This is a genomic window from Pelagibacterium sp., from assembly GCF_035555455.1.
In the GTDB taxonomy this organism is placed as follows: domain Bacteria; phylum Pseudomonadota; class Alphaproteobacteria; order Rhizobiales; family Devosiaceae; genus Pelagibacterium.
Window position 1 is genome coordinate 1 of record NZ_DATMGM010000058.1, and the last position, 53,814, is coordinate 53,814.

A 53,814-nucleotide genomic window follows, 5' to 3' on the forward strand; every position below is an offset into this window, starting at 1 on the left:
GTGTAGAAGATGTTGACCTTGTGCTTGTCGACCACATCCCAGAACCGCCCCGCATCAGGATAGCTGGGCACCCCCTCGAACATCAGCGTGATCGCCCCATTGGCCAACGGGCCATAGAGAATGTAGCTGTGCCCGGTCACCCAGCCCACATCTGCCGTGCACCAATAGACCTCGCCGTCACGATAATCGAAGGCGAGTTCATGGGTCAGCGCCACAAAGACCAGATAGCCGCCGGTCGTATGCACGACACCCTTCGGCTTGCCCGTCGATCCGGAGGTGTACAGAATAAATAGCGGGTCTTCCGCATTCATCGGCTCTGGCGCGCACACCGGCTCGACCTTGGCCGCCGCTTCGTGCAGCCACACATCGCGGCCGTCCTGCATGGCGATATCCGATCCGGTGTTGCGGACAACCAGCACATTGCGCACGCCCGGGGCATGCTCGATAGCCTTGTCCACGTTGGCCTTGAGCGGCACCTGCCGGCCCCCGCGGCGGCCCTCATCGGCGGTGATCACCACCGCGCTGTCGCAGTCATTGATGCGTCCGGCCAGCGCCTCGGGCGAAAACCCGCCAAACACCACCGAATGCACCGCGCCGATCCGCGTACAAGCCAGCATGGCATAGGCGGTTTCCGGGATCATCGGCATGTAGATGGTGACGCGATCACCCTTCTTGACGCCCAGCCCCTTGAGCACATTGGCGAAACGGCACACCTCGTCATGCAATTGCTGATAGGTGATGTGGCGGTCTTGATCCTCTGGATTGTCAGGCTCGAAGATGATTGCCGTCTGGTCGCCGCGCGTGGCCAGATGCCGGTCGATACAGTTGGCCGAAACGTTGAGCTCCCCGTCCTCGAACCATTTGACCGAGACGTCGGGCCATTCAAAGCTGGTGTTCTTGACCTTGGTGAATGGCTTGATCCAGTCGATCCGCTGCGCCTGCTCCCGCCAGAACCCGTCCGGGTCGGCGATCGAGCGCGCATACATCTGTTCATACTGCGCGGCGGTCACCCGTGTGTGGGCAACAACGTCTTCCGACGGAGCAAATACTATCTCCGAACTCATGTTTTCCTCCAATTCCTGTGCGCCTCCACGAAAGTGGTTCCTTCTTGCGGACGGGAAGACGCAAAGACAGTAAAGTCCGGTGTCTCCGCTTTGATTCCGCCAGAACCGGGAGTCCAGACCGTTCCACCTGTCTTACCCTGTCGATTCAGCGCCGCGCAAGCATTCGCAGGTCCCTGATCAAAGGAACGTGCGAAAGCAGCGGAATTTCCCTCCGCTGTCCTCACCTTTTCTTAGCTTGCGGGTGCTTACAGTGCTGTCGATCGCAGCAATGGGGGACTGGCCATGAGCGAGCCGGTGATGACGTCGCGGGCAGCCAGCGCTGCCGATATCTCAGCCGTCCATCGCGAATTGATGGACCTGATCGATTCGATGCCGTTCTACGGCGATCGGTTCAAGGCGTTCGAGAAGGCCCGCCTCGACAAGACCTTTCTGCGCACGCTCCTGGCGCTCGATCCCTGGCATGTCATGTTGCTGGAGGTGGATGGAACCACCGGCGGCTTTCTCATTTCCGGCCCGGCCAACGGTACGATCTTCCAGTACTGGTCTTGCGTCTATCCAGCCTTCCGCAAGACTCCGCTTGGCCGCTTCGGCATGCAAGCCTTCATCTCCCATTGGGACAATTCACGCTTCCACAAGGCGTCCACCTATACGCGCCCGGACAACCGCCCGGCCCTCGCCCTTCTCAAGCGCTATGGCTATACCGAGGTCGCCCACCTCCAGGATCACATCTTCGGCGAGGATTACCTCGTTATGGAGCGCCCGTTCACGAAAGCGGTCGAAGGCTATGATGACGGCATCACCCTGCCGTTCCAGAAGCGCCTCGCCCTGCGCGCCCGCGCCCTGTTCGATCGCTGATTTCCAATCGGGTCTCCCGGCGCAACACGTGCGTTAAGCCGTTGCTGGCTTGCGCAACCCGCCAAAGATCGACACATCGATCCCCGCCCGCCACAGCGCCGTCGCCCACAGCGATACCGACCACAGCGAAATGGCCAGAAACGCCGAAAGCGCTGCCCCCATCAGCCCATGCGCGGGCACCAGCGTTGCGTTGCCGATCACCAGCGCCGCAAGGCCCAGCCCCACCGCTGGCAGGCTGGCCCAGGGGCGATCGTGCATCGAGAGCACCAGCGAGGCAGGGCCGAACGCTGCCCGCACCACCAACCCCAGGCACAGGATCGCCACTGGCATTGCGCCATCGGCGAACTCTTCGCCAAACAGCATCAGCGCATAGCGCCCGAACACCAGCACCCCGAAAAACAGCACCAGCGACAGCCCTGTAGCCACCATATTGGCCTCCCCGACCCGCTTGCCGAACGCCGCCTTGTCCGTATCGCGCTCCGCGTCGAACATATTGGGCAGCGTCAGTCCATAGACGGCGACGACACCGAAGGACGCCAGTGCAAAGATTCGGGTGCTGACCCCAAAGATCGCCAGATCGGTACGATCGAGCAGTCCGGCCAGCATCAGCAGGTTGATATCGAAGAAATAGTCCGCTGCCAGCGTGATCAACACCCATGGTGCCGCAAACCGCCACCACCGCTTTGGCTCGCGCTCCCGTAAGACGTCCCGTTGCGGCACCGTCGCGATGGCCTGGCGCACCCACAGGCACTGGGCAACAAACAGCACCAGCAGCGCGAGCGAGAGACTCCACACCATGCCGGCAATATTCTCCGCCGGGCTCAGCCACGCTACGACGATGAACACCGCAAGCGTCAGCCCCGGTCGAAACATCATGTCCGGCAGATATCCGGTCAGGGGCCGCTTGAGGCCCACCAGCACCGTGCCGTTGATGGTCGCCAGCGCCGTAGCGATAGCGATCAGCGCGGTGGGCCCCCACAGGCGCTGCAAATGCTCCCCCGCCTCCCCCATCACCAGCGTGATCGGCCAGCCGAACGCAAGGATCGCCAGCCCCACCAACACCATCTGCCCATAGGCCCGCCCCACGAACCGGCGCAGATGATTGCCCTCGCCGCGCGAGCCATATTCGGCGGAAAAATAGGTCGCCACCGTCTGGAACCCCAACGGCATCATGACCGCCAGCAGATTGGCCGCCGCCGTCACCAGCAGGAAATCCGCCAGCGCTCCGGCGCCCCAGACGCGCGAAATGGCCGCCTGAACCACAAACACAAAGCCCGCGCCAAAAATGCGCAGGCCAAAGATCAGCATCGATTTGGAAGCAAGACGGGTGGCGACTGACATCGATCAGCCCTTGGCCTTCTGCCGTCGCCGCAGCATCGCCAGTCGCGCCCCCAGCATCTTGTCCCGCGTCCGGTTCACAAGTTCCCGCGCCCGATATGCGCTTGTCCCCAGCGCATAGGGCAACCAATGGCTCGCGTAATTCATGGCTGGCGGCAGCGGCGTAATCTGGCCGCCTTCCCCCACCATCCCGCTCTTGAACTGGTGCAACCCGGCAAATCCATCCGTGCCCCCAAGGTCGTAATATCGCGCAGCACTGTTGTCGCGAAGCCAGCCGATGATATGCCAGTGCAGGAAATACCCGGCCCGCAATCCAAGGGCTGCATCATCGGTCGCCCCATAAAGGTAACAAGCCGTATCGCCCGAAGCGAAGATGACCGCCCCGGCCACCGTCCGCTCGCCATGATTGACAAAGAACAGGCCTGGGCGTCCCCCATCCTCCGGCAGCGCCATCATGCTTTCAAGCGTGTCGATGCCGGAAAAGTCGGGAAACTGCTTACGCTCGCTCATGGCCTGATAGAGATCCATGAACCTTGGCAAATCCTCTGCCGAGCCGATTTCGAAGTCGAGCCCGGCACGCAATGATTTTCTGAGATTGTACCGCCATTTCTGTCCGAATGCCGTCAACCTTTGAGCATCTTCCATGCCAACTTTGACGTAAAATCGGTCCGGATAGCGTACACCCACCCCCGGTTTGAACCCGCGCCGGACAAGGATATCTTCCAGCCGATTGGTCTCTCCGACCTCTGCGCGGGGCATGATCGACACCATCATCTTGCGCCCAATCGCATAGGTTTTCACCAGCGTTTCGACCATCCGTTCAACCAGATCGCCAGCATTTTCCGCCCCGCTATCGGCGAGGATCGGCCCCCATTTCACCAGCGCGATCGAGCTAACCCCAAGTGGCAATTGCTGAATCATCACCAGCGCCCCGCCAACGGTTTTGGCGTCTTGCGCAAACAACACCGGTTCGAGCTGCACCCCGGGCCACCGCAAACCGGCATAGGCCGCCAGCTGTTCCTGGCACACCCCGTCAAACCCCGCGACCGCGCCATCCCACTCCGACACCGCCACCACACGGCTTTCCAGCACAGGCAGCACCGCCCGCGTACGCGCCATGCCCCCCATCGGGCCTTCTGCCACCACCGACGAATTGCTCAAGCTCATTGCACTCCCCGCCACGCCACAGGGACGGTTTTGCTGGCAGCCTACCCGGCAACATTTTCAGAAATGCTTTCCAGCCCAAACGGATCGAAAGGAAACTGCCTGTTTGGTGAATCAGAGCTTAGGAAAGGCCCGGAATCCGGCAGGTCTTGCCGCCCCCTGGCACCATTCTGCCACGGTCCCCGGTTAAGGTTCTGCCTCAAGATCGAGGGCTATCGGCCTGATGGAACGCATTGCCGCCATTGCTTTTCGCGAGTCATCGTGCTCCATCGTGGGGACCGAGCCAAATGCGACTATGCGATTTTGAGGACGTCACCCCGTGGACCGCGACCTGGATTTTTACGACTTCATCAACAACTATTCTGAGGACCCGGACCTCTATCTCGACGTGCCGTTCGTCCCCACCGATGACGAAGTCGTTCAGGCCATGCTCGATCTCGGCAATGTCGGGCCCAAGGATGTCCTCTACGATCTGGGCTCGGGCGATGGCCGCATTCTGGTCTCCGCGGCCAGGGACCGCAACACGCGCGGCATTGGCGTCGATATCGATCCCACGCGCATTGCCGAAGCCATGGAATATGCTGGCTTTTCCGGCGTCGAATATCTGGTGGATTTTCTTGAAGAAGACCTGTTCGACGTTGACGTCAGCAATGCGACGGTGGTGACGCTCTATCTGCTGCAATCGATCAATGTGCAATTGCGCCCGCGCCTGCTCAGTCAGCTCCGCCCCGGCTCGCGGGTCATATCGCACGCCTTTGACATGGGCGATTGGCGCCCCGACGAATGGCTCAAGCTCAGCGGCACCAATCTCTTCAAATGGATCGTCCCGGCCCAGATCGCCGGAACCTGGGAGTGGCAGGACACTTCAGGTAAATCTTACCGCATCGAATTGCAGCAGAAATATCAACAGATTACCGGCAACGCCTGGCGCGACGGCAAGCCCATGACATGGGAAAACGCCGGGCTGCGCGGCGACACGCTCACTCTAACTTTGCGCGAAAAGCCAGAGGCCGACGACATGGAGTTCACGCTGATCTTCCGTGACAAGAAGCTGCATTCAGCCGAGCAACGCACATAGGGACGCAAGCCTTTATTGCGGCGCAGGATTCGCTCTTGCAGGAGAATCCGGGGCTGCCTGATTGGGCGCGTTGGTCATCTCACCCCCATCGGGCACCCCAACACCCTCAGACGGGCTTTGGTGGTCGAAGATGTCCGCCGGATTGGCTATCCGCTCTGGCGCAATCGCCGTATAGACGAGTGAAAACAGGATATAAGCAACCAGTAACCCTCCGGCAATCGACGCGACAGCCAGCAGAAATTTGGTCGGGCGGGCAAGCGTGGTCTGCCGCTTCAGCGGCATGTGGGAGTGGTCGGTCATTGCGCGCTACTCCTTGGTTCTATAGCGCAAACGAATCCGACGTCCGCTCGGTTCCGTGAATGGCCCGAACTGGCAAACCGTTAGAGCACCTGATCTGATCCAATCAGATCAGCAATAGCCCTAGCCTCCGAGATGCTCGACCGAGAAGACAAAGTCGATATCGGTCAAGGGCGCGTGACACGCGCGGCAGCCGTTGAGATCGCGATCCAGCCGCTCCCCGTCCGGGCTGAATATCGCGAAATCCCAATCATCGTTTCGGAGCCCTTCTGGAAATATATCCCCCCACCCTTCCCGTTTTTCCATTACGGCGACGGCAGCAAAATTTCCAGCGATACGGTGCCCCAGGGAGCTTTCCATGATGTTGCCAGCGTCATCTTTGAGGGCCGCGTATATTTCCCCTACGAGGATGGAGCCGTTGGCGAATTTCCCATCCTCTCCTCTGCCCTCCAATGCAATATCATTGGCAAACAGCCTGATGATCTGATCCGGATTTTGTACGCGATCGAGGCTCAGGTAGTTCTTAAACTCGGATTCGTACCCTTCAGGAAAATCGATCCGGGGCGCCTCTGCCTGCGCAAAAACAATTCCCGCCGACAGCGCCACGGCGCAAGCACCCACAAAGCAGGTTCCAATAAATTTTAACACGGTCATCTCAGCCTCCCCGGACGTGTTGCCAAAACAAGTCGCATTTCGAGAAATACAAAAGATAATACCATGCAGAAAAAGCAAACCCAAGATAACTACACTTGAATTTATTTCATGTATGTTCCCATTTTAATTGATGGATGAAATTCTTGATTCCGTCCGGACGCAGCCGCACTATCCCGCTACACTCAAGGCAAAGCACCGCTCAGCACGTATCGCAAGATTTGCACCACCTGCTCGGGGCGTTCCGCAACGGCCAGGGCTGCGGCATCCACTTCCTTGAGCGCATGTTGGTGTTCGGGGCCATGCAGGATGATCAAGGACTTGCCCAGCGCCGACGCCACGCCCGCATCAAACGCCGCATTCCACTGGCGATATTGGTCGCCAAACCGCACGACCACGATATCGGCCTGCCTTATGCCCCGCTGGGTGCGAATGGCGTTGATCTTCGCGCCCTTGTGATCGTGCCAGAACTTGTCGTCCTCGCGCCCTAGGATCGCAACGCCGCAATCGTCGCTGGCGTCGTGATCGGTCACCGGGCCGCTGAACTCGATATCCAGGTCCCCCGCACCCGCGATAATCCGGTCACGCCAGTCCGTATGAATTTCGCCGGACAGATACACTTTCAAAGTCAATATGCTCTCCTCTTGTCTCGCCGATCACGTATTCTGCTGTCCGATGACCTTGGGTAGCGTTGCACGGATCAACCGGAACGTTTCATGAAAAATCGGGTGCCAATCTTCGTCAAGATCGACGTTGAGCGGGTGCCAGAAAAACGAAAACAAGTGCCCGCCCCCATCTTCCGTCCAATGGTCCCAAATATCTGGCAAACTTTTCGTTTCCCAGGCATGGATGATCCAGCGCAGCGACGGAACACCAATCAGCGCTTCCGCCAATAGGACTGGTTCCGTCTCAAGCCAAACGCCGCTCTCCTCAAAGAGCTCCCGTCGCGCACCCTCACACGACCGCTCCCCGGCCTCGCGCGTCCCCTTGACGAACTGCCTGCCCGCCAGCGGATGCCGGAACGCCAACACCTCGGCCCCGGCCCTACCCAACCGGTACGGAACAGCACAAACTTTCTCCATAGCCGCCCCCTATTCTGCCGCCCAACCTCACCGAAGCGATAATCATAGCGGATGAAAGCCGCCGTGAGAGAGTAACGTGGCAACTTGTGCTGAAAAGTCTGCAAACCAACGACAAACCGAAGCAAACCCTTCCGGTTTGCTCATCAGCCTGAAGTGGCTAAGCCACTAATGTACTTTGGAAATTTTGGTGGGTGTACAAGGGATCGAACCTTGGACCCGCTGATTAAGAGGCTACGGGTCGAAACCGGAGAAGCCCGGATTTGCTGGGGTTTCCGAAGGTGCGTTTTACAATAGGGTGTCTGGATGGCCCTTGAAGCGCCTCAAGAATATCGCTCTACTGTAAAATGGATTTAGGGCGCGGCACCTCCTCTGCCCCAGCATTCGTGGGCCATTTCGAACCGCGCCTCGATCTGAAACGCCATCTCGCAAGCGTCACACCGAAAGCAGATGAACAGCCTTTGCTGCAATAGAGCGGCACCAAGAGGTACATCTGCATGATCGCATGCATTATCAGCCGCGATCATGCAGGACCGCCCCACCCCGTGGGGTAGCCTAGGTCTTCTTGAAGTTTGGGAGGACTGAATGAGATTGCCAACGTTAACAATGGTCTTTGCGTCAGGGTTATTGCTGTCGCCGGGCGTTTGGGCACAGAGTGAACAAGAGAGCGTCGGCCGTGGCTGGCCCGTATCATCAAGTGATTTTTCCTACGTCAGTGGTGGAGCTGAAGGCGCAGGCGAACAGGCCATCTACGGCGGGGCTGCCCCCGAGGGAATTGAACCGCTTGAGGTCGACCTGTTCACGACCACCGATTTCTACCAAGACGCAGACCTTTGGAGCGACCCTCGTTATTTCCGGTGCAATAGCCCTTCCACCCTACAGGCCATGTGGGGTGGCGGGAGCTCAGGTGATAGCCTTTCAACGCTTATAGGTGACAATCCGCCCGCTAGCGCATCGTGGGGGCATTGCGATATCGATTACCCCCGAGAGTCCATAGTCAGCCCCTACCCATTTGGGACTGCCCAAGAGCATTATGAAGCTCTACTGGCGGAGACAACGAACAAAGGTGGACCAACTGTTTACAGTCGCGACAATCCTCCCCCCGATTGGAACGGGCGTTACAGCCGACCCATAGCGCTAGAGTTTATGGCAGCCCGCAACGGCGAAATATATGAACCCGCCGCGCATCTTTCCGAGCCGCCGCAATGGTTCTTCACCTCGATCAACCAGACGTCGACCATCTTGTCGCTCTTAACTCCTGAGTATCAGCAACGTGCGGCTCAGATGCACTATCACCAATCCGTGACGAATGCGCCGCTTTGGCCGGCGCAGTTTTGCTGGCCAGATGGCTTCATGCGCCTGTTCTCCCGCCAAGCTCACCTTTCCATGGATTTCATGGTCATCCCTGAGCGGGTTCAAATGATGGCTAGCAGCGCTGAAAACTTCATCCGGCACCTCAATGTTGGCCGAACGTTTAAGGAGGATGGAGCAGTGCCCCGGCTTGGTCAGGATGTGCCACGCTGGTTCGGAGAGAGCGTCGCTTTCTGGGATGACGACGTGCTCGTTAGCTGGACATCAAATATCATGCCGTGGACTACGCATGGGGTGTTTGAACATTCGGGGCAGATGCAGACGGTAGAGATCCTATCCCCTCGCTATTCCCCTGAGGGAGAACTAGCCGGCCTCGAACATGAGATCATCTTTTATGATGCGGAAGCATTGGCAGAGCCTTTGAGGCTTGTTCAATTGCATGTCAAAACCGCTGCCCTCGATGAGGTCGATCCTTTCGTTTATTCGCGCTGCATCCAAACCATTTTCCCGGTCGACGGGCGCGCCCAGCCGGTCGCCCCTGGTACGGTTATCGACTACAGCGTACCAGACATGTACGCGCGGCCTTGGGCCCAAATCTGGGAGCGACATTTCGAAGACGGGATGGAGCGCCCAGAAACGGAAGCATTGTTCGGTTTTTAACGACGTATTTTGGCGGCGAGATGCAAGTTTTGCCGCCAATTCTAGATGCTGACGTTGCGGACCTACTTTCCGTCACCTGTCATTGCTGAGCCCCTTAGCTGCGAAAGCGGGCCGCGCAACGCCCAATCCTGACATCCAGGCGTTAAATGTCGGCATCTACTACTTTGGAAATGATGGGAGATATTTATGAAGGCATCCATAGTTGCAGCACTTCTGCTGTCGACGACGTTGGCCTCGTTTAATTCGTTTGCTCAAACGGTGGAACATGACAGCGCCGGTCGTGGCTGGCCGCTACCGGAGGTCGAGGCCCAACGTGTAGGAGCGACCCTGCCGTTTTACATGGAAGAGATAGCCACCGCACGAGACGGCAACTCGCCTAAAGATGTCGAACCGCTAGAACGCGACCTCTTCACATCGGACGATTTTTACCTCGACACCGAACTTTGGAGCGATCCACGATATTTTCGGTGCAACAGCCCAATGGCTCTTGATGCGCAATGGGGCGACTATTCCAGTGGCCCCCGGATGATCGAGGACGACTCCGCTCAAGGAGCGTGGGGACATTGCGATCGGGATTATCCGAGGGCGGTAATTGTTTCGCCGTACCCGTTCCGAACCGCTCAGGAGCACTACGAGGCTTTACTCTCAGAGGCCGCGTCAGACGGCGGCCCCACGGCTCATACCTACGAGACGGTTCCTCAGTGGAACGGACGCTATACCCGCAACCTCGATATCCACTATTCCGCACTGCGAGGGCGAGGCTCCACGACGCTGGCTCCCGGTGATTATAGCGAGCCGCCGCAGTGGATCATCGGCGACTACAATCAGACATCCACGATTTTGTCTCTTTTGACGCCCGAATACCAAACCCGTTTCGTTCAACAGCTCTATCACCAAGTGCAGAGCCATGCTGCGCAATGGTCAGCGATGTACTGTAGGCCTGAAGGCTATATGCGTTGGTGGTCAGGTCCAGGAGGCCCAGGACAACTGGAAATCAACGTAGTTCCTGAACGGGTCCAATTCCTTGGGGGAAGCGGCAATTCCATCCGCAACAGCTACATCGACCGCGAATTCAACATGTCTGGCGCAGTGCCGCGTCTTGGCGCCGATGTTCGGACTTGGTTTGGCGAGTCCATCGGATTCTGGGACAACGACGTACTCATTACTTGGACTTCGAACATTCAGGGCTGGTTCACTCACGCCAGTTGGGAGCACAGTGATAATCTCCAGACTATCGAAATTTGGAAGGCTCGCCTTAACGAGGAGGAGGAGCTACTAGGGCTGGAACACGAAGCTGTGTTCTATGACCCTGACGCGCTCGTTGAGCCAATCCGCGTAATCCGTTTTCTCCCTCGTGTGGGCGACTACAACGATGTTGCTCCCATCAATTACAATCACTGCAACCAGACGATCTTTCCGATCGATGGACGCGGCACACCCGTTGCGCCGGGCAGCGTGATTGAAAATTTTGTGGTACCCGATCTTTACGGTCGTCCGTGGGCCCAGGTCTGGGAAACCTATTTTGAGGACGGCATGCAACGTCCTGAAGAGGAAGCATTATTCGGCTTCTAGGCCATACGCGGCGGGGCCTGTCCCCGCCGCCAACTGCCCATTGCCGTCACATTTCACTTCTTCCCCACGTCGCTCCAGGCTCGTAGCGGATCCTTGCTGATCAGCAGCAGCCACACGATCAGATTGCGCCCCGAGGTCCACAGATCACCCACGCCACGGCCACCACTGCGCCGCCGACACCGCAAGTCCTGAGAGCGTCGCCGCCAGCCCGGCCACGCCCAGCAGCAGTCGCCAACTCCCCTTGGTGCTGACCAATACGTCGCGCATTTCGCGGATCATCTCGCCCTGCTCCTGAACCTGCCTTTGGAGCGCGGCCACTTCCGCCGAAAGCCGACCAATCTCCCGTTCCGTACTGGTCGTCATCAGGGCCTCCATCCGCAGGTGGTCGCGCCGAACTGGTTGTGCACGAGGATTTGCCGCGCCGTCCCCTCGGTCAGCTGATCGGCAGCTGAGGGCCGGATCGGGGCCGACACCTCGCAGAAGCTGCCCGCCGTGGTGCAGGCCGCCAGTAGCAGCATGGCCAGTGCGGCCAGCATCAATCTCGGTTCCATTGGCCCAGCTCCCGCTCCACGTCCTCGATGCCCATTGCGCCGACGCTCTGCTCAACGCGCTCCCGGTCCTGTCGCGCGCGTTCGGCCCGCTGGCGCTGCCGGGCCCGCTCCGCCGCCTGCCCCTTGCGATACAGCCCCGCCCCTGCCCCCAGCGTGGCGACGGCCAGCGCCAGGCGCCAGCCGCCAATGATGTACGCCCCCAGCACCGCGCCAAGGGCGAGCACCAGCCACCAGTGCTGGATCATCCAGCCCAGAACGCTAAGCATTCTCCCCTCCCCGCTTGCGGCGGATGAACCAGACAATGGCCGCCAGGAATCCAATGACCGCAATCAGCCCGATCGCCCATTGCACCGGGCCATCGCCCTGGGCCACGGCGCTGCCGCCGACCACCACCGGGGTCACCACCGGCCCCAGCTCCTTGACCGTCTCCACAAGGCTGTCGGGGCGAGCGGGCGAGGTGAAGCCGGGCGTGGCCGGCTGTGCCGCAAACCAGGCATTATTACGCCCGGTGCCCTTCCAGCGGGCCGGGGCGGCGCGGGTATCGATGTGCATGAAGTTCGACGCCGGATAGTGGCCAAACCCGGTGAACCCGACCGCCCTTGCCGCGGCTTCAAACGCCACCGGGTCATGGTTGGCCATCACCACGTCGAACGCCTTGCCATAAAGATGCTGGCTAGCCTTGGCCCCGCCCACGGCGGCATTGTGCTGGGGCGAGCGATAGGCGCTGGTGATGATCAGCGGCTTGCCCAGCCGTGTACGCAGCGCCTGCAGCTTGTCGAGGCTTGCCGCATCGATCTTCACCCGTCCGGTGCCCTTGCAGGCGATTTCCTGGGCGCTGAAATTGGGCCAGCGCCAAACGCTGGCAGGAACGTCCTGCCAGTGGGCATAGTCGAGTGCCATAGAGGCCTCCTGTTGATGTTGGAAAAGAAAAAAGCCGTCTGCAGGCGGCTTAGATTGTGAGACGTACTGTAGAGCGATTACCGCATCAGCCGTTCAGCCAGTCGTCAGCAAAACGAAAAAGCAAAGCCGCGCGTTACAGTATAAATCGATCTAACTGGAGTAGGTATTTACCCCATCGCGGAAGCTACCAAAGTAATTTAGGCTAAAAAGAAAAAATATGGATTGATTCGAGAAAATGGGGGTTCAAAATGCTAACCATGCTCACTCCGAATTCGGTGCTCATTTCCGACGATGCAACGCTGATCTATAAGCCCGCGTATAATCGCGACAGACACGTTGTCATTGCCTCCGATCAAGATGACACCGTTTCCTCCCTGGACACGCTTTTTCGGCTTGAGGGGTTCAAAGTCTTTACGTGTAACAGCGCAGAGGCCGTCGAGGCAGCGCTTGATCAGACACAGGTGAGCATCCTTGTGGTGCACTTCGATGCCGCGACGTCTCTGTCTGTGCTCGCGATGACCCGGGCCCACCAGATGGGGGTGGGTGTGTTTGTCATCTTTTCCGAGCACGACATTGACAACACCGTCACCGCCATGCGTGCGGGAGCCTTCGATGTCCTAAAAACACCCTTTGATCCCGAAAGGCTGGTTAACGGCGTTCGTGACCTCATGCGCAGCAACACGCTTGTCCTCCCCCCCGTGCACGGTCATCGCCAGGTTGTTATACGGGGCTTTTCCCAACTCACCCCGCGAGAGCGACAAGTCCTGCAATTGACCGTAAACGGCAAATCTAACCGTGAGTCTGCCCTTGAGTTGGGCATTTCTGCCAGAACGGTTGAGGTTCACAGAGCACGCTTGATGATGAAAATCGGAGCAAAAAACACTGCGGATTTGATCCGCATAGCTCTGACTTCATAATTGTCTTTGACAGTTTGCTTGCGCGCCCATAGTACACTCCACGCAAGTGCTTGGGGGAAATTATGGGGCGCGCAGTAATTTTGAATTTCATTGATAATCTTGATGAAATAGACAAGAAATCACGGGTCAGACAATTATCTGATGCCGAACTGGAGAAAGCCCGCGAGCACCTGGCGTCTCCAATCTTCACCGACAGCAACGAGTGGCTGCTGCTGGTCGAGGCCGAAAGTGAACGGCGCAAGGAGACAGGCAGTGCGAAAGCAACACCGAAGCCCGACAGCGCCCCGTAAGACCGCTCGCCCATTTGCCCCACTGCTGGCGAGCGGCCTGAAGGCTGGACAACGTCCACTCATGTAAACTCGATCATCGCAGGATGGTTGCAGATGAGCGGCGCGCGCAGGGTGGCGGAAGTCGAAGGTTTAGCGGCGAAAATCGCGTAATTCCAAACCTTAAAGACGACTTACGCCGTAGCCTATAGAAGTGTCATTTGCGCAACAACGTTTACTTAAACAACAATTGTTCAGCCCCGCACTTTGACTCCTTGTCAAAAAAGAGGCAAAAATGTGCAACAATTAACTGGAGCACATCTGATGAAAAAGCTACTTGCTGTATCCGCTATTGCAATGATGGTCGCGTCGGCCCCCGCCTTCGCAGCTGATCCGATTAGACCTGCACCTGTGACGCCGATTGTTCCGGTTGTTGATTCATCTTCAATATGGGACGGTTTTTATGCCGGCGCCAACGTCGGCTATGGCTGGGGGAACGCAGATCTCGATGGCGTAGCTTGGCCTGAGGATATCAATGGTTGGCTGGGCGGGGTTCAGCTCGGATATAACATCGCTCTCGATGGACTTGTCGTCGGTATCGAAGGTGATTACCAGTTTTCCGACGTCAAGTGGCACGACACGATCCAGGGCGTAGATGCTGAACTTGGCATCAATCATTTCGGAACCATCCGTGCCCGCCTTGGCGCTGACTTGGGAACCATCATGCCCTATCTGACTGCCGGCGTGGCATTTGGCGATCTGGGCGGGAAGCTATCTGCTGGTGGCACGACCCTTAGCTCCAGCGAGTATGCTTGGGGTTGGACGGCTGGTGGCGGCGTCGAGGCGATGGTGATGGATAACTTGTCACTGAAGGGCGAGTATCTCTACGCCTCGTTCCGAAACGTCGACATTGACGGTGTTGACGTGGACGCAGATGCACACATCGCCCGTATCGGTGTGAACTTCCACTTCTAAGTTTCGACCAATAACCTCTTGCACGGGGGAATTGGGAGGAAGGGGGAGCCCGGCGAAAGCTGGGCTCCTTTCGTTCGAGACGCCTGCTGGTGGTTGTATATTTCGCCGATCCCGTCCAACATGATTCCGCTGCGCATATCCGATCGATGCTCCGCGCAGCAGGCGCCGTTCCGGGGTGGACCTCCAACTCGGGGCGGCGCTCTTTTGTGAAAAAGCCCAGCACAACGGCGAGGCAAGTTTTCCGGGATTGTGAATCAAGGCGAGGCTCGAGCCGTCCAGGAAGTCAGCCCAAGCCTCTACAGCGTTAGGCGCGCTGCCCCACAACTATGGAGAGATTCACAACAAACGCAATCCAGCGCAACTGATCGTGGCCGTGCCCCTATCCTCCCAGCCACCAGCCTCGGTCCCGCAGCCAGTGAGGGCGGCCAAGGTTATACCTCTGGCTTCTCCGGCCACACCACCTCCGCCGCATCAATCGTATTCTCCGGCAGGTCACGCAGGTCCTGCCGGTAGGCTAGCAGATCGGCGTACTCAGATGCTGAAAGCGTTGTGGCGCGGCCCAAAAGCAGCTCTTCGGTGTGCCGCTCGACCAGCCAGCGGGTTTCCTCGAACAGGCGGTCGCGCTCTGCCCGCAGCGTGGCCCAGGCATGCTCTTGTTGCGCTCCAGCTTTCTGCTCGGCTGTGATAATGATCGAAGGATCAGGCGTCCAGGTCATCTTCGACCTCCTTGGGATCATGGGGCAGATCAAGCGGGCCGTCGTCGGGATCGACCAACGGCTCGGGGAATGCGACGACCGCGCTTGGGCCCGGTCCATGGGGCAGCAGCAAGGTCAGATGCAGCTTGCCGTTGATGTGTTCGATCGGGCCTGTGATCCACGGGCTGGGACTGTTCTCAGCTGCAATGGTTGCGCCTTCGGGTAGTGCGGAAAAGTCGAAGACATCGCCATTAATGGTGAGAATGCCGCCTTGGCGAGATACTGAGAGGGCGTCGTCGCGGCGTTGAGGTGAGAACGAGATGTACATTAGAACCACCTCCCAGAGGCTTCATAGTTCTGCATCGTAACGCCTGTGTTACTCCTGATGAAATTTACGGTAACAGAAGTGGTCGTCGCCTGACTATTCAGGGCTGCGGGACGAACTACTGCTATCGAATTAGACACTGTCGACACCACAACCGTAGGGGGCGAGAAGAATTCTACTGGGAATGTTGCTGTTGCGGTAGATACTTCGTTAGCTACAGGTGTGATACTGACTGTACCTTGGCAAATCTGGGTTCCATCTGCAAATCTTGTATATTTCCCATTCGCATTTTCGCCGCTCTCAATTACCGCGCCAGTTGGAATTCCTCCCGACTGCGAGACCGTCCCTACTAAATTTTGACTGTGGTAGACTATTTTCCAATCTTGCCAGACTCCCGAGACGTCCCGGTGTCGGAAAGCCATACCTCCCGCTGCGGTCGTTCTGCGCACTGCAATCTGGGCTCTTGCGCCCAATCCCGCTAAATCATCTGCTATGTTGAACACGAACCATTCGCCAACCCCAAGCGGACGGTTTTCCGCCACCCCTCCAGCGGTCACGTAGAACCCGCTTTCAGAAAGGTCATTCAAATCGTCTGACGACGTTTCTAGTCTGGGCGATGATGCGCGAAGCCGTTCCGGTAGCGCCCCGTCAGGCAATTCTCCGGTCTCGGCAAACAGCGCCCGCGCCCAAGCCGGGAAGTCCGCCAGCTCAGCGCCGCTAGCGCCCGACAAATACGGCAGCTTGTCGGCCCCTCCAGGCAGCCCAAACAGCGCCCGCGCCCACGCCGGGAAGTCTGCCAGCGCCATTGAATGGCTGCTGTCGAAATACGCCAGCTTATTGGGCGCTCCCAGAAGCGCGGCCAGCAGCGGCAGGTTGCCCTCGCTGACATCCGAAATCAGCTCCTCGATCGCCCGGCGATACCCTACGTCCCGTGGGGTGCATTGGATTTCATAGGACGCTGCAGTCTGCGCTGATCCCGGCCATGGATGGGCCAAGGTCAGGCTGGTGTTGCTGTTGACCGCCAGGATGCGGATCGGCAGACCGCGATGGGTCCCGAACAGGTCGCCGGTTCGGGCCGCTCCAGCCCAAGCGGTGCCCTGCCCTGTTACGACGGTCCCGTTAGCGGCCACCGTGGCCGTGCCCGTGCTGTAGTGGCTGATGGTGATGTCTGGTGCCATGATATCTCCGGATATGAAAAAGCCGCCTCAGAGGGCGGCGGGGTCAGTCTCGGCTTGGTCGGGCGCTTCGGGCGGCTCATGTGCCGCCAACTGCTCTCGTAAGCGGGTGATTTCTGCGTCCTGGGCGTCGACCAGCGCCTGCAGGGTCTTGGCGCGGTTCTCCCAGAACTGGGCCGAGGTGGAATAATGGATGGCTGCCGACAGCGGCGGGATCGATTGGGGTTGCATGTCAGGCCCTCAAATAGCCGGGCCGGATGACGATCTGGCCGGTGTAGGTGGAAGAAAAGTCGTGGGCGCTGTTGTTGATCGAGCAGGCGTTGAAGCGGCGCGGGTGCTTGCCGCCATATTGCGGCGTGTCCCCGCCCAGCCCGCCATTGGCACTGGGCGGCTTGTGCTGGATCAGTGCGGCTGGGTGCCCCTTGCGGTAGGTGCCGGCAAAGTTGTTGCCCGAGATCCAACCCCAGCCCTGATAGCTGCTCTGTCCCCAAGGGTCGCTGCCGGCGCCGGACCGCGGAAGCCAGCCATTGCGCTGTGGCGGGGTCCCGGTTGTCGGCTCGGGCCCCGGATCGATCACTGACTGCCGTCGGATTAGCTGCACTTCATTTCCCGTCAGAACGATATCGAAGGACCGCCGCCAGATCTCGGTGGCCTCAACGAGGCACGAGCCGCCCGGCAGGCTCACCCACTCGTTGGGGATCAGCGGCGGCACGCCCTGGTCGCGGAAGTTGTACGGCGCCTTGGTTCGGTTCAGCCGCACTCGCACGTCGATGTAATTGGCACCCGCCGGGATGGTGCCGATAGTGGTCGGCCCCAGCACCCGGTTTTCGGGCTCTATCATGGTCAGTGAGACGCAGGTGTCCTGCGACGTGCTCGGCCGCCACGGCCCTGTGCCCGGCCAGGAGGGCGGATTGAACCACCGGTTATGGCTGTAATTGACGAACTTGGAAAAATCCGGGAACGCCACGCTGAGGCTGGTGTCGACCCAATCGGCCTCCGGTAGCAAATTGACCGGCGGAAACTCGGACGACCAGCGTGTTTCCCCGCCAGAGCCTTCCACAAAGATGTGCCCCGTAGCGGGGTTGTTATACACCTTGCCCATTACACCCCCACCTGCACAAAGGGTGGCGCGCTGTGCGAACCACCATAGCCCGCCTCTGTTGTGACAACTCCGCCGGTGGCGATCCGCGCCCGGCCATTGTTGAGATCCACAGTGCGCCCCTGATCCATGCTGAAGGGGCTCGCCCCGGCACCGACCTTACGGGCATAGGCGCGGCCGGTTCGGACCTTGCCTCGCCCGAGGATCACCTCACTGCCGGTGCGGCCAAACAGCGGCAGCGCCACATTCTCAGCAGGCACCCGAAACACCATCACCTGATAGGTCCGGCTGACCGCCCCAAGCCCGGATGACGAGGAGTTGTAGACCTCGCGCAGCCCCACACCGCTTGCGGTGATGAACGGCGAAACAAACCGGCTGCGGCCCTCGCTGGCCGTCTGCACGGCCACGCCCGGCATGAGCATGCGACCGCCATAGGCGACGAATGCCAGCGGCACATAGCCCAACCCATGATTGACCAAAGTATGCGAGGCCGTCGCCACCTGTCCGGGAACGAGATAGCCTATCGTCGAGACCGGGTTGTTGCCGTCATAAACGAGGTTGTAGCCCCAATATATCGAGCGTCCCGCCAATGCTGGATGCTCCACCGTCACCGTCTGGATCGGCATCGCCAGTTCGTACTGGAAGAACTCCGAATGCCAGTAAACGCGAGACAGGTGGGCACCGGGGTTCTTGGCCGGCGCGTTGCGGGGCGCATTGATATTCTCAATGTCCCCGCCGCCCGGGGCCTCATCGAAACATGCAACGATGCCTTCGGAAGGAAATCCGCGAAGAATTGCCATGCTCTATCCGAAGCTGAAAAAGCCGGTGAAGGGGTTTATGTGCATCGAAGACCCCACCATCTTGGCGTTGATGATGATGTCGCCGCCGTCGATAGCAAACGGCACCTTGATGTCGGTGCCGCTGCCATAGGTGACGGCGAACTGATCGGCGTTGACCAAGACTCGGCTTTTCCCATCGCTCATCGCATCGAGAAACAGCGCTGCCGTCGAGGGAAGGCCGCCAGACGTTGCGGACACACTGAGCGCGACACGCGCCAGCGCGCCGCTCGGCGCTGCCATAGTGAAGGCGCGGAATAGGAAGTCAGCGCTAATATCCCCAAACGCACTGTCGAGAGCGAGGATGGCGTTATTCTGGGCGACAAGTTCACCGTTGATAACGCCGATCTCCGAAGACAGAAGGTTCACGGCCTCGTTGGTCGCCGGGAGACCGCTAACGGGGTCGAACACCTCTGTCCGCAGCTCCTCAATCCGCAGTGCAATGGCGCTCTCTGGCCCGGTGGCGACGAGGATATCCTCTTGCCACTCCGCGCGGCTCTGGCCGGTGATGCTGACAAGCTCGCGACGGATTTTCTGCCGGTCTGCATAGGCGTTACTGGCCCCAAGCCCGTCATCCATGACATTGCTGCGAAGGCGTTCGATTGTCTCTCGGGTTTCACGGGTGGCCCAGTCGGACAGTTCAGCGGTCGCTTCGATTATCTCCTCGATCTGAATATCGATCGAGGAGAGCCTGATATCCGGCGTCGTAACAGCCAGCCAGTCCGACATCTCCATATCGCGCGCGGAGTACGGGACGAAAATCGAAGCGACCTCATAGGGCTCATTACCCAGGATTAAATCGCCCACGATGATAACCGATGGGATCAGGTTATCGGCATCGTATGGGTATGGCTGCGAGAAGAACGGACTGGTTTCGCCCGACCGCCGGATCATGACCTTGATGTCCCGGATGTCATCCATACCGCCTTGATAGAAACACTGGATGCCGGGTCGCCTTGCACGATTCTGGCTGTCGATGTGCTCGTAAGGTGAGACCGCCCAGCCGGTCACCACCTGCGCTGGCGGATAAATCGTCTGGATCGGCCCAACGGACCAGTCCTGTCGGGCACTTGACGGCGGGTCAAAGTCAGCCGGATCGATCTCTCGCAGCGTCATGGTCTGGACAAAAGTCCGGCGGCCCGACATTTCGAGGATCTCGAACGACTTGCCGGAATACCCCTCGCCGAGAAGCGTGCCCTCGATCACATCGCCCGGTTCGAGCAGCCACGTGATCGGGTGGAATGAGCCCTGCAACGTGCGGAAGCGCCGGCCATCTTCCAGATAGCTGTAGGCCAGCCGCTGCGCCTGCTCGTTGCGGTTGACCATCGGCAACGCCAGATCAGCCGCCAACCGCCTGTTGCCGTCCGCCACGATATAGGCGGGATCAGACTGAACCGGAGCGGCCTTGTTGCCCCACGCCTCGCCGGGCTCGGAATAGGTCGCCTCGATGGTGTTGTGCGTGGCCTCGAGGCCGGGGAAAGGCGTGAAGCTACGCGGATCGGTTATCAGCAACTCACCTTCGCCAAAGCTCCACACGGCAGCACCCGGCGCGCCACAGCGCGGTTTGTACGTTCCAGCGCTTTCGATGAACCGCCCCATGGACGACTTAGCGATCTCTTCGAGAACTGCGGCAGGCTCCATATCAACGGTGATCTCGCCGCCGATAGTGAACTGCTTTTGGTTGCCCCACGCCGCCATTGCGCGGTCGGACTCGTTCATGGCCGCAATCCACGCCGAGGTGGGCAGACGCAGTGCGGGCAAGCCTTGCAGCCCCCACAACCATTCCGAGCCGACATAGACACCCATGAAGGCCGCATTGTAGGCGATCACATACGGGTTGTCGGTCCACTCCCACGTGGACGGATTGTCACGACGATGTGTGCCAACACCGCCTGCACTGCTGTCCTTGCGGATATCGTAGAGCCGCAGCCCGCGCACCTCAAACAGCATCGAGGGCGCGCCGTTTTGCCAGAGCTCCCGGTTGTAGCGCGTGGTGACGATGGCATAGGCTGTGCCGCGCCCTACCATGTCGGCGCCATAGGGACGCTCGGCATGATTGCCGAATTTGGAGCGCAGATAGGCGTCGGGCGCAGTCTGGCGGCCGTCATGGAACTTCACCCAGAGGTGGTCCTTGCCGCTCTTGCGCCCCTGATTGATCGGATAGCCGTACTGGCTGTGCGGCTCGCCCCAACGAACCGTTGCCAACTCTCCATTCACATAGATGTTGTTCAGCCCGTCGAGCGGCGCGTTCGCCAACTCCAGTACGTCAACAAAATAGGCGTTCGGGGTTTCGCCATCCGTGCCCCATGTTCCGGCATAGACGCGGTGACCAGCCGTGGCCGAAGTGCCGACAAAGAACGACAGCGGGCTGTCGCCCCCCATCTGCATGGAAAGGGAGACGCCGGGGTCCTTTTGCTTCGGCGGCTTGGGCGCCAGTGCCTGCGAGAGCAGCGTGCCCCCGACATAGAGGGCCGTGCCGACCAGCAATTGCGCAGCAATGCCGCCGCCGAGAAGCCCGGCGATCGGTGCAACAAGAAACGGCATCGTCTATACCCTGAAAGCTCTGGTGGCGTCGGCCCGGTCGCGCACGCCGATCCCGGTGGCCGTTACGACAAGCACCTGCTCGCCATTGAGGATGCCCAGCGAATAGCCAAACACATCGTCGGTCGGGATGGCCATGATGTCACCGATCTGGGCAAAGGCGGGCTCAGTCGGCTCGAAGTAATGGGAGGCCACGCCGCCCATATCCTTTGCCTCAATGGGCTTGAGCACACGCCCGATAGCGCCGCGGGCCGTCTTGTAGCGACCACGATGCTTGGCGGCGTGATCTGTCCCGGTCATGGCTTCGACCGCGCCTGTCACAAACAGCCAGCAATCATGTGTGCCAAAGGCAAACGGGGTGGCGCGCACTTCCGAGACATAGGCCCCGAGGCGCTTGCGCCAGTCTTCGTGTCGCATCACTTGCCACCCAACTTCATGTCCACGATCTGCTTGATCGCTGATTGCGATCCGCCCTCGGACTTCTGCCCCCATGGGATGGGCCAGGCGCCGGATACGCCGATGTATTTGTGGAAGCCATCGTTCTGCCGGGTGCGCTGGTGAGCATCAGATCGCTTGGCCGGATTGGTTCGAGTCAGTTGCCGCGTGTCCGACACCAGGTCGAACCGGATGCCGCCCTGCCCGCCCGCTGCCGGCACCTCTTTAGGTGCCCCGTTGAGTTCCCCAACGAACTCCAGTAGCGCGCTGGCCATGTTGCGCGTCTCGGGATCAAACAGCGCCTGATACACGGCGACTTGGGCCAGGCGCATGTCGTGCCCTGTCCACATGTTCAGCACGGTTTCATGGACCGCTGACAGAGTGATCGACTTGCGCCGGATGGATAAATCCGACGTGCGGGGCGTCTCGCCCACGTCGAGGATCGCCCCAGCGCCTACAAACGGATGGCTGGCCGGGTTGCCGGTAAACGGCGAAGTGACGGTCGCCGTGACGGTATCGTGCTCGGACCAAAACGCGAACGGTACCGGAGCGCCGGCAAAGGTTTTCACGTGCCAGACGACCAGATCAGCCTCAATCAGGCCGAGCGTATCCGCGCCCTGCAAGAGAGCGACGACATTGGGATCAGCAGTACGCATGGGATCAGATCAACCGTTGAATGATATCGAAGGCGACACCGTGAGTATTCACTGTGTCTGCGGTTCCGGGGTTGAAGGAGCCCGGCATAACACTCGCGAGGATCGCGGGCTTGGCCAAGAACACCGGATCGCCAACGAGCGCACCAGCTCGGATATGGGGGAACACCTCAAAGGTCGGCGTCACGCCACTCGATAGAGCACTGACCGTTTCGGTGACCCGGTGCAGGGCTCTACGCTTCTGCCCGGATGGGCCATAGTCAAACGCCAGCATGTCGCCCACAGTGAGCCGGTAGCCATTCGGCAAGCCGGTGATGCGCAATTGCCGATTGTTCGCCGCGATGGTGTGCAGCGTCGGCGTCGCGGCGCCGAGCGTGGCGCCCGATGGGTCAGCCGCCGGATATTCGCGCTTGGGGTTCGAGAAATAGAACTTTCGGCCCGGATGGCACAGCATTTCCAGCATCGCGAGGATGTGATCGGCCTCGTCATTTCCCATGCTCACAAGCTGTACCGGCAGTGTCCAAAGGGGCGAGGCTAGCTCAGCAGATAGGGGCTGGCCGCTCCCGAGCCCCGAAGTCTGGTCGTTGCGCATCAGCTGCCAGTTAGGCGAACCGATGGCCACTCGCAGCCTGTCATAAAAGTCTGCGAGCGAAAGAGGATATTCCCAAGCCATTGGTCACCTACACGAATTTGACGCGGGGATTGGCAACCCAGTCAGGCAGGTGCTGGCGGACAGTCTGCAACGCACTGTCCATGCCTTCCTCGACCATCTGGCGGACTTCGGAGTTGCCGCGCGCACCGCTCACCGTGATGTTGAAGTTGAGCTCACTGGGCCCGCTATCCCCGCTGGTCAGCGTCTGCCCCGGCTTGGTGATGTCTACCCGCTCGTTGGGCGACTTGCGGAACATCACCAGCTGGCTGTCGATGCCGCCCGCGCCTCCCGGCATGATGGTGCCGCCCCGCGCAAAGCCGAGAATATTGCCGATACCGGAGAACAGGCCGCCGATGCCGCCACCGCCGCCGCCAAGCCCAAATAGTGCCTGGAAACCTTGGGTGAGGAACATCTGACCGAGCTGCTGCATGACGGAGGATATCGCCTCGCCCACGGTCATTGAGCCACTGATCAGGCCTTGGAACGCGCGCGTGACCACGTCTGCGATATTCTTGGCGGTCTGCTCTACCTGGCTGGACATGCTGTCCATGCCGTTCTGCAGCCCCTCCATGACGTTGACGCCGACGCCGTGCATGACGCGAGAGGGGGAGAAGATTTGCAGGGGATTGGTGAAGAAGCCGGCGACTTGATCACCGAGCCCCGAGGCCCACCCAGTGAACTCGCCCCACTTCGACTGAATGCCGTTCCACAGCCCCTGGATGATATCGACACCGATCTGGAGCATGCGCCCTGGAAGCTCTGCAAAGAACTCGGGAATTTGAGCCGCGAAGGCCCGGATATCTTGGCGGACAGCCTCCAGATGAGTACCGAAGCTGTCCATGGCGTCCACAAAGGATTGCCAAGCTCCCGACACGAACTCAGCAACGACCGAGGCAAGATGCGAAATCTCCGGCCAGAACGCGATAATCGCAGCGGTCAGCGCCGCGATACCAACGATCACCAGCGCCACAGGGGCGCTAACAGCAGCCACGGCTGTAGCCAGTGTTCCGAGAACCACCAGCAGCGGGCCGATGGCGGCAGCAACGCCCGCGACGATAGTGCCCATACGTAGCATTTCAGGATTGGTCTGCGATAACTCTTGCAGAAACCCGGCCAGTGCGTTTGCCGCATCCGATGCCCACTGCAATAGACCAGCGTCGGCAATGGCCAACTGAAGGGCCTCAAAGGCCGCTGCCAGCTGACGCATCGCGCCGTTGAAACCCTGCATCTGAACAGCGGCCACTTCCGCTGCCGTACCTACGCTATTCTCCAGTTCGCCCGTCAGTTCACGAACGGCGTCCGAACCCTGCGTGACCAGCGCAGCCATTGCCGGACCCGCACGCTGGCCGAATAGTTGCATGAACAGCCCAGCATTGTCGGCGTGCGGCTCAAGTTCCTCAATGATATCAGCGAGCGGTAGAAGGCGTCCTTGCGCATCGGTAAAGGAGAGTCCGGCCTCTCTCATGGCGTCGGCCATCGCCGAGGTGGGGTTAAGGATGCGAGAGATTGCGCCTCGCAGCGACGTGCCCGCCATGGACCCCTGAATACCAGCGTTACCCATGAGAGACAGCGCCGCCGCCGTTTCCTCAAACTGGACGCCCGCTGCTTGGGCGACGGGGCCAGCGTATTTCATGGCCTCGGCAAGGTCGGACAAGTCGGTATTTGCGGAGGTGAACGACTTGACCAGAACATCGGTCGCGCGGCCAAGCTGTTCGACATCCATGTTGTAGCCAGCAAGGATGTTGGTCACGATGTCCGCAGCGCGCGCCATGTCGAGCTGGGCAGCGGCGGCGAGCTGGAGAGTGTCCGGCATGGCATCGAGGATGTCGATCGCCTCCATGCCAGCCATGGCTAGAAAGCCCATAGCATCGCCAGCTTGTGCGGCAGTGTATTGTGTGGTGGCGCCGAGCTGGCGAGCCTGATCCGAGAGCGCCTGCATCTCGTCTCCGGTCGCACCGGAAACGGCGGAGACCTGGTTCATTGCTGCTTCGAAATTACCGGCGGCCCGAAGGGTGAGCGCACCGAACCCGACAATGGGAGCGGTGACGCGGACAGACATTTGCCGGCCAATAGCCTGCATCTGCTTTCCAGCGTTTTGGAGATGCCGTTGAGCGTCCGACATGCCCTTGGTAAAGGCAGCGGAGTCGAGCCCCAAAATGACACGTACCGCGCCTACAACTGCGCTCATGAGCGTGCTACCTTTGCGAAAACTGGAGGATGCCTAGATGAAATTGAAAGCCGCACTGGCCGCTGTTGCTATTTCTCTCGTGGCCACCCCGTCCCTGTCCGTCGCTAATGACGAAATTGATCAGGGCATCCGTTCGCTTTGCGAGGCGGAATGGGAGGGTGACTTTGCGATGCAACGCTACTGCATCGATCTGCAAACAGATGGCCACAACGACTTCACGGCCAGCCTAGATGCTCTGAATGACGACAGCCCGCTTCAACGATCCGCCGCAAAATGTCAGGAAGACTGGTCAAGCGCGGACGGAACAACTGATTGGAGCATGGTGAACTATTGCTTTGGGCTGCAAGAGGAGGCCTTCTTGAGCCTGCAATAGCTCACGCCTCCTTTGCAGCCTTCCGCCGTCGTCGCTTGAACCAACCCCGAACCTGAGCCTCAAGCTGATCGGGAGACATATCGCGTTCGCGCCGCCCGCTGCCCTTCACCACCTTGTCGTGGTTCGGCATGCGCTTTGCCCTTTGCAGAGCTGCTACATGCCAGGCCGCTGATAGTTCGCTTTCCCGCCTGCGCTGATTGCGCTTGGATGCTCCGGCAATGACCGAATTGTATTCGAGGAACGAGGCATCCCAGAAGTCAGCGCGGGGTTGTTCTGCCTCAATCCATGCCTCAAGCAGCGATGGCCAGCTTACCGGGCCTTCGCTGCCTTCTGAGGGCGGTCAACCTTATCGGCCTGCCCGCCCCCCATCGCCGCGCCGATGGCCTGCACCCATTCGCCAATCTCGTTCAGCTGGACCAATTCGCCAGCCTCATCACGACTGATCGCATGGTGCTTGGTGAGCCCCGCCCAGATCACGACCTCTAGCGTGCCCATCTTGGGGTCGTCGCCGGAAAGATCGTTGAGAATGGATTGCAGCCCGCGACCGGGGAACTGGCCCTCGATCATGGCGCAAGCGCGGAGGTTGTAGGCCAGCGTAAACTCGCCAGCCTCGACCTTGACGATGTGCTCAGCTTTCATCGGGACAGCCATTAGCTCTCGTCTCCATCATCCCAGACTTCCTCGCCCGAGGGCGCGATCGTGAGGGTGGCCGTCATGCGATCATCGAGCGGCACATTCTTCTCGTACCCGGTGATGGCCGCGTCATAGGTGACAGTTACACCATTCGGGAATTCGATCTGATGCTCAACGATCTCGCCTGACGCGCTGAGGCGACGCAGCAGAATATCGGTGTCGCTGCCCGGCACATAGTTGATCTCGAACGATGCCTCACCGCTGTCGATCAGCCCGGCGATGTACTCGCGACGACGGCCGGGAGATTTCATATGCGTGGCGTCGACGCGATCAGCAGTCCCGCCCGGAGGCGTGATGTTGAAAACTTCGCTGATCTCCACCAGACCGGGTGTCCCAGCTTCCGAATCCCAAATACGGTATGTGCTGCCATACCCCAAAGAGGCGTCAGTCATTGCTATCTCCAATGATGTGAAGGTGCGCCAGCCCAGGGCGCGGGGTTAGCGGGCTATGGCTGGGCAGGTGCCCAATAGAAGCGGTAGTCGAGCTTGCGGGCGAACCACTGCAATGCGGCGTTGCCCGAGTTACTGTCGCGCTCTGTGGCGCTCTGCTTGCCGTCGCGGAACACGCCGTCGATAAAGACGCCGCCGAACGTGCCTTTGTAGCCGCTGATGAACTCGTCCACGGCCTTGCCGAGATCGCGTGACTGCATGTCCGTCTCGGCGCGGCAGTCGATCTGCACGCGGGTCATGAAGTGCTTGACCGGCCCATTCATGCGGTAGACGACCGGCGCCGAAATCAGGAACATGATGATGCGCGGCCCTGTAACCCCTTGAGATGAACGGTTCCAGTCGCAGTTATTTCCGACGAGCGCCTTGATGGCGGGATCGGATAGCAGCAGGGCAGCGAGCCTATCCTCAAGGTCGATCATTTGGCGTTCCCCCTCGCCTTGGCACGTTGGACGGCTTGCTCAACGTCGACCATGAGGCGGTCTGTGATTCGCTTGAGCGCTCCCTCTTTCTTGCTGTCGAAGGCCGGGCGGGCATACGGGTGCGGCGGATAGCCATCGCCACCGAATTCACGCAGATGAGCCGCTGGCCGATTGTCCGGGCCGACAAAGCGCTCTTGGTCAGATCGCTTTCGATGTAAGCCCCTCTGGCGCCGTGAGAGCGTTCCAGAAACGGAAATGCTTTCCCGAAGGTTACCTTCATCGACCGGAGCTCGGGCTCGCATATCCTGGGCAATGATCTCGCCACCGTCATTGAGAGCCTTGCGCGTAATGTTTCTCGCTGTGCGCAATTTTAGTTCCTGCAGGGCGGCATCGACCTCGCGCAGGCCTTCAATTTTCACCCTCACCGGCTTCATGGCCCGGGCTCCGGTGCGGGCGTCAGATTGAACAGGTCGGACCGCGCCGCCGCCGTGATCTCGATATACTCGCGCCGCCCAAGCTCCTTGACGCCGACGACGCCGTAAATCAGCCCGTCACAGGTCAGCCGATCTTTGGTGTTGAGGTCAGTGACCTTCTTGTTCCACCGGATCACGAACCGCGTGGTGAGCGTCGAGCCAACCTCAGCGCCACGCAACCGCTCGGTATCGCTGACATCCCGCTTTTCTGCCCAGACCTTTGCCAGTTCAGCCCAGCCTTCAATCGGGTTGTTCCATTCGTCTCGGGTGACGCCGTAGCGCTCGAGGGCAATGCGGCGGTCGAGGCTCCCGGCGTCGATCTTGCGCGCCATCAGATCGGCAACCAGCGATAGGGCCAGACAAGCGCACGAGCGGCGGAAGGAATGCCGTCCTCGCTACCGGTCATAAGCCGGTTATCATAGAAGGCGCTCACGGTGATGAACCCTGCCGCCTTGAATACCGCCTCTTGCCCGAACGGGACCAGTGACAGGTTGCAGAACCGCAGCAGCGCCTTTTCAGCCGCCGCCATATAGGCTTTGATCAGGTCATCCTCATCGTCATCATCGACGCGGAGGTGCAGCTTAACCTCTTCGAGCTCCCACAGCGGCCCCAGGCTCTTGATGACGATATCAGCCATGATCAATCCTTCTTGGCGTCAGCCTTGTTTTTCGGGGCAGGCTCGGCCTTGTTTTTGGGCGCGGGTTCTTTCTTGGTCTTCTGCTCGGCAAGGATGCCGGCCTTAATCAGGTGCGCCACGTCGCGGGGCTCGGCCTCGCGCACGTCGCCCTTGGCATAGCGCTTGTCGCCAATGTGCTGGCGCAGAACGTCGTATTTCATGGGGGAGCTCCTTTCGGTTCATAGAGAGGGCGGCGCAAACCGCCCTCCTTGATGAGCCGAACGAGATCAGTCGCCGCCACCGGGCGCTTCAACTGCCGGATTAATGGGTCCGGTGATGAAGGCTTCGGGACGGTACAGAGCCAGCGCAAGGCGTTCCTCTGCGAGGATCGTCACAAGGTTACGGGTGAAGTCATCATTGACGTAGCCGACCTCAACACGCGCATCCCAGCGGTCGAACAGCTGGGCACCGAGACGGAACGCACCGGTGAGGAACGTGCCGACATCCATGGCCTGAGTGGCCACGACCGGCAGACCCCACATGTTCGGCTGCGCCGTACCCTGTGGATTGCCGATGATGTAACGGCCTTCGTTGTCCTTGGTCAGCTCGATATTGGCCCAGTCGATCGGGTTGAGCACGTGGCCGGTGGCCGGATATTCAGCCAGAGCGGCCTGCAGCATGGCCAGCCGCAGCGTGTCGATTGACGTCATCGGTGCCGGGGCAACTGCACCGGTGGGGATCGCAAAGGCCGTTGCCTGGGGCAGGATGCCGTGCAGGTTCTGACCAGTGCCATCACCATTGAGCAGCTGATCCTCCTCAACATAGGCCAGCCCGTACATCAGGCGCTGGTCGATGATCGAGCGGAGCTGGGAGAAGTCCGAAAGGATCTGCTTGGATGCCTTCATCCAGTGCGCGATCACCTTGGCCGAGGTGGTCACCAGATCGAACTGGAGATCGGACGACGGCTTGGCCGCGCCTTCCGCGACGCCAGCGGCGTTGTTGGTGAACCCGGTTTCGCGCACATATTCGAGCGAGTTGCCGTCCATCCGGCCAGGCGAGATCAGATCACGCACAGTCAGGCGGCGCTGGGGCAGCTCAAGGATGCCCGGCAGGCGGGTGGTCTCAACCCCGGCCCCCGCGGAGCCCGCAGCGTTGGTGGTGGCGCTGGTGATCGTTGCCTTGAAACGCATATCGATCTTGCCGCTGGACGGATCACCAGACAGGAAAGATTTGACGCGCTCGTCTTCGATGAACTGGTCACCGAACGATTTGAACTCATCGTCGCTCCCGCCGCCCCCGGCAGCGAACTGCTGATCGATATCGGCAAACTTTTCATCGAGGGTAGCGTTGAGTTTGGTCAGCGCCTGGTCGATATCGCCCTTGATGGTCTCGGACAGCTTTCCGTCCTTGGCCGACTTGCCGATGAAGTCTTCAAACTCACCGCGGACTTTGTCGACCTCTTCTTTGACGATCTTGGACTGGGCAGCCTTGATCTCTTCCGCGAGCTCTTCGCGGGTTTTCTGTTCCGACATGGGAACCTCCGATAATGTATGGGAAGGGTCTAGCGACCCAGGATTGCCCGCATTAATGCGAGGCGTTCATCTTCCGCACCGGCAGGTTCCCCCTGCCCTTTCAGGTGGATGCGCGCGGTACGCTCCGCCTGCGAATTCGAGAAGCCCAATCCCTTGAGCCATGTCTCGAATTCCCGCTCGGTCAGCCGGTCCCCGGCCTTGAGCTTGTCCGTGAGTTCGTATGCGGCCTTTGCCGCCTTAACGCTGGAGATGGTCGCCCGATCGTTTGCGCCGATCGAAACAATCGACACCTCTTTGAGGTCGAGCTTTTCCAGCGTCCAGACACCGGTGTCGGTATCGACGGAATAGGCCTTGATGCGATACCCGATCGAGAGGCCGTCGATATCGCCCTCTTTGAGCAGCTCATAGGCCTCGCGGGCTCGCTGGACGCCCATGTTGAGCTTGCCCTTGAGATAGAGGCCCTTCGCGTCTTCTTTCGCCTCCACCCACTTGCCGATCGGTTCGTCTCGGTTGTGCTGCCAGAACAGCTTGGGCATCGTTCCGTTGGCCTGGTGCTCGGCAAGGCTGTCCTTAAAGGCACCGGACGCAATCACGTCGCCATAACTGTCCGGCTCTCCGCCGAACGTCGAGCCATAACCTTCGAATTCGCCCGTATCCCGCAGCTCCTTAATGTCGAGGACAGGCGCGGTGCGGGTCAGATCGATCGTGGCATCCTTAAACCTGAGCATTGTCGGCTCCTTCTTTGCCGGCTTCGGTGATCGGCACGTTCTGCATCTGCATACGCGGAATGTCCCCACCTTCGACCGGCGGCAGATTTTCCAGCTGGCGAATTTCGTTGATCGTCATCGCGCCCATCTGGCTCATGCGCTGGTAGAACGCAGCGCGCGCCGCGCTGTCGCCCCGCAGCAGCCCCTCAATGCTGAACTCGATTGTAATCCCTGCCGCCCGGTCTTCCGCCGTCAGGAGCTGCTTGCGCATCGCCTGCTCGATCCGGGCGAGACGGCGGCGCAGGGTAAACTTCTGGAAACCCAGCGTTTGCTGCTCAAGGCCGGTGCCCCAACTGGTCGATTTCTCGGTGTGCCCCACCATGAACGGTGGCACCCCAAAGAACCGGCAGACTTCCTCGACCGAAAAGCCCCGCGATTGCAGCATCTGGGCGTCTTCCGGGTTCATCGACAGCGGCGTTACTGTCTGACCGCCCTCGACGATGAAAGGCCGACCGGCATTGATCGCGCCGACATATTTTTCCTCAAGCTTGCCTTCAACAAGGTCGCGCTGTTCGGGCGTCAGCCATTCCTTGTAGGCGAGGACCACGCTGGGGCGCATGCCGTTGGCAAAAGTCCCGCCTGCCGATTTCTCAATTGCCTTGGCCAGTCCGAACGTCTGACGGCCATAGGTGAGCGTGGATAGGCCCCCGAGCGGCCCGCCACCGAACCCGCGGATATGCAGCACGTCATCCTGATCAAGCTCGAAGCGCTGGCCATTCTCGGTCCAGCTGTAGCGCAAGCGTCCGGTAGACTGCCGCGTGACTGTGACCACGTCCCAAGGAACAGGTGCCAGCCCGACAATCTCGCGCTGCCCGTTCCGAAGCTTGCGGGCGATCCCATTGCCTTGCAGCTCAAGGCTGGCCGACACGAACTCCAGAAAGTCGAGCGCCGTCTGATGCGCGTTCGGGCTGTCGTGCAAAATGCGATAGAGCGCGTGATCCCGCGCGACCGTGCGCCCGCCGTTTTCGTCGGAGCGATAGATCATCAGCGGCAACGCGCCGATGGTCCCAGCGATCAGGTTCACGCAAGCCCAGGCGGTCGAGAGCGCCAGAACATCCTGCGCCCCGACACTCTCCCCCGAAAACGACGGCTCGATGCCCCAGCCGCGCGGCTCCGTCAGCGACAACATACGCGGCGGCGGGTCCGACACTGCCGACTTGGCAAGGAACGGAGCCAGCATTTTCTGCAACAGGTTCATGCCGTCTCCGCAAGGCTTCGAAGATAATCGTCAAGGTGTCCGGACTGCTTGGCCTCCGGATTGCGCATCATCACAGTCACCGCGTTGAACAGCGCCATGGCCGGGTCGATCTTGGCGTCACCCGCGTTCTGTTTGGTCGCCCGGATTGCCGTTGCGGTCGGCTCGATCTTGAGGTTACTCACGCACCACGCCATCAGGTCCTGACCGGCATGGCGCAGCGTTCCATTGGCCAGCTTGCGCTCCGCCGTCTTGATCGCGTTCATCATGCCAAAGCCCTGCGGCGCGCCGATCAGCAGCCCATCCTCCTGGGTGACGCCGATTTCATCGAGCGCTTCGAGCAATTCGCCCAGCCCTGCCGGGTCAACCGCCACCGGCCCGAGCTTTCCGCGCTGCTTGATCTCGGCGATGATTTCGATGATCGAGGAAATGTCCTCCAACTCGTCATCGACGATGATCAGTTCTCCAGCCTGCTCGAAATCCCGCAGCCGTGGCGCGATCGACTTCCGCCGCTCCAGCACACCCTGATGCGCCCAGGCCTTGGACCAAGCCCACCAGTCACGCGTTGCCTTGTGACGCCCCAGCAATGTCAGGCCGAACAGGTCATCGAGCCCGCCACCGTCGAGTCCGGGCACGATCACCTCGCACTCATCGAGCAGCGCCTCATAGGTGATCGCCCGATCAGCCCGCACCGGCCAGAAATCCGCGCCGGGCCAGCGATTGGCGCGCAGGTTCATCCCAATCTCGATGTTGAGGTGCTTGGCAAGGAAGACGTTGCGCGTCTCCGGCCCCTTGGCCCGCTCCTTGTCGAGCTCGTCCGCGATCCACTCCCGCCCCCATTCGGTATGGCCGATATAGGGGTTCGTGATGAAAAAGTTCTCCGGCTTGGCATAAGCCTCACTGTCGATCATGGCCTGCGGAAATTCATAGATCACCGGCAGGAACTTCTTGTCCTCGATCTCGCCGTCCCGAACCTGGCGGGCATAGTCGAGCTTGTCCTTGAACACCCCCGCCGGCGGCGCATCGCTTTGCGTCGTGATCGAGATCAGGAACCCTTCGGGGCGCGCCACCCGCCCGCCCGCCGCCTCGCGCATCATCGCGTCGGCGCCCTTCTTCGAGCCGAACTCCCAAAGCTCGTCGACCAGCACGAAGGCAGATTTGTTGCCCGCCACCGTCCCGGTATCTGCCGCCAGCACCCGTAGTGTTGCGCCCGTCTTCAAATGCGTGATGGTCCGAAGGTGATCCTGAATGTGCAGGAACCCTTCCTCGGCCGCGTTCAGTTCGGGATCAGCCCGCACCATGTCGGCAGCGGGCTTGAACGAGTTGTCTGCCGCCTTGATGGTCGGCGCGACGATGATCAGTTCGTTCGAGTCCCGCCAGTTGCGGATCAGCGCCGTGAGCATGATCCCGGCGGCGATGGTCGACTTGCCGTTCTTCTTGGCAACGCACAGGAAGAACTCGCTGATCAGCCTCTGACCGCTGTCCGCGTCATAGGCCCCGAACACCGCCTCAACGAAATCAAAGACCCACTGCCCGCCCGCCTCGCCAAACGTCGGTCTGCCGGGTGCGTCGACAATGCGCAGCGCCTTGAACACGTCCAGCGCCGCCTGCGCCTCGCTCGGGAACAGCGGTTTGCTCGGGATCAGGGAATGACCGGCAACAATCCGTTCCGCCCAATCCGGGCAGGCCGTGCTCCAGATCATCGCTTATTGTCGACCACAAGCTTGGGAGCACTCGGTGCGGCGAACTTACTGCCCCCGCCAGCCGCGCCTTCTGCCCGGGCCTGACGTGCTGCCTTCTTACCGCTCCGGCCTCCGTCCGCCGTCTCGCCCATCGTCTTGAGCGCCAGCGCGATGGTCTGAAGCGTCTTGGCGCGTACCGGCAAGCTCACCGCCTGCTTGAGCGCTGCCACCCGGTCAGGGTCGACTTCGTTCATCATGATGATGGCCTCAAGCTCGCCCAGGTGCATCGTTTCGGCTGTCAGTTCATCGAGCAGCCGATCGGCCAGGTTGCGCCCGCGCCCGATGACTTCCTCGACCTTGGGCACATCGGCGATGGGCCGGGGAATACGCACCGGCTCCACGGTTTCCGCCTGCGTACTGGCTTCGACCGCTTCGCGTACCCAGCCATGCTTTTTCGCGCGTTTGCGGATCGCGCCTTCGGTGATCGAGAACCACGCCGCAATCTCCCGGATACTGCGGGTTGTGCCGCGATAGTCCTTCTCGATGGCGGCCCAATCGATCGGCTGTTTCTTGTTCGTCATGACTTCCAGTTCGCACTTGGTACGCACTGCGTAATCTGAGGGAGGAAAAAATCTCTGCGTGAGGGGGGCGCGGGTGTCCGCTCGGCCCGGTTTTTGAACTTTCGAATACCCCCCCCCAGGGTCAGCGGCGGCGATAGCGGTCCGGTGTCGGCCTGACCTCTCGCCCGAACTGCTCGGCAGTGACGATGCGGTGGTGTTCATCGCAAAGGTTGCGGGTGTTGCTGTCATCGTCTGTGCCACCAAGGGCAAGGGGGACTATGTGATCCACTACGGTGGCGACGGTGATGATGCCTTTGGCTTGGCAGAGCTCGCACATGTAGTTGGTGCGGAGCATGCGGCGGTGACGCTGCTTTACCCCTGCCCTGCCTCGGAGGCGTGGAGTCTCGTGCTGGACGGCGGCAGTGAGCTGAGGCTTGAGTGTTGCCACCATGGGCTTGATGGTCTTGAGGCGGGCCATGATACTCCTGCCTTACTTGCTCGCTGCTGGACTGCTCAGTTGGGCGGCGGGCTTGCGGGATGGTGGCTTGCGGGGCATTGGGCGTTCCCCTGTTGTTGGCCAGTGAGATCGGCCCGATATGCTACGCTCTGCCCACCGTACCCTCCACTTGGAGCCAGCCGACTGGCGCGCGATATAACAGCCCCACGATGAGCGCAACTAGTGAGAATGGGACCACGCCGAACGCAATCATTTGCAGCATCTCAGCGCCATCTACAGCGAAGTGCCCCCTATTCGCATGCAGGATCAACTGTGCCGTTGTCTGCCACGCCGTGTGAAGGCCGACACAAGCCCATACCGAACCAGTCATCACCCTCACCAGGCCGAGCACGAAAGCAACCGCGGCGAACATAACGAAGCGATCCAAAGCGACAGTTCCTGTTGAGATAGTCCATAATGCCGCTCCCCAACACGCGAACAGTGCAGACTGAACGATAATGGAAACTATGCGGGAATGACGTTCAGCCAAGGCTGCGTAGATATAGCCGCGAAACGCCAGCTCTTCCGGCAGCGCCTCAAAGAAAAACACCAAGATGATAAGTAGTGGAACGAATGCGATGATCTCGGCCATCGGGAATTGCGGCACGATGCTTGACCACCCCAAAATCAAAACAATTGCAATTCCGGTGAGCGACGGCAGGACAAATGCTACTGCACCAACTATCAATGGTCTGATTGCTGCTGAAGAAAACGGCAAGCCCAGTCCCGCAAGGGTGCCTCTGTCCAGACGACTACGCAAAAGGGCGATCAATGGGACTGTGAGGGCACTGGCTAATGCGGCGTTTAAGACGTGCCTACTCAGCGAATACTGATGGTTCCCAGTGGCCAACATCATAAAGAGCCAGATGACACTCAGGCCCAGAAAAAGAACTCCGATCCGGATATAAGGATGAACATTCACGCTGTAAGCACTCCTTCGCCAATGACGCCGCGTCCGGAGGCGAACGCTACCTCCATGACAGCCTTTTGTGGAGTGCCCTTTTGATGAGTAACCCAGCGGGAGTACGGTAGCGTGCTGGGTCTTGCTACCTGCTTTTCGAACCACTTCCATTTCGGAAGCAGTTGGAGAAACAGACCGCGCCACCCGAGCAGGTGACGCGGCTGCAAAATCACTCATCGACCAGCGTGTAGCTTTCCAACTCACAGATATCGATTTCTGCCACTTCGAGTTCAGGCCCCTCGGCAGTCTCGAACCGGAAGTCGTAAATGCACTCGTCTGATCCGCCCCCGATAAACACGGTGCCTTCATAGCCTGGCTCCAGAATTCCGACTTCATCGAGCAGGTCATCGCCCCATGAATCGTCACTGCTGGGAGACGCGTAAAAATAGGTCAATATATAGCTGGAATCGTTGACCAACGTGAACTCAACATCATTTGCGGCGACTGGCGCTATGGCCATCATGGCTGAGATCGTGGCGACAGCCCCGATTTTAAGAATTTTCATGAGAATATATCCCTCTAGGTAGCTGCTCCTCGCAGCCAAACTGGGCGTTATTGTCATGAACTTCCTGGCAGCGCCATAAGAATGTTTGGCTGCCGTATCGATGTGGGAGGTAGAAACGCAAAAGGCCCGCCGAAGCGAGCCTTGTTCAATGGCGCGAAACACCAACATAACGTGAACATAGGGTGATTTGGCCCCCTACGCAAGGGGGGCCAGAGGGGCCACCCTACGCCGCTTCTGCGTTTTGAACAGGGTTTCCGTTCTCATCTTCGATAATCACGGCTTTGCTACCGTCACCCCAACGGTGGGTACGGGATTTGGCCGGCGGGTCCAGCTTGAAGAACTCGACCAGCACGCTCATAGCATCGAGCAGTTCCTTTTCCGCTTTGCGCCGCGCTTTGCCGCTGCCGCCGTGGCCGAGCTTTGCCGCCAACTTGCGGACCGAGGCCCCACCGATTACTACCGCGTCGACAATTCCTGCTGCACGAGTGCTGAGGGCCTGCCGCGCGTCTGCCAGCTCGCGTCGGGCATCATCCTGGGCAACTGTGATCTGATCCTGTTGCGGCCCAGACGTATCGACCTTGACCTGCTCGTAATCGATCGCGCGCGCTCCGCCAATCTGGGACAGGTCGAACAGCTTGGCATACCGGATCGCCGCGAGAGTCTGAGCCTCAGTCCGTGACTTCACCCGGGCCAGCCCGCCGATCAGAATCACCATGTTGTGCGGCGTGAACTTCCGTTCCTCGTGCTGGGTTTCGACCTCGCCGCTGGCCACCGCCTCCAGCAGTCCCTTGGTGACACTCGGATCGTCCGTCAGGCGGCTGGCGATCACCTTCTTGGGCTCGTCCTTGCCTTTGTTGACGATAGCGACGAGGTCGTTGTAGCGCCGCCGGGCAAGCTCTGTCGCGGCCATGTCACGGGCCATGACGGCATAAAGCTCGTTCAGCTGCTCGACGCACTTCCGGTATTCTGGGGAATGATCGTGAACGCCAGCGCTCAACTCCGCCTGTGCGGCGGGAAGCGCGGCAACGGCCTGCTCATAGGTGAGCGGCTTGGTCTTGGGGCCCGAACGGGGCTTAGACATAGATCGACCTCTCGGATGAATGAGAGGCCGGGCAGTCGAAGCGAGAGAACGAATATGGAACAAAGAACCTAAAGGGTCAAGAGCTCAGTTAGGCGCAACGCTAATGTCCAAGTACCTTTTCCATCGCGTTAGGCTGATCATGCATGGCCAACTGGTCCATGATGGTGGCGCTGGCATCGTTCAATCCCACCACCTCGACCTCGGTTCCGGCCTTGCGGAATTTGAGGACGGCCTTATCGATCGCGTTGACGCCGGTCAGGTCCCAGATATGGGCCTTGCCTACGTCGATTGTGACACTTTCCAGCGCCTCGCCGAAATCAAAGGCCGAAAGGAAATCATCCGCCGAGGCAAAGAAGATCTGGCCTTCGACAAGATAGCGCCGATGCTTTCCGTCTTCTGAAAGCGTAGTCGTGACGCGGAAAATCTGCGCGACCTTCCAGGCAAAGAAGATGCCCGAAAGCAGCACGCCGACTCCGACCCCAAGCGCCAGGTTCTGCGTGCCGACGACGGTTATGACGGTTGCCAGCATGACGAGGCTCGACCGGCGAGGATGATGGCGGAGATCGGCCAGCGAGGTCCAACTGAAGGTGCCGATCGACACCATAATCATGATCGCCACCAGCGCGGGCATGGGAATGAATCCTACCAGGTCGCCGAGCACTATTAGCAGAAACAGCAGGAAAGACCCCGCGGTGAACGTTGAAAGCCGCGTGCGCCCGCCCGATTTCACGTTGATGACGGACTGCCCGATCATCGCGCACCCGGCCATGCCGCCGAACATGCCGCTGGCGATATTGGCGATGCCCTGGCCGATGCTTTCCCGGTTCTTGTCGCTGCTCGTGTCGGTCATCTGGTCGACGATCGAGGCGGTGAGAAGACTTTCCAGAAGGCCCACGGCGGCCACGGCGATCGAAGTGGGCAGGATGATCCACAGCGTTTCGAGGTTGAGCGGAATGTCGGGGAAAAGCAGGATCGGCAGCGCGTCGGGCAGTTCGCCAAGATCGGCAACCGTGCGGATGTCGATGCCCAGCATCAGGGCAAGCGCGGTCAGGACAAGGATGCAGACCAGTGGTGAAGGCACTTTGGTCGTCAGCCTCGGGAAAAGATAGATGATGGCGAGGCCCACCCCGATCAGCGCGTAGGTTTCCCACGTCACCCCGATCAGTTCGGGCAATTGCGCCATGAAGATGAGGATGGCGAGTGCATTGACGAAGCCCGTCATCACCGAACGCGATACGAACCGCATAACATAGCCGATGCGCAGCCAGCCCGCGATGATCTGGATGACGCCGGCAAGGATGGTGGCGGCCAGAAGATATTGCAGGCCATGTTCGCGCACGAGAGTCCCAAACAGCACCGCCGTCGCGGCGGTCGCCGCCGAGATCATGGCCGGACGGCCGCCAGCGAACGAAATGACGATGGCGATGACCACCGAGGCGTAAAGGCCGACGCGGGGATCGACCCCCGCGATGATGGAAAAGCCGATGGCCTCGGGGATGAGGGCGAGCGCCACAACGATACCGGCAAGGATATCGGCGCGAATATTGGAGAACCAGTTGCGGCGGATGGTTTCTTTCGAGAACATAAACACACAATCGAAGCGATCGTCCGGGCCGCTTGGGCGGGCCGAACTGCGGGAAACGAGCTTTATCTTGAGTGTCCGGCGGATCGGCGGCCGGAAGAGCCACCCGGAGTTTCACCGGGTCCGGGATGAGTAGGCTCATTACTGACAGAAGGACGCTCCGCATTCAAGGCTGTCACGATGTCGCTCGCCGCTTCTTCCGCGTCTTCCTGAACCACACCGACACCAGCGCCTTCCACTTCGGCATGCGGTGCGTGGCGGCAAACACCGCTGCCTCATCGTCCAGCATTACCGCATTGCCGCGTATGGCATCCGCCAGTGCTTCCGGCTCAATCTGGTCGCAATATTCAGGATCGGTCATCAGTTGCTCGCAGGCCTTGATCTGCAAGCCAGTGACAGGGGCAAGCTCGGCATTGGCGAGTACTTCGAGGACCTGCCGGGCGCGCATGGCCGTGTGCCTGCCGACCAGCGACCGGAGTCGGGCGATCGCGACAGTCTCTCCTGGCCGATAGCTCCCGTTGCTGCCGGGATAGCGCAATATCCTGATCCCTGCCCGCTCACAGACCTGCCGGACGGTCAGCGCATCCTCGTCATTGGCCGCCAGTTCCGCCCAGAACATTTCGAGGGGGCTGACATTCTTGCGGTTTGCATTCACCGCGACGAAGGTTTCGGCTTCGGCGACAGTTCCATCTGTCTCGATGATCGTACACGGGACCAGCGTGACGCTGGGGTGGCGCTTCGCGGCTTCGAGCCGGTGCTGGCCATCAATCGCGTGGTATCGACCATCGCCGGCCTTGGCGAGCACCAGCGCCCCAAAGCTCTTCCACGAAAACCAGTCAAGGATTTTGAGAACGCGGTTTTCATCGAGCCCGCGCTGATAGGCCGGATCCACATCAATCAGGCCTTTGTCGATCCAATCAAGGTCGGGCAGCGGGCCGGGGTCGCGACAAGTCATTTCGCTGTCAGTGTTCATCTCATCAGTCTCCATCTCTGCATCACCCTCAGGCCTTTCGGCTGGGCGTAGTTGGCTTTCGGACGGGTTTGTTCAAGGCACACTTCGCCCTGCTACGGGGACGAAGTGTGCGGTAACTGGCTCACGAACTGGGATGCCCTTTACACACCTGGATACGTGATTTCCTCCCTTGTCCGTAGGAGGATCGAGCCGGGGTTGCCCTGTCGGCCCTACACGCGCTTCGCTAAGCAGCGGCACCTTCCCAAAGCCATCCAGGCGACAAGGGGAAGGCTGCACCTCATTTCCGGGTGCGTCCTGTGTGGGTGTTGATGTCCCTGCGTATCGGAGGCCGTCCTGTTTCCGGCCCTACCCGCCCCAATCGCTGGGGTCTCTGTGCAGGCTATGTGTCGCTGTTACCGGCGCGACGAGCGGTCCACCAAACCGATCCCGGAAGCGTTTCAAGCTTTCGCCGTCCTCGCTGAGGCCGTGACATCTTCCGGCCTGACCACCGCTAAGGCACATGCGCCTCCCGGTTCAGTTTCATGAGGAAGCGCTGAACGGCAAAAATGCCCTGATCGACGTGAAAGTCGTTGAAGTCGGTGCCCAATTCGGGCGGCATGACGTATGGCCTGCCCGCTTTGCGCGCGAAATACTCGCCAGCGCCCATGCCTTCAAACTGCTCTGGGCGAGCGGCGGGCGGCGCGTCATTGTCGGCGGCGATCAAGCATCTGGCTTGTCTGGGCAATGCGCCCGCGACCCTTGTGACGTTAGACGCGGAAAAGCATACGAGGATCGTGCCGGGCCGGTTGAGGCCTTGCAAAGCGGCTCGCACCGACAGCGCGGTGGCATAGCCTTCGCATAGCCAGGTGTCGCGACCGGTGGAGATCCGATGCGCCGCACCGCCCATCTCGCCGCCATAGAGGAACTTCTTGGTCCCCTCTTCCCAGATGAGCTGCACACTGGTGATCCGCTTGCCGATCCGGGCCGGTATAACGATGGCCTCGCCAGCGCCGGGAGACACCAGATAATCGCCCCCTATCCGCGCCACATCGCTGCTGGCAATGACCAGAGCCTGTTCATCTCGGAACCCCTTGCGGGCGAGATAGGCATGCGGGCCGGGCCTTGCAGCGGCAATGATTTGACGAGCTATGTCCGCGGCGCGCTCCGCTCTCTTGCGATCCTCGGCGTCTTGCGCGCGTCGTGCCTGGGCGTACCGCTTGCGATCCTCGACAGTGCGCTCTTCCCTAAGCCAGACCGTCGCCTTGTCACCGGTCTGCCAATTGACTGCCGTGACGCGTTCCTCATCGAGGATGATCCGGCCATCACCTTTGCCGTTCTTGGCCAGCGTATCGGCTGCGATCCATTTGCGCATGGGCTGGCGACCACGCGGCGGGACGATGCCAACCGATGCACAGGCGCGGGCAATCGCTTCGTCCAGCGTCATGCTGCACGCCTCCGGCTTGATTTCCGGAAGCGGGCGACCTCACGTTCGATGAGCCCCCATTCGTCCTCGCGAACTGTCTTGGCGTCGCCGAAAGCTTCGTAGAGCCCGAAAGGCAGGGTGCTGTCGGGATAGATACCGCGCCAAATCCCATAGGCCCATTTGCGCGCCGCCACCTCGCCCTTCCGGCTATTCGCCTGGCAATAGACCACCGCGGCGTTCCAGACCCTCCGAGGGTTGTCGAGACATGCTGCCCGCATCCCTTTTCGAGGAGCGAATGCCTTTGCAGGTGCGTGATCGAGGTCGATCAACTGGCCCTGAACATACTGAATTTCGCCTCGGGCTGGCCGCTCCCACCCACACGCCGGGCAAGCATTCTGCGCCGGGACCATCTGTGTCCCGCATTCGCCGCAGAAACGCTCTTTGCGAACCTTCTCCGTTGGCTCCCGAACCTCGGTGTCCTTTTTCTGGGCAGTTGAGAGCGTGTCGACCCCATACTCAAACAGCCATGCCGTATCGTCGGCGAAGGAAATGCAGTTCCCAGAGTGATCGAGCCAGAGGCCGAATTCCTTGCCGGGATGGATGCGCATGATGCGGCCCATCTCCTGAATGTGGCTGGAAAAACTCTTACGATAGGGACGGCAGGAAATGCCGCACAGCACGTCTGGAACGTCAAAGCCCTTGGTCAGCACGGCGCAGGACACCAGTCCATCGATCGCGCTGTTGGGCTTGCGGAACTCAGCGATCTTGTCGCGACGCTCCCCGTCGTCCTTGTCGAGATAACTGATCTGCTGGAAGTTGTACCCAGCCTCGGCAAACTGACGGCATAGCTCCTCGCCATGTTTGACCGACGGCGAAAAGACGATGGTTTTGACCGGCCCGCCGAACGTCTTGCGAGTCTGTTCAATCCAGGTGTCGACAACGTTGCCGATGATCGTAATGCCGCGCTGCCCGGCCTCTTCGTCCTCGTATTCCCCGGTAAACTTCTTCTTTGCGCCGTCCATATCCGGGCTGACACATGCCTTGATGCGCAACGGCGAGAGATAGCCCTCTGCCAGCAGCTTGTTGACGGTGGTGCTGTTGACCAGCCCGTCCCAATGGCCCGCCATCCCAGCCGTGAAGGGGGTGGCTGTGAGGCCGACGACCTTGGCCTGCTCTGCCCTGCTCGCCAGATCGAGAATGGACTTATAGACCGCGTGGCACTCATCCCAGATGATGAGGCTGGGCAACTCGCGCAGCTGGCGACGAGCAAGGGTCTGCGCGCTGGCGATCTGAACGGGTTTGGAATAGTCCGTGAGGAAATGGGCGGCCTGAATAATGCCGTGATCAATGCCATAGGAGGCGAAGCGCTCGCTGGTCTGATCGATAAGAGCAACACGATCGACGACGAACCAGGCGCGCGATCCTTTCCGCTCAGCTTCCTGAACGATCTTCATCGCCATTTCGGTCTTGCCCGCACCGGTGGGAGCGACGAGCACCTGGCGCCGCCTGCCCTCGCGTATTCCGTTGCGGAGCAATTCCACCGCGTCGGCCTGATAGGGCCTGAGGTCGATTTCACGCGGTTCGAGGCCAAACAGCATGTTCATGGCGCCGGCTCCACGTCGCCGCGCACAACGTGATCGGCTTTCGAGACGAACCACGACCAATCGCATTGGTCGACGCCGTCGGGGCGCGCGCCATACAGAAACCGAAGGAACTCGGCCCATGGCTTAGGCGAGCCATCGTCAAAGGCCTGATCCGCTTCCACGGTGCGCAGGTGGTTCTCGATGGAGGCGCAGTTGCCCGTCAGCCACGTGCGCTGTTCATCTGAGAGATTGAGCGGGTTGACGATCTTCATGTGGCCGCCGTCGAGCACGATATCCGCGCCCAGCGCCCGCACTTTGGAAAGAATGGTCGCCACGTCAGCCACGGGTCACCTCACCCGTTTTCAGGTCGATGACGATGTCGGCGTTTGCGCCAGACTCGATGGCCTTTTTCTTCCAGTACTCCGCCGAACGAAGGTTCCGAACTTTTTCCTCGCTCTCGCGCTCGACCTGGCGCTGGAGGTTGCCGATTCGCTCGCGCAGCCCCTCGATAACTTCCTCGAAGCCACCGCGCTCATATTCAACGACCATGTCGTCGTATTTCGTGAGGGTTTCCCGAAGCTGATCAATTTCAGCCTTCTGGTCCTCATTGATGTTCTGCAACTCCTCGTTCTCATAGAGCAGAGACGCGATGCGCTCAGCGTCGTCGCCTTTTGAGGGTTCACGATTGAATGAGCGCTCAGCCTTGCGGGCCTCGGAAGCCTTCACTTCGACGTTAAGGTTCTCGCGCGCTTCGTCGCGCTGGCGGTCGTACTCAGCTTGCTGCTCGGCCTTTGCGGCCCTCTTGGCTTCAACAACAGCGCCGATAGCGTCGTTCGGTTGTTCGCCGGCCTCGACCCTCTCCTTAACGGCCTCTAAGGCGGCGGAATCATCCTTGAGGCCACGAGCGTGGCGAACAGAAATGTCCGACGCGTCGGACAAATCGACACCGGCCTGCTCAAGTGATGCAGTTACTTTGGCTTGGTCGATAAGGTCATAGGCCCGAGAGCGGCCAATCTCCCACCGCTCCTTGCAGTAGGCCTCGAAAGTCTTATGGGATGCACGATAAAGCTTGCCATCGCGAATTTCCGTCAGGGCCTTGCCGACTTCGATGAAGACGGTGACGCCGCGCGAAATGATGCCCTCACAGACAGCAAGCCGACTGGTCTCTGTTTTGGAAAGGCCACTCATAACCGCTCGATCCCCCGCGCATCGCAAAAGGCGTCGAGGGCGCGACGCAGATAGACCTTGGCCAGAGTGCGGCGGCTGAGCACACCAATGGTGACTGGCCCCTCGAATGGGACCGCGTTGCAGGCCGTGACAAATGAACCGACCGAACGGATGAGCGTTTCAGTGCTCGCCACGCCAGCCCGATCGGTCACGTCAACACCGGCTGCCGCTTCAACATCAGGCAAGGCTTCGCCGGTCGCGATTGTGTCGCGTTTCATTTTCTCACCTATGTCTGGGGTCTGGCGCGCTTCTCACTTCGACTGCCCGACCCGGTTAAACTCGTGTCAGGCGGCGTTACTCGGCTCGGGTACGATCTCCGGCCATTCCACACCCTCCGGCCAATTTTTAGCGAACCACCGCACCGCCAACCGATAGCGACCGGTTGTGAGATCTGCTCCGCCACGAAGGAGAGATAGCTTTTTGCTCTCACCAAAGAGGCGGTTGCTCAATGTGGTCTCACGGAGATCTGTTGCGGCAAGCCAAATATCGGCCAATGCGATGATGTGCGAAACATGAGGCATGCCCCCATATCGGTTATTTAACCGAGATTGTCAACGGTATTCTAACCTATGGCGGTTTAAAAACCCATCAAATAGGATGGGCGCCATGCTAAAAGACGTTCTTGACCGGATTGAATCTCGCCTAGAGGCACTCGGACTGTCTGCCACCGCAGCGTCGCGCCACGCCGGGCTATCGCTTGATGCGATCCGAAACATGCGCCGCAAAGTCCAAGCTGGCGACATCCACGCGGGAGTGAGTTCGCGCACCATTGATGCGCTTGCCCCCGTTCTCGGAACAACAGCATCTTGGCTCCTGACCGGCGACGAACCAAATTCAGAGAACGCCTCGCCTGATCTCGTGGCTACAAGACCTACCACACCCTTGATTCCGGGCCGTGAGCTACTGGGTACTGGGACGATGCCCGTCTATGCGGCGGCCATGGGCGGGGACGGTCACGTCATCGTGACGTTTGACGAAATCGATCGCGTAAAACGTCCGGCTGAACTTGAAAACGTAAGAGGCGGCTATGGATTGCTGATCAAGGGAACCTCAATGGTTCCTGCGATCAATGAGGGAGATACAGCCTTAGTAAATCCTCACCTGCCCCCTGCGCGCGGCGCAAACGTAATCCTCTACCACACGCCACCCGACGGATCAGACAACGAGGCGATGGTGAAGCAACTGCTCAATTGGACCGACAAGGAGTGGACCCTAAAACAATGGAATCCGCCGGAAGAGTTTAAAGAGTATAGGCAGGAATGGCCGGTTTGCCATCGGGTAGTGGGGGTCTATTATGGGCGATAGGCTGCTAGACGGCAGGGTTTGTGCATATGTGGGGCGGCGATGACCCCTGACCGCTATGTCCAATGCCTCGAAATCCTACGCTGGACCAATGAGACACTGGCCGAAGCGCTGGGCTGCGACGAGAGCTTGACCGAAGCGTATGCGATTGGGCTTGAGCCGATACCGATGAAGCTGGGGGCTTGGTTGAATGTCGCGGCGGAGGCGCACCAGGCGCTTGAAATTGAACTGCCCAAGTCGCTCAAGGGGAAGCGGTTTACGGAGGGGGATTTGTGACGTCCCCTGACCTGCCGCACTTAACTTTCTTCGGGGACGCCAGTAGCCGTGACAAGGATTTCATGGTGGCAGGGGGTTTTGCTATCGCGGGAAATCGGATCGCGGAGATCGAGGATCATATCGCCAAATTACGTGACGATGGCGGCATACGGTCCGAATTCCATTGGGCGACTTACCGTGGTGGCGCAAAGCGAGCGGCCTACGAAGCTCTGGTGGACTACGCATTTGATCTGGTCAACAAACGCCAAGCGGCCTTGCACATCATCATATCGCCATTTGGTGGCTACAACCACAAAGCCAAGAAGAACGAGAACCGAGATACAAGCGTAAACCGCATGTATTATCAGCTATGTCTTCATCGGCTTTGCCAATTTTATGGCGGGCGGCGCAACATCCATATTCGCCTAGACGCAGGAAACGACTCCGTCGACATTTGCGCCATGAGAAACGAGCTTTGTGCGGATGCTTACAAAAAGTATCGAACCGTGCCCAATTGCGTCCGCAGCATCGAGCCCGTCAACTCCACTCACGTCGGCGCGGTCCAGATGGCCGATGTTCTGATGGGTGCCATTGCTGCGAAACAAAACCAAGTTTCCCACACCTCGCCTAAAGGCGCGCTGGCTGACTATGTGATGCGCGCATCCGGCCGGCACACCTGGGGCCGCGAAACACCACGAAATGCGCGGTTTTTGACGATCTGGCATTTTAAAGGGAGGTCAGGTCCCTCGCAGCCCTAGCTCTAGAGCACGGCTGGTCTAGCCAGCGTATTCGGGCTGCGAAGGCCTAACGATAATATGGGCTAGAATCGCTGCGGATTCCATATCTCGACGTGAAAATCTATTTCTTTTTTAACCAGGACGGTTCCGCCCCGAGAGCGAACCGACCTGCCGGTATATGGGGGCTTTCTCGGCAGGCCGGCCACCTCGGTAAGGAGCTAAACCAAAACCGAGGCAGGCACCTGATCGCCAGCAAATGGGGCCATCTCTAGGCAAGGATCAATTCAGCCCTACTCCCAGCTCAAACTCTTTGAGCACTTCCTTGATGGCCGGGATGACCCAGGGCTCCAGTGGCTTGCACATATAGATGCGCTCCGGGTCATCCCCTTCTCGCTGCGGCCTGCTCATGACCGGTATGACCGAGAATTCGTCCGGCTCCACAAACGGCCCGAACGCCTCGATCTGGAACTCGAATTCCGGAAATGATCGGCCCAGTCTGTCCAGTATTCTGGCCTCAGCATACTCGACCGCCTTCCCCATAGCGCTTGGGGCCACGACGACGAACTGCGAAACGTCCTCACCCATCGTCTTACCTCGACATTTCTAAAAGCTCATCTGGTAACTGCCCAAACTGAGCCAGGATAACTGCGTCTTCCCAGTCGCCTGATGCAGGGTCTCCACGTCGCGAAAAAGCCACCACTGCCGAGGCGCCCTCCGACAACCGCTCAGCAAGATCTTTGCAGTGCCCCTCGTCTCTTGCCTGCCTCGGCTCATCCGCGATCAGCACGCCTTTCTTCCCTTTCTGGAATGCTTGCACCACGAAGTACGTCACCATAACTCCACCCCTAATTGTTCCCTGTATGTTCTTCATGAAAGCGCAAGCGGTCACGGGAGTCGAGTCAAAATCCACAAAGATGATCTTTAGGTTTTTTAACCGACATTGGTTGACTTCGGTTAAAAAACCGATATGGTTACCGAAGTCTTTCGTTTCTGCGGATGCCCTGCCTGAAACAAAATGGCTCAGGCTGTGCGCACACACCTGCCTGAGCCTTCAACCAAAGACCGTTGGAGGTAACTATGGTTTCCCAAGAGAATATACCACTTGCTCAGCGAATTCCAGCTGAGGAGTCGATCAGCAACGCTACCGAGCAGTTCGACAGGACCGGCGGCATAGTTGACCATATGGCCCGAACAAAAAACCTAGGCTATTTGCTCGAAAAGGAGATCCATAAGATCGTCCTCACCGACAATAGGAGAATGGGCGAACGCCACGGGCTCACCCTTGTCGGCTTCTCACTGAAAGAAATCGAAATTCTCGCTTGGATGTCAGCAGAAATATCTGCTTCGGCAGAAACCTTGTCGGCCGAATTAGATGAAGCTCGCTCTCGCTTGATTGAGGCCGAGAGATCACTGTCATCGAGCACGGAAGGGAACGCAGCATGAGCAAGAACCTTCTCGAAGCAGTCGATGCTATTGATCGCGCCCGTTTCGTTGCGCACACCGTTCGCCTTGTAGGCAACGGCATCCTGGGCGAGGATCGAATGTTCGGCAATGCCCTTTGCGAAGTGGCCGGCCAGATCGTCGAACATCTGGACACTGCCGTTTCAAAAATCGAGACCCGTCCCAATGAACCGGACCCAGACCGTGGAATATTGCTGGCGTACCAGGAGTGGTCCGACGCTCAAGAGGCGCTGGCGGCAGCCCAAGGCGATGCTGACGACCAGCTAGAGGCAGAATACAGCGCCATTCGGACAGCAGAAGACAAGGTTCTCAGCTTCGCTCCAACCACCGCCCGTGCCCTAGCCATTCAGGTGATCGTCTTCACCAGCTTCTACGAATTCGCGCTTACGGCCAACGGCAGGTTCGACCTAGAGGCCGCTGTGGAGAGCATCGCAGCGGTCGAGCGCCCCCTGCCTTATCGCCACAGCAACCCGGGGAGTGCAGCATGACCTACGACCCTCATAAAGTGACGCAGGCTGGCGATGCCCTTAATCGCGGCATTGCGATGGTCAACACGATCTGGCTGGCGCTGGAGCGTGCTGAAACAGAAGAAGATATTTCGCAGGCTGCCGACACCCTGGCCGAGGCGCAGAGCAAGCTGCTCGAAGCCCAGAAACTCATCGGCCTTCATCGGCCTCACGATGGGAGGAACGAATGACAGCCCTCACCACCAGAGCAAAAGCCCTTCTTGATGCCGTCGACTTCGACAACAACGGAGCCATGGTCGCCGGTGTCTATCGTGGCGGCAACGGCGGGCTGATCTCTCGCGAGACGATCGTCGCCGCCGACGAATTGCGCAAAGTGCTGGAGGTCGGCGATCACTCGCCGTCCTTCGATGGATCAATCCCTGAGCAGTTGGCCCTTGCCGTCGATTTCTGCGCCGAGATCAACCGGGCCAGCGGGATCACGCCGGACGGCCTGCTCGACATGGCCCAGCGGCTGTATGAGGCGGGCGGGCAGGCATGACCCTCTGTATCCAGTTCGCCGGGTGCCTTGGCGTAGCACTGAGCCTCGTGCTGGCCGCATTGCCACTGCTGGGGGCGACATGAGCGGGACAGCTAGACGCGCAATCATTCCTCAATCGGACGTCAAGCGCATCCTCACCGCTGCAAAACAGGCAGGGATAACTATGGGGATTGTGGTGATAGGCCGAGAAGTCCGGTTTGTTCCGGTTGACGAACTCGAAAGCGGCAAAACGGTATCTGAGCTTGACCGATGGAGGGCCAAGCGAGATGCAAGGAACCAGAAAGCACAAGATCGTGGGCGTTCACCGCGTTAGGCGAAGACTGGCGAGCGGCCAGGTCGTCGAATACCATTATGCTTGGCGCGGTGGGCCTCGCATTGAAGCTGCGCCGGACACCCACGAATACCTAGTCGAATACACCCGACTGACGCGTGATCGAGAGGACGCCAAGCGAGAGGGGTTTTTCCCCGAGCTCGTTTATGCCTATCGACAAAGCCAAGCCTACCTCAAACTCAAGCCCAGCACCCTGCGAGGCTACGACTGGGCTATAGGTGAGATTGAAGCCGAGTTTTGCGATCTTCCGATAAGGGCCATCGGCCAAAGAGGGGCGCGATCTACCTTTCTGGAATGGCGTGATGGATTGGCGGAAACACCCCGCAAAGCCGACCTCTTGCTAGCGGTTCTTGCGCGCATTCTGTCGTTCGCGTTCGACCGGGAAATGATCGATCGCAATCCCTTGGAGCGCGTGGACAAGATTTCAGCCGGCACAAGGCGTGACAAGCTCTGGACAGACGCGGATGTCGAGGCCTTTAAGGCGAACGCCAGCCCTGCCCTGCAGCTCGCGATTGAGTTGGCGCGCTGGACAGGGCAGCGGCAAGGTGACCTGCTGACCTTGCCATGGTCAGCTTATGACGGGACGCACATCACTCTCCGGCAAGGGAAGACTGGCAAGCAGGTTCGCATCCGGGTCGCCGCACAGCTGAAAGCTGCTCTTGATGCTACCAAGCGTGTTGCCGTGACGATCCTCTCGACAGAACGCGGAAGTCGATCATGGACAGGGGATGGGTTCAGGGCTTCGTGGGGAAAAGCGTGCACCCGGGCAAAGATCGAGGGCCTCACCTTCCACGACCTGCGCGGCACATTTGTGTCGCTGGCGTATCGGAACGGAGCCTCGATCAAAGAAATTTCCGAGATCACCGGACACTCGGAAAAGGACGCCGAGGGAATCATCCGCAAGCACTATCTGGCTGGCGATGCTGCGATCATAAAACTAGATGCTGGGAACAAAAAGAGACAGCAATTGTAAAACGGTCTAATTTTTGTAAAACGGACTTTGGACGATTTCCCGTAAGTCCTTGGTTTTTGGTGGGTGTACAAGGGATCGAACCTTGGACCCGCTGATTAAGAGTCAGCTGCTCTACCATCTGAGCTATACACCCGAACCATCGGTGAGCGCTGTATTCTTGCGTCCCGAAGTGGCGCCTCTCTAGCAAACACCTTGCGCCGTGTCCAGCCAAAAGCGCGCATTTTCTGTGATGTCAGCGAAACGGGTTGTCGCTGGTTCCAAGGAACGCCGTGTCGCCCCAAAGCTCGGCAATCCGCAGGTCGCGGCGGCAGCCGATCCGGTAGGCCTCATAGCGTTCCGGATTTTTGATATGGAAATCCTGATGGTAGGCTTCCGCGGCATAAAACGGGGCTGCATCCCTGATCTCCGTCACCACCGCCAGCCCCGTCTCCGCAATCAGCGCTTCTCTGCTGGCAATGGCGGCGTCACGCTGCTCGTCGCTCAGGGCAAAAATCGCCGTGCGGTAGCCCAGTCCACGATCGCAGAACTGCCCTCCGGCATCGGTCGGGTCGGTGGTGTGCCAGAAGACCGTCAGCAATTGCTCAAAGCTGACAATGTCCGGATCGAATTCGATCTCGACCACCTCGTAATGACCGGTATCGGAAAACACGACCTGCTCATAGCTGGGGTTGGCGACATGGCCGCCCGCGAACCCGGAGGTCGTCGCGGTGACGCCCTCGACCTTGTCGAAATTGGACTCCACGCTCCAAAAGCATCCACCCGCAAACAGGGCGGTTTCCGCTTGGACTGCCGTCGCGCCGCCCAGGGTCAAGATTAGGGTCGCGCCAATGGCTGGGACAAGGCGCATCGGTCTGCTCCTCTTTTGTCACAGCGAGTATGTCGCGCGCCAACAGGGTCCCGCAAGTCAAGGCACCGTGAACACGCAACGAAAAGACCCGCCGACCAATGCCGGCGGGCCACACTTTTCTTCATGGATAGGGGAGACTACCCGGCAGCCAGCGCGCCCTGCGCCGGCGCGCCGCGCTCCATCAACAGGCGATTATAGGCGTTGAGATAGGCGCGGGCCGAAGCCACCAGCGTGTCGGGCTCCGTCGCATTGCCCGAGGCGATGCGGCCATTCATTTCCAGCCGTACATGGGCGTTGGCCTGTGCGTCGGTGCCGCCGGTCACCCCGTCCACGGCATACAACACAAGGTGCGGATCGGCATTCACCGCTGTCTTGATCGCATTGAAGATCGCATCGACCGACCCGGTGCCGTTATAGGCAACGTCCGTCGTTTCCCCGTCCACCGAGACTTTCAGCTCGCACCGATGAATCCCGTCCGTACGGGTCGAAACGCTCATATCGACCAGCTTGATGCGATCGCCCGCCGAGCCCATTTCGTCATCGACCAGCGCGATCAGATCATCGTCATAGACGTGCTTCTTGCGGTCCGCCAGATCCTTGAAGCGCTGGAACGCTTCCTGGAACTGGTTATCGCCCAGCTCATAGCCCAGATCCTTGAGCTTTTCCTTGAAGGCGTGCCGCCCGGAATGCTTGCCCATGACCAGCGAGGTCGATTTGATGCCAACGCTTTCCGGCGTCATGATTTCATAGGTGGATGCGTTTTTCAGCATCCCGTCCTGATGGATACCGCTTTCGTGGGCGAACGCATTCTTGCCCACGATGGCCTTATTGTACTGCACCGGGAAATTGGCTGCCGCAGACACCACCTTGGACGCCCGCGACAAATGCGTTGATTCCACGTTGGTGTGGTAGGGCAAGGCGTCGGAGCGGGTCTTAAGCGCCATCACGATTTCTTCCAGCGCCGCGTTCCCGGCCCGCTCGCCAAGGCCATTGATGGTGCATTCGATCTGCCGCGCCCCGGCCCGTACCCCCGCCAGCGAATTGGCCACCGCCATGCCCAGATCGTTGTGGCAGTGGGTAGAAAAGATCGCCTGGTCCGAATTGGGGACCATTTCGATCAAATCCTTGAACAGCTGATAATAGTCTTCCGGCGTCGCATATCCCACGGTGTCGGGAATATTGATCGTCGTCGCCCCCGCCTTGATGGCGGCTTCAGTACAGCGCGCCAGAAATTCGATCGGCGTGCGTGTGGCGTCCATGCCGGACCATTCCACATCATCGATGAGGTTGCGCGCCTGTGCGACCGTAGCGGCAACGATCTCCAGCACTTCCTCTTCCGTCTTCTTCATCTGGTGCGCCAGATGGATCGGCGAGGTGGAAACAAATGTATGGATACGTCCACGCCGGGCGAAACGCACAGCCTCGCCCGCCCGGTCGATATCGGCGGGAATGGCACGGGCCAACCCGGCGATCACCGCATTCTTGGAGCGCTTGGCGATGGTCGATACCGCCTCGAAGTCTCCGTTCGAAGCGATCGGAAAGCCCGCCTCGATGATATCGACACCCATCGTGTCGAGAATTTCGGCCACCTGGAGCTTTTCTTCCAGCGTCATGGTCGCGCCGGGGCTCTGCTCCCCGTCGCGCAGGGTGGTGTCAAAGATATAAACGCGGTCGGTATTGGTTTGGGCAGTCATTGTGATCTTCCTCGATCGGCCGCCTGCGCTGGCTATCAGCTTTCAAAGCAGGACATGCCGGACACTTGTCTTGTTCGGCGTATTGGCAAACCCCTGACCACCCGTCCGTCTCTAGTGCGGACTGCCGGTTATCAGGGGCCGATAAGGAGGAGAAGAAGGGCAGCCGAAAGCAGCAGCGCCGATCCGACAAGGATACGGGCCTGCAAAGCCTTCCGCTTGCTTGCGGCTATGGCGACGGCGCGGTTTGTCCTGCGACGCATCGGTATGGCCTTGAACCTTCTTGATACTTCAACCTGCCAACAATGGGCCAATTGCGGCGCCAGTGCAACCCCTTGGCCACCAATTCCCTCTCCCTTGGAAGGGCCTACGAGATTCCCCCACGCACAGCCTCGCCCGCGACCGATCCCCTATTCGTCGAGATCGAGCACGCCTTCAGCCAGAATGACCGCCGACCCGCCGATGCCCGCATGTTTGAGTGCGCCCTCGGCGATGGTGAACTGCACGTCTATCCGGCTCGGACGCCCCATTTCGTGGCCCTGCCGCAAACCGATCACGTGTTGGCCCTCGCCATATCCCCCTTCATCGACCAGCAGACCCACCAGGGCAGCCGCCGCCGATCCCGTCGCCGGGTCTTCGCCCTGATCTGTGCCGACCCCGAACATGCGGGCCGCATAATCCGTGCCGCGCTCATCAGGCGTCGCGGTAAACACATAGATCGCATTGTGATCGCCGGGAAAAACTTCACTCCACCCGCGCCGCTCCAATGCGATGGCTTCGAGCGCGCCCGTATCGCGAACTGGAATCAGATAAAATGGCGAGCCGGCCGAATACCGCGCCGGCATCATGCCGTTGCAGCCGATGTCGCTTTCCACTAGGCCCAGCCGGGCGGCGATGGCCGCAATATCGGGCATTTCGGCAAGTCTCTCGGGCAGTCTGGGCAGCGCAAATTTGGCCTCACCGGTCCGCCGGTCAATCCGCTCCATCACGGCAGTAACCAGCCCTACCCCCAGTTCCAGCCGCACCGCGCTCAGCCGGTGTAACAGCCCCAACAGCACCGTTGAGCCAATGGTCGGATGCCCGGCAAAGGCCAGTTCGCGCTCGGTGGTAAAGATGCGCAGCGCCGCTGCATGGCGCTCATTGCGCGGCGCGTGGACGAAAACCGTTTCCGAGAGATTGAACTCCCCCGCAATCGCCTGCATGCGCTCGTCCGACAGCCCATCGGCTTTGAGCACCACGGCCAACGGATTGCCCGCCAACCGCTCGCGGGTGAACACGTCAAGCAGGTAATAGGGAAGCTTCATACAATTATCACCCCGATAGGCGGACAGCCCCGTCCGTGGCCAATCTCCTAGCATCGGCCCTG

Annotated in this window: 66 protein-coding genes, 1 tRNA gene and 1 other annotated feature; of the genes, 16 read left to right on the top strand and 51 right to left on the bottom strand. The window is 59.8% G+C overall.

Annotated features, from left to right (window positions below; translation table 11 throughout):
* The coding region (locus VNS12_RS10445; protein WP_325487774.1) for an AMP-binding protein at positions 1 to 1,064 on the bottom strand (1,064 nt) is incomplete at its 3' end.
* Positions 1,065 to 1,346: 282 nt separating this feature from the next.
* Between VNS12_RS10445 and VNS12_RS10450 the strand changes: the two genes are divergently transcribed.
* On the top strand, positions 1,347 to 1,919 hold the full coding sequence (locus VNS12_RS10450) for a GNAT family N-acetyltransferase (RefSeq protein ID WP_325487775.1): 573 nt from the start codon (positions 1,347 to 1,349) through the stop codon (positions 1,917 to 1,919).
* A gap of 33 nt (positions 1,920 to 1,952) precedes the next feature.
* Here VNS12_RS10450 and VNS12_RS10455 read toward each other — a convergent pair whose 3' ends face one another.
* Positions 1,953 to 3,260, bottom strand: coding sequence for a lipopolysaccharide biosynthesis protein (locus VNS12_RS10455; protein WP_325487776.1), 1,308 nt, complete (start codon positions 3,258 to 3,260; stop codon positions 1,953 to 1,955).
* A gap of 3 nt (positions 3,261 to 3,263) precedes the next feature.
* Positions 3,264 to 4,424, bottom strand: coding sequence for a lipid II:glycine glycyltransferase FemX (locus tag VNS12_RS10460; protein WP_325487777.1), 1,161 nt, complete (start codon positions 4,422 to 4,424; stop codon positions 3,264 to 3,266).
* Positions 4,425 to 4,740: 316 nt separating this feature from the next.
* Here VNS12_RS10460 and VNS12_RS10465 point away from each other — a divergent pair, with 316 nt between their 5' ends.
* Positions 4,741 to 5,499 carry a class I SAM-dependent methyltransferase gene (locus VNS12_RS10465; protein ID WP_325487778.1) on the top strand — a complete coding sequence of 253 codons (759 nt, stop codon included), beginning with the start codon at positions 4,741 to 4,743 and terminating at the stop codon, positions 5,497 to 5,499.
* 12 nt (positions 5,500 to 5,511) lie between these two features.
* Here VNS12_RS10465 and VNS12_RS10470 read toward each other — a convergent pair whose 3' ends face one another.
* The 4 genes from VNS12_RS10470 to VNS12_RS10485 form a co-directional block, all read right to left on the bottom strand.
* A complete protein-coding gene (locus VNS12_RS10470) occupies positions 5,512 to 5,799 on the bottom strand; it encodes a hypothetical protein (RefSeq protein WP_325487779.1) in 288 nt (95 codons plus the stop codon).
* A 120-nt stretch (positions 5,800 to 5,919) separates the two neighbouring features.
* Positions 5,920 to 6,450, bottom strand: coding sequence for a cytochrome P460 family protein (locus VNS12_RS10475; RefSeq protein ID WP_325487780.1), 531 nt, complete (start codon positions 6,448 to 6,450; stop codon positions 5,920 to 5,922).
* Between the two features lie 182 nt (positions 6,451 to 6,632).
* Complete coding sequence (locus VNS12_RS10480; RefSeq protein ID WP_414693105.1) at positions 6,633 to 7,079, bottom strand: YtoQ family protein; 447 nt, start codon at positions 7,077 to 7,079, stop codon at positions 6,633 to 6,635.
* A gap of 24 nt (positions 7,080 to 7,103) precedes the next feature.
* Entirely contained in the window at positions 7,104 to 7,340 is a 237-nt protein-coding gene (locus tag VNS12_RS10485; protein WP_325487781.1) for an NUDIX hydrolase, read from the bottom strand.
* Positions 7,341 to 8,111: 771 nt separating this feature from the next.
* Between VNS12_RS10485 and VNS12_RS10490 the strand changes: the two genes are divergently transcribed.
* On the top strand, positions 8,112 to 9,497 hold the full coding sequence (locus tag VNS12_RS10490; protein ID WP_325487782.1) for a hypothetical protein: 1,386 nt from the start codon (positions 8,112 to 8,114) through the stop codon (positions 9,495 to 9,497).
* A gap of 186 nt (positions 9,498 to 9,683) precedes the next feature.
* Positions 9,684 to 11,069 carry a hypothetical protein gene (locus VNS12_RS10495; protein WP_325487783.1) on the top strand — a complete coding sequence of 462 codons (1,386 nt, stop codon included), beginning with the start codon at positions 9,684 to 9,686 and terminating at the stop codon, positions 11,067 to 11,069.
* 144 nt (positions 11,070 to 11,213) lie between these two features.
* Here VNS12_RS10495 and VNS12_RS10500 read toward each other — a convergent pair whose 3' ends face one another.
* The 4 genes from VNS12_RS10500 to VNS12_RS10515 are packed head-to-tail and all read right to left on the bottom strand — an operon-like array spanning position 11,214 to position 12,520.
* Complete coding sequence (locus VNS12_RS10500; RefSeq protein WP_325487784.1) at positions 11,214 to 11,432, bottom strand: hypothetical protein; 219 nt, start codon at positions 11,430 to 11,432, stop codon at positions 11,214 to 11,216.
* A complete protein-coding gene (locus VNS12_RS10505) occupies positions 11,432 to 11,620 on the bottom strand; it encodes a hypothetical protein (protein ID WP_325487785.1) in 189 nt (62 codons plus the stop codon). The genes VNS12_RS10500 and VNS12_RS10505 overlap by 1 nt, the downstream gene beginning before the upstream one ends.
* A complete protein-coding gene (locus VNS12_RS10510) occupies positions 11,605 to 11,886 on the bottom strand; it encodes a hypothetical protein (protein ID WP_325487786.1) in 282 nt (93 codons plus the stop codon). Before VNS12_RS10510 ends, VNS12_RS10505 begins: the two co-directional genes overlap by 16 nt.
* Entirely contained in the window at positions 11,879 to 12,520 is a 642-nt protein-coding gene (locus VNS12_RS10515; protein WP_325487787.1) for a YcbK family protein, read from the bottom strand. Before VNS12_RS10515 ends, VNS12_RS10510 begins: the two co-directional genes overlap by 8 nt.
* Positions 12,521 to 12,768: 248 nt before the next feature.
* On the opposite strand from VNS12_RS10515, the gene VNS12_RS10520 reads away from it, so the two are divergent.
* The 3 genes from VNS12_RS10520 to VNS12_RS10530 all read left to right on the top strand — a co-directional run bounded on the left by VNS12_RS10520 (position 12,769) and on the right by VNS12_RS10530 (position 14,678).
* Positions 12,769 to 13,437 carry a response regulator transcription factor gene (locus VNS12_RS10520; protein WP_325487788.1) on the top strand — a complete coding sequence of 223 codons (669 nt, stop codon included), beginning with the start codon at positions 12,769 to 12,771 and terminating at the stop codon, positions 13,435 to 13,437.
* Between the two features lie 62 nt (positions 13,438 to 13,499).
* Positions 13,500 to 13,727 (top strand): hypothetical protein, encoded by a 228-nt coding sequence (locus VNS12_RS10525; RefSeq protein ID WP_325487789.1) that lies wholly within the window; start codon positions 13,500 to 13,502, stop codon positions 13,725 to 13,727.
* A 300-nt stretch (positions 13,728 to 14,027) separates the two neighbouring features.
* Positions 14,028 to 14,678, top strand: coding sequence for an outer membrane protein (locus tag VNS12_RS10530; RefSeq protein ID WP_325487790.1), 651 nt, complete (start codon positions 14,028 to 14,030; stop codon positions 14,676 to 14,678).
* A gap of 431 nt (positions 14,679 to 15,109) precedes the next feature.
* On the opposite strand, the gene VNS12_RS10535 is transcribed toward VNS12_RS10530, so the two are convergent.
* Genes VNS12_RS10535 through VNS12_RS10585 form a run of 11 tightly spaced genes read right to left on the bottom strand, consistent with a single transcriptional unit; the run spans position 15,110 to position 25,277 of the window.
* The gene (locus VNS12_RS10535) at positions 15,110 to 15,394 is read right to left on the bottom strand and encodes a phage tail assembly chaperone (RefSeq protein ID WP_325487791.1); all 285 of its coding nucleotides are present in this window, start codon (positions 15,392 to 15,394) and stop codon (positions 15,110 to 15,112) included.
* Positions 15,378 to 15,701 carry a hypothetical protein gene (locus VNS12_RS10540; protein WP_325487792.1) on the bottom strand — a complete coding sequence of 108 codons (324 nt, stop codon included), beginning with the start codon at positions 15,699 to 15,701 and terminating at the stop codon, positions 15,378 to 15,380. The genes VNS12_RS10535 and VNS12_RS10540 overlap by 17 nt, the downstream gene beginning before the upstream one ends.
* Complete coding sequence (locus tag VNS12_RS10545) at positions 15,701 to 16,876, bottom strand: pyocin knob domain-containing protein (RefSeq protein ID WP_325487793.1); 1,176 nt, start codon at positions 16,874 to 16,876, stop codon at positions 15,701 to 15,703. The genes VNS12_RS10540 and VNS12_RS10545 overlap by 1 nt, the downstream gene beginning before the upstream one ends.
* A 27-nt stretch (positions 16,877 to 16,903) precedes the next feature.
* Complete coding sequence (locus tag VNS12_RS10550) at positions 16,904 to 17,104, bottom strand: hypothetical protein (protein ID WP_325487794.1); 201 nt, start codon at positions 17,102 to 17,104, stop codon at positions 16,904 to 16,906.
* A 1-nt stretch (position 17,105) separates the two neighbouring features.
* The gene (locus VNS12_RS10555) at positions 17,106 to 17,975 is read right to left on the bottom strand and encodes a hypothetical protein (protein ID WP_325487795.1); all 870 of its coding nucleotides are present in this window, start codon (positions 17,973 to 17,975) and stop codon (positions 17,106 to 17,108) included.
* Positions 17,975 to 18,772: a hypothetical protein gene (locus VNS12_RS10560; protein WP_325487796.1), complete on the bottom strand. Its 798-nt coding sequence runs from the start codon at positions 18,770 to 18,772 to the stop codon at positions 17,975 to 17,977. The genes VNS12_RS10555 and VNS12_RS10560 overlap by 1 nt, the downstream gene beginning before the upstream one ends.
* A gap of 3 nt (positions 18,773 to 18,775) precedes the next feature.
* Entirely contained in the window at positions 18,776 to 21,352 is a 2,577-nt protein-coding gene (locus VNS12_RS10565) for a phage tail protein (protein ID WP_325487797.1), read from the bottom strand.
* 3 nt (positions 21,353 to 21,355) lie between these two features.
* Positions 21,356 to 21,766, bottom strand: a complete 411-nt coding sequence (locus VNS12_RS10570; RefSeq protein WP_325487798.1) for a DUF6950 family protein — start codon at positions 21,764 to 21,766, stop codon at positions 21,356 to 21,358.
* Positions 21,766 to 22,440 (bottom strand): hypothetical protein, encoded by a 675-nt coding sequence (locus VNS12_RS10575; protein ID WP_325487799.1) that lies wholly within the window; start codon positions 22,438 to 22,440, stop codon positions 21,766 to 21,768. The genes VNS12_RS10570 and VNS12_RS10575 overlap by 1 nt, the downstream gene beginning before the upstream one ends.
* 4 nt (positions 22,441 to 22,444) lie before the next feature.
* On the bottom strand, positions 22,445 to 23,110 hold the full coding sequence (locus VNS12_RS10580; protein WP_325487800.1) for a hypothetical protein: 666 nt from the start codon (positions 23,108 to 23,110) through the stop codon (positions 22,445 to 22,447).
* Positions 23,111 to 23,117: 7 nt separating this feature from the next.
* The gene (locus VNS12_RS10585) at positions 23,118 to 25,277 is read right to left on the bottom strand and encodes a phage tail tape measure protein (protein WP_325487801.1); all 2,160 of its coding nucleotides are present in this window, start codon (positions 25,275 to 25,277) and stop codon (positions 23,118 to 23,120) included.
* A gap of 37 nt (positions 25,278 to 25,314) precedes the next feature.
* Between VNS12_RS10585 and VNS12_RS10590 the strand changes: the two genes are divergently transcribed.
* The gene (locus VNS12_RS10590; protein WP_325487802.1) at positions 25,315 to 25,650 is read left to right on the top strand and encodes a hypothetical protein; all 336 of its coding nucleotides are present in this window, start codon (positions 25,315 to 25,317) and stop codon (positions 25,648 to 25,650) included.
* Positions 25,651 to 25,959: 309 nt separating this feature from the next.
* Here VNS12_RS10590 and VNS12_RS10595 read toward each other — a convergent pair whose 3' ends face one another.
* From VNS12_RS10595 to VNS12_RS10705, 23 genes are all read right to left on the bottom strand, one after another.
* On the bottom strand, positions 25,960 to 26,289 hold the full coding sequence (locus VNS12_RS10595) for a hypothetical protein (protein ID WP_325487803.1): 330 nt from the start codon (positions 26,287 to 26,289) through the stop codon (positions 25,960 to 25,962).
* A gap of 11 nt (positions 26,290 to 26,300) precedes the next feature.
* On the bottom strand, positions 26,301 to 26,735 hold the full coding sequence (locus VNS12_RS10600; protein WP_325487804.1) for a phage tail tube protein: 435 nt from the start codon (positions 26,733 to 26,735) through the stop codon (positions 26,301 to 26,303).
* A gap of 53 nt (positions 26,736 to 26,788) precedes the next feature.
* The gene (locus tag VNS12_RS10605) at positions 26,789 to 27,211 is read right to left on the bottom strand and encodes a hypothetical protein (RefSeq protein ID WP_325487805.1); all 423 of its coding nucleotides are present in this window, start codon (positions 27,209 to 27,211) and stop codon (positions 26,789 to 26,791) included.
* Positions 27,208 to 27,645: an HK97-gp10 family putative phage morphogenesis protein gene (locus VNS12_RS10610; RefSeq protein WP_325487806.1), complete on the bottom strand. Its 438-nt coding sequence runs from the start codon at positions 27,643 to 27,645 to the stop codon at positions 27,208 to 27,210. Before VNS12_RS10610 ends, VNS12_RS10605 begins: the two co-directional genes overlap by 4 nt.
* Positions 27,642 to 28,016 (bottom strand): phage head closure protein, encoded by a 375-nt coding sequence (locus VNS12_RS10615; RefSeq protein ID WP_325487807.1) that lies wholly within the window; start codon positions 28,014 to 28,016, stop codon positions 27,642 to 27,644. The genes VNS12_RS10610 and VNS12_RS10615 overlap by 4 nt, the downstream gene beginning before the upstream one ends.
* Positions 28,016 to 28,321, bottom strand: a complete 306-nt coding sequence (locus VNS12_RS10620; RefSeq protein WP_325487808.1) for a head-tail connector protein — start codon at positions 28,319 to 28,321, stop codon at positions 28,016 to 28,018. The genes VNS12_RS10615 and VNS12_RS10620 overlap by 1 nt, the downstream gene beginning before the upstream one ends.
* A 2-nt stretch (positions 28,322 to 28,323) precedes the next feature.
* Entirely contained in the window at positions 28,324 to 28,521 is a 198-nt protein-coding gene (locus VNS12_RS10625) for a hypothetical protein (protein WP_325487809.1), read from the bottom strand.
* Between the two features lie 66 nt (positions 28,522 to 28,587).
* Entirely contained in the window at positions 28,588 to 29,832 is a 1,245-nt protein-coding gene (locus VNS12_RS10630; RefSeq protein WP_325487810.1) for a phage major capsid protein, read from the bottom strand.
* Positions 29,833 to 29,861: 29 nt separating this feature from the next.
* The gene (locus VNS12_RS10635; RefSeq protein WP_325487811.1) at positions 29,862 to 30,560 is read right to left on the bottom strand and encodes an HK97 family phage prohead protease; all 699 of its coding nucleotides are present in this window, start codon (positions 30,558 to 30,560) and stop codon (positions 29,862 to 29,864) included.
* Entirely contained in the window at positions 30,547 to 31,797 is a 1,251-nt protein-coding gene (locus VNS12_RS10640; RefSeq protein WP_325487812.1) for a phage portal protein, read from the bottom strand. The genes VNS12_RS10635 and VNS12_RS10640 overlap by 14 nt, the downstream gene beginning before the upstream one ends.
* On the bottom strand, positions 31,794 to 33,497 hold the full coding sequence (locus tag VNS12_RS10645) for a terminase large subunit (RefSeq protein ID WP_325487813.1): 1,704 nt from the start codon (positions 33,495 to 33,497) through the stop codon (positions 31,794 to 31,796). The genes VNS12_RS10640 and VNS12_RS10645 overlap by 4 nt, the downstream gene beginning before the upstream one ends.
* Entirely contained in the window at positions 33,494 to 34,057 is a 564-nt protein-coding gene (locus tag VNS12_RS10650; RefSeq protein WP_325487814.1) for a hypothetical protein, read from the bottom strand. Before VNS12_RS10650 ends, VNS12_RS10645 begins: the two co-directional genes overlap by 4 nt.
* A 121-nt stretch (positions 34,058 to 34,178) precedes the next feature.
* A complete protein-coding gene (locus tag VNS12_RS10655; RefSeq protein ID WP_325487815.1) occupies positions 34,179 to 34,514 on the bottom strand; it encodes an HNH endonuclease in 336 nt (111 codons plus the stop codon).
* A gap of 121 nt (positions 34,515 to 34,635) precedes the next feature.
* On the bottom strand, positions 34,636 to 35,454 hold the full coding sequence (locus VNS12_RS10660; protein WP_325487816.1) for a CPBP family intramembrane glutamic endopeptidase: 819 nt from the start codon (positions 35,452 to 35,454) through the stop codon (positions 34,636 to 34,638).
* Between the two features lie 208 nt (positions 35,455 to 35,662).
* Entirely contained in the window at positions 35,663 to 35,998 is a 336-nt protein-coding gene (locus tag VNS12_RS10665) for a hypothetical protein (RefSeq protein WP_325487817.1), read from the bottom strand.
* A gap of 223 nt (positions 35,999 to 36,221) precedes the next feature.
* A complete protein-coding gene (locus tag VNS12_RS10670) occupies positions 36,222 to 37,079 on the bottom strand; it encodes a hypothetical protein (RefSeq protein WP_325487818.1) in 858 nt (285 codons plus the stop codon).
* A gap of 100 nt (positions 37,080 to 37,179) precedes the next feature.
* A complete protein-coding gene (locus VNS12_RS10675) occupies positions 37,180 to 38,664 on the bottom strand; it encodes a SulP family inorganic anion transporter (protein ID WP_325487819.1) in 1,485 nt (494 codons plus the stop codon).
* A gap of 69 nt (positions 38,665 to 38,733) precedes the next feature.
* Positions 38,734 to 38,789: a sequence feature (sul1 is cis-regulatory element that is thought to sense ions involved in sulfur or methionine metabolism; They are found in Alphaproteobacteria), on the bottom strand.
* A 47-nt stretch (positions 38,790 to 38,836) separates the two neighbouring features.
* Positions 38,837 to 39,634: a DUF6551 family protein gene (locus VNS12_RS10680; RefSeq protein ID WP_325487820.1), complete on the bottom strand. Its 798-nt coding sequence runs from the start codon at positions 39,632 to 39,634 to the stop codon at positions 38,837 to 38,839.
* A gap of 490 nt (positions 39,635 to 40,124) precedes the next feature.
* Positions 40,125 to 41,057, bottom strand: coding sequence for a toprim domain-containing protein (locus VNS12_RS10685; protein ID WP_325487821.1), 933 nt, complete (start codon positions 41,055 to 41,057; stop codon positions 40,125 to 40,127).
* Positions 41,054 to 42,640, bottom strand: a complete 1,587-nt coding sequence (locus VNS12_RS10690) for a DEAD/DEAH box helicase (RefSeq protein WP_325487822.1) — start codon at positions 42,638 to 42,640, stop codon at positions 41,054 to 41,056. The genes VNS12_RS10685 and VNS12_RS10690 overlap by 4 nt, the downstream gene beginning before the upstream one ends.
* Positions 42,637 to 42,963, bottom strand: coding sequence for a hypothetical protein (locus tag VNS12_RS10695; protein WP_325487823.1), 327 nt, complete (start codon positions 42,961 to 42,963; stop codon positions 42,637 to 42,639). Before VNS12_RS10695 ends, VNS12_RS10690 begins: the two co-directional genes overlap by 4 nt.
* The gene (locus VNS12_RS10700; protein WP_325487824.1) at positions 42,956 to 43,807 is read right to left on the bottom strand and encodes a hypothetical protein; all 852 of its coding nucleotides are present in this window, start codon (positions 43,805 to 43,807) and stop codon (positions 42,956 to 42,958) included. Before VNS12_RS10700 ends, VNS12_RS10695 begins: the two co-directional genes overlap by 8 nt.
* Positions 43,804 to 44,064, bottom strand: coding sequence for a hypothetical protein (locus VNS12_RS10705; RefSeq protein WP_325487825.1), 261 nt, complete (start codon positions 44,062 to 44,064; stop codon positions 43,804 to 43,806). The genes VNS12_RS10700 and VNS12_RS10705 overlap by 4 nt, the downstream gene beginning before the upstream one ends.
* A 388-nt stretch (positions 44,065 to 44,452) precedes the next feature.
* On the opposite strand from VNS12_RS10705, the gene VNS12_RS10710 reads away from it, so the two are divergent.
* From VNS12_RS10710 to VNS12_RS10720, 3 genes are read left to right on the top strand one after another with little or no spacing between them, the layout of a single operon-like run.
* Positions 44,453 to 45,151, top strand: a complete 699-nt coding sequence (locus VNS12_RS10710) for an XRE family transcriptional regulator (protein WP_325487826.1) — start codon at positions 44,453 to 44,455, stop codon at positions 45,149 to 45,151.
* Positions 45,152 to 45,190: 39 nt separating this feature from the next.
* On the top strand, positions 45,191 to 45,424 hold the full coding sequence (locus tag VNS12_RS10715) for a hypothetical protein (protein WP_325487827.1): 234 nt from the start codon (positions 45,191 to 45,193) through the stop codon (positions 45,422 to 45,424).
* Entirely contained in the window at positions 45,421 to 46,161 is a 741-nt protein-coding gene (locus tag VNS12_RS10720; RefSeq protein WP_325487828.1) for a DUF3800 domain-containing protein, read from the top strand. Before VNS12_RS10715 ends, VNS12_RS10720 begins: the two co-directional genes overlap by 4 nt.
* A gap of 258 nt (positions 46,162 to 46,419) precedes the next feature.
* Here VNS12_RS10720 and VNS12_RS10725 read toward each other — a convergent pair whose 3' ends face one another.
* Positions 46,420 to 46,725 (bottom strand): hypothetical protein, encoded by a 306-nt coding sequence (locus tag VNS12_RS10725; protein WP_325487829.1) that lies wholly within the window; start codon positions 46,723 to 46,725, stop codon positions 46,420 to 46,422.
* Positions 46,726 to 46,729: 4 nt separating this feature from the next.
* Complete coding sequence (locus VNS12_RS10730) at positions 46,730 to 47,179, bottom strand: hypothetical protein (RefSeq protein WP_325487830.1); 450 nt, start codon at positions 47,177 to 47,179, stop codon at positions 46,730 to 46,732.
* A gap of 38 nt (positions 47,180 to 47,217) precedes the next feature.
* Between VNS12_RS10730 and VNS12_RS10735 the strand changes: the two genes are divergently transcribed.
* From VNS12_RS10735 to VNS12_RS10755, 5 genes are all read left to right on the top strand, one after another.
* The gene (locus tag VNS12_RS10735) at positions 47,218 to 47,583 is read left to right on the top strand and encodes a hypothetical protein (RefSeq protein WP_325487831.1); all 366 of its coding nucleotides are present in this window, start codon (positions 47,218 to 47,220) and stop codon (positions 47,581 to 47,583) included.
* On the top strand, positions 47,580 to 48,089 hold the full coding sequence (locus VNS12_RS10740) for a hypothetical protein (protein ID WP_325487832.1): 510 nt from the start codon (positions 47,580 to 47,582) through the stop codon (positions 48,087 to 48,089). The genes VNS12_RS10735 and VNS12_RS10740 overlap by 4 nt, the downstream gene beginning before the upstream one ends.
* Positions 48,086 to 48,298, top strand: a complete 213-nt coding sequence (locus VNS12_RS10745) for a hypothetical protein (protein ID WP_325487833.1) — start codon at positions 48,086 to 48,088, stop codon at positions 48,296 to 48,298. The genes VNS12_RS10740 and VNS12_RS10745 overlap by 4 nt, the downstream gene beginning before the upstream one ends.
* Complete coding sequence (locus VNS12_RS10750) at positions 48,295 to 48,606, top strand: hypothetical protein (protein WP_325487834.1); 312 nt, start codon at positions 48,295 to 48,297, stop codon at positions 48,604 to 48,606. The genes VNS12_RS10745 and VNS12_RS10750 overlap by 4 nt, the downstream gene beginning before the upstream one ends.
* 266 nt (positions 48,607 to 48,872) lie before the next feature.
* Positions 48,873 to 49,910 (top strand): tyrosine-type recombinase/integrase, encoded by a 1,038-nt coding sequence (locus VNS12_RS10755; RefSeq protein ID WP_325487835.1) that lies wholly within the window; start codon positions 48,873 to 48,875, stop codon positions 49,908 to 49,910.
* Positions 49,911 to 49,967: 57 nt separating this feature from the next.
* Here the strand turns inward: VNS12_RS10755 and VNS12_RS10760 are convergent.
* The 4 genes from VNS12_RS10760 to VNS12_RS10775 all read right to left on the bottom strand — a co-directional run bounded on the left by VNS12_RS10760 (position 49,968) and on the right by VNS12_RS10775 (position 53,752).
* Positions 49,968 to 50,043, bottom strand: a tRNA-Lys gene (locus VNS12_RS10760).
* A gap of 99 nt (positions 50,044 to 50,142) precedes the next feature.
* Positions 50,143 to 50,757, bottom strand: coding sequence for a peptide-methionine (S)-S-oxide reductase MsrA (msrA, locus tag VNS12_RS10765; protein ID WP_325487836.1), 615 nt, complete (start codon positions 50,755 to 50,757; stop codon positions 50,143 to 50,145).
* A 137-nt stretch (positions 50,758 to 50,894) separates the two neighbouring features.
* Entirely contained in the window at positions 50,895 to 52,451 is a 1,557-nt protein-coding gene (locus VNS12_RS10770) for a 2-isopropylmalate synthase (protein WP_325487837.1), read from the bottom strand.
* A 407-nt stretch (positions 52,452 to 52,858) separates the two neighbouring features.
* A complete protein-coding gene (locus VNS12_RS10775; protein WP_325487838.1) occupies positions 52,859 to 53,752 on the bottom strand; it encodes a PhzF family phenazine biosynthesis protein in 894 nt (297 codons plus the stop codon).
* Positions 53,753 to 53,814 lie beyond the last annotated feature (62 nt).

Bases quoted from the DNA above. Each gene is read 5' to 3' on its own strand.
- VNS12_RS10745 (WP_325487833.1), top strand. From the start codon at position 48,086: ATGACCTACGACCCTCATAAAGTGACGCAGGCTGGCGATGCCCTTAAT.
- VNS12_RS10685 (WP_325487821.1), bottom strand. From the start codon at position 41,057: ATGACGCTGGACGAAGCGATTGCCCGCGCCTGTGCATCGGTTGGCATC.
- VNS12_RS10635 (WP_325487811.1), bottom strand. From the start codon at position 30,560: ATGCTCAGGTTTAAGGATGCCACGATCGATCTGACCCGCACCGCGCCT.
- VNS12_RS10515 (WP_325487787.1), bottom strand. From the start codon at position 12,520: ATGGCACTCGACTATGCCCACTGGCAGGACGTTCCTGCCAGCGTTTGG.
- VNS12_RS10650 (WP_325487814.1), bottom strand. From the start codon at position 34,057: ATGACGAACAAGAAACAGCCGATCGATTGGGCCGCCATCGAGAAGGAC.
- VNS12_RS10755 (WP_325487835.1), top strand. From the start codon at position 48,873: ATGCAAGGAACCAGAAAGCACAAGATCGTGGGCGTTCACCGCGTTAGG.
- VNS12_RS10665 (WP_325487817.1), bottom strand. From the start codon at position 35,998: ATGAAAATTCTTAAAATCGGGGCTGTCGCCACGATCTCAGCCATGATG.
- VNS12_RS10600 (WP_325487804.1), bottom strand. From the start codon at position 26,735: ATGACTGACGCCTCTTTGGGGTATGGCAGCACATACCGTATTTGGGAT.
- VNS12_RS10770 (WP_325487837.1), bottom strand. From the start codon at position 52,451: ATGACTGCCCAAACCAATACCGACCGCGTTTATATCTTTGACACCACC.
- VNS12_RS10690 (WP_325487822.1), bottom strand. From the start codon at position 42,640: ATGAACATGCTGTTTGGCCTCGAACCGCGTGAAATCGACCTCAGGCCC.
- VNS12_RS10510 (WP_325487786.1), bottom strand. From the start codon at position 11,886: ATGCTTAGCGTTCTGGGCTGGATGATCCAGCACTGGTGGCTGGTGCTC.
- VNS12_RS10735 (WP_325487831.1), top strand. From the start codon at position 47,218: ATGGTTTCCCAAGAGAATATACCACTTGCTCAGCGAATTCCAGCTGAG.
- VNS12_RS10615 (WP_325487807.1), bottom strand. From the start codon at position 28,016: ATGGCGCGCAAGATCGACGCCGGGAGCCTCGACCGCCGCATTGCCCTC.
- VNS12_RS10595 (WP_325487803.1), bottom strand. From the start codon at position 26,289: ATGAAAGCTGAGCACATCGTCAAGGTCGAGGCTGGCGAGTTTACGCTG.
- VNS12_RS10640 (WP_325487812.1), bottom strand. From the start codon at position 31,797: ATGAACCTGTTGCAGAAAATGCTGGCTCCGTTCCTTGCCAAGTCGGCA.
- VNS12_RS10620 (WP_325487808.1), bottom strand. From the start codon at position 28,321: ATGGCTGATATCGTCATCAAGAGCCTGGGGCCGCTGTGGGAGCTCGAA.
- VNS12_RS10715 (WP_325487827.1), top strand. From the start codon at position 45,191: ATGACCCCTGACCGCTATGTCCAATGCCTCGAAATCCTACGCTGGACC.
- VNS12_RS10505 (WP_325487785.1), bottom strand. From the start codon at position 11,620: ATGGAACCGAGATTGATGCTGGCCGCACTGGCCATGCTGCTACTGGCG.
- VNS12_RS10455 (WP_325487776.1), bottom strand. From the start codon at position 3,260: ATGTCAGTCGCCACCCGTCTTGCTTCCAAATCGATGCTGATCTTTGGC.
- VNS12_RS10470 (WP_325487779.1), bottom strand. From the start codon at position 5,799: ATGACCGACCACTCCCACATGCCGCTGAAGCGGCAGACCACGCTTGCC.
- VNS12_RS10550 (WP_325487794.1), bottom strand. From the start codon at position 17,104: ATGCAACCCCAATCGATCCCGCCGCTGTCGGCAGCCATCCATTATTCC.
- VNS12_RS10725 (WP_325487829.1), bottom strand. From the start codon at position 46,725: ATGGGTGAGGACGTTTCGCAGTTCGTCGTCGTGGCCCCAAGCGCTATG.
- VNS12_RS10535 (WP_325487791.1), bottom strand. From the start codon at position 15,394: ATGACCTGGACGCCTGATCCTTCGATCATTATCACAGCCGAGCAGAAA.
- VNS12_RS10710 (WP_325487826.1), top strand. From the start codon at position 44,453: ATGCTAAAAGACGTTCTTGACCGGATTGAATCTCGCCTAGAGGCACTC.
- VNS12_RS10590 (WP_325487802.1), top strand. From the start codon at position 25,315: ATGAAATTGAAAGCCGCACTGGCCGCTGTTGCTATTTCTCTCGTGGCC.
- msrA (WP_325487836.1), bottom strand. From the start codon at position 50,757: ATGCGCCTTGTCCCAGCCATTGGCGCGACCCTAATCTTGACCCTGGGC.
- VNS12_RS10625 (WP_325487809.1), bottom strand. From the start codon at position 28,521: ATGAAATACGACGTTCTGCGCCAGCACATTGGCGACAAGCGCTATGCC.
- VNS12_RS10630 (WP_325487810.1), bottom strand. From the start codon at position 29,832: ATGTCGGAACAGAAAACCCGCGAAGAGCTCGCGGAAGAGATCAAGGCT.
- VNS12_RS10495 (WP_325487783.1), top strand. From the start codon at position 9,684: ATGAAGGCATCCATAGTTGCAGCACTTCTGCTGTCGACGACGTTGGCC.
- VNS12_RS10575 (WP_325487799.1), bottom strand. From the start codon at position 22,440: ATGCGTACTGCTGATCCCAATGTCGTCGCTCTCTTGCAGGGCGCGGAT.
- VNS12_RS10490 (WP_325487782.1), top strand. From the start codon at position 8,112: ATGAGATTGCCAACGTTAACAATGGTCTTTGCGTCAGGGTTATTGCTG.
- VNS12_RS10775 (WP_325487838.1), bottom strand. From the start codon at position 53,752: ATGAAGCTTCCCTATTACCTGCTTGACGTGTTCACCCGCGAGCGGTTG.
- VNS12_RS10610 (WP_325487806.1), bottom strand. From the start codon at position 27,645: ATGAAGCCGGTGAGGGTGAAAATTGAAGGCCTGCGCGAGGTCGATGCC.
- VNS12_RS10645 (WP_325487813.1), bottom strand. From the start codon at position 33,497: ATGATCTGGAGCACGGCCTGCCCGGATTGGGCGGAACGGATTGTTGCC.
- VNS12_RS10585 (WP_325487801.1), bottom strand. From the start codon at position 25,277: ATGAGCGCAGTTGTAGGCGCGGTACGTGTCATTTTGGGGCTCGACTCC.
- VNS12_RS10520 (WP_325487788.1), top strand. From the start codon at position 12,769: ATGCTAACCATGCTCACTCCGAATTCGGTGCTCATTTCCGACGATGCA.
- VNS12_RS10565 (WP_325487797.1), bottom strand. From the start codon at position 21,352: ATGCCGTTTCTTGTTGCACCGATCGCCGGGCTTCTCGGCGGCGGCATT.
- VNS12_RS10475 (WP_325487780.1), bottom strand. From the start codon at position 6,450: ATGACCGTGTTAAAATTTATTGGAACCTGCTTTGTGGGTGCTTGCGCC.
- VNS12_RS10655 (WP_325487815.1), bottom strand. From the start codon at position 34,514: ATGGCCCGCCTCAAGACCATCAAGCCCATGGTGGCAACACTCAAGCCT.
- VNS12_RS10750 (WP_325487834.1), top strand. From the start codon at position 48,295: ATGACAGCCCTCACCACCAGAGCAAAAGCCCTTCTTGATGCCGTCGAC.
- VNS12_RS10740 (WP_325487832.1), top strand. From the start codon at position 47,580: ATGAGCAAGAACCTTCTCGAAGCAGTCGATGCTATTGATCGCGCCCGT.
- VNS12_RS10540 (WP_325487792.1), bottom strand. From the start codon at position 15,701: ATGTACATCTCGTTCTCACCTCAACGCCGCGACGACGCCCTCTCAGTA.
- VNS12_RS10680 (WP_325487820.1), bottom strand. From the start codon at position 39,634: ATGAACACTGACAGCGAAATGACTTGTCGCGACCCCGGCCCGCTGCCC.
- VNS12_RS10530 (WP_325487790.1), top strand. From the start codon at position 14,028: ATGAAAAAGCTACTTGCTGTATCCGCTATTGCAATGATGGTCGCGTCG.
- VNS12_RS10700 (WP_325487824.1), bottom strand. From the start codon at position 43,807: ATGAGTGGCCTTTCCAAAACAGAGACCAGTCGGCTTGCTGTCTGTGAG.
- VNS12_RS10675 (WP_325487819.1), bottom strand. From the start codon at position 38,664: ATGTTCTCGAAAGAAACCATCCGCCGCAACTGGTTCTCCAATATTCGC.
- VNS12_RS10555 (WP_325487795.1), bottom strand. From the start codon at position 17,975: ATGGGCAAGGTGTATAACAACCCCGCTACGGGGCACATCTTTGTGGAA.
- VNS12_RS10525 (WP_325487789.1), top strand. From the start codon at position 13,500: ATGGGGCGCGCAGTAATTTTGAATTTCATTGATAATCTTGATGAAATA.
- VNS12_RS10670 (WP_325487818.1), bottom strand. From the start codon at position 37,079: ATGTCTAAGCCCCGTTCGGGCCCCAAGACCAAGCCGCTCACCTATGAG.
- VNS12_RS10605 (WP_325487805.1), bottom strand. From the start codon at position 27,211: ATGATCGACCTTGAGGATAGGCTCGCTGCCCTGCTGCTATCCGATCCC.
- VNS12_RS10560 (WP_325487796.1), bottom strand. From the start codon at position 18,772: ATGGCAATTCTTCGCGGATTTCCTTCCGAAGGCATCGTTGCATGTTTC.
- VNS12_RS10570 (WP_325487798.1), bottom strand. From the start codon at position 21,766: ATGCGACACGAAGACTGGCGCAAGCGCCTCGGGGCCTATGTCTCGGAA.
- VNS12_RS10705 (WP_325487825.1), bottom strand. From the start codon at position 44,064: ATGAAACGCGACACAATCGCGACCGGCGAAGCCTTGCCTGATGTTGAA.
- VNS12_RS10460 (WP_325487777.1), bottom strand. From the start codon at position 4,424: ATGAGCTTGAGCAATTCGTCGGTGGTGGCAGAAGGCCCGATGGGGGGC.
- VNS12_RS10545 (WP_325487793.1), bottom strand. From the start codon at position 16,876: ATGGCACCAGACATCACCATCAGCCACTACAGCACGGGCACGGCCACG.
- VNS12_RS10580 (WP_325487800.1), bottom strand. From the start codon at position 23,110: ATGGCTTGGGAATATCCTCTTTCGCTCGCAGACTTTTATGACAGGCTG.
- VNS12_RS10500 (WP_325487784.1), bottom strand. From the start codon at position 11,432: ATGACGACCAGTACGGAACGGGAGATTGGTCGGCTTTCGGCGGAAGTG.
- VNS12_RS10450 (WP_325487775.1), top strand. From the start codon at position 1,347: ATGAGCGAGCCGGTGATGACGTCGCGGGCAGCCAGCGCTGCCGATATC.